The organism is Methylobacterium hispanicum (genome assembly GCF_022179285.1).
Lineage (GTDB): Bacteria > Pseudomonadota > Alphaproteobacteria > Rhizobiales > Beijerinckiaceae > Methylobacterium > Methylobacterium hispanicum.
The window spans coordinates 111,576-160,867 of sequence record NZ_BPQO01000014.1; the positions used below are offsets into that span (position 1 = coordinate 111,576).

The window sequence follows — 49,292 nt, forward strand, 5'->3', positions numbered from 1 at the left end:
TGCCGGTGGCGGCCATGTTGGGCACCGCGGCGTAGAGGCGCCCGTCCGGCTTCAGCCAGCGGGCGAGGCGCTCCATCACCTCGGCCGGGTCGCGCAGGTGCTCCAGCACGTGGTGGGTGCTGATCACGTCGAAGCTGCCGGGTGCGAAGGTCGCGTCGTCCGCATCGTCCAGCACCTCGACCCCGTAGGTCTTGCGGGCGAAGGCGGCGTAGTCGCGGCCGGGCTCGACGCCGACCACGTCGCAGCCCTTGGCCCGGGCGGCGGCCAGGAACTCGCCGGAGCCCGAGCCGAAATCGAGGAGCCGGGCGCCCGGCACGAGCTTGGGCCCCAGCAGGTCCGCCCGGAAGGCGGCCTCCCGGCCCGAGCGCTTGACGTGGTGGGGCGGCGGGCCGCCCGCGAAGGCGAGCTGGTAATCGGCCCGGTAGGCGGTGGCGTAGTACGCGGCGAGTTCGTCCGGCGTCGGCATCGGGTCGGTGCGGATCAGGCCGCACTGCGTGCAGGCAATCGAGCGCAGCACCTTCAGGCGCCGGTCGCTCTCGGCCACCACGACGGACTCCGCGCAGCCGCACAGATTGCACGCCGCCGGCGCGCCCGTGTAGGGGTAGCCGGTGAACGGTACGAAGTGCCTGAGGAAATAGCGGGGAGACGGCATGTCGCGCCCTGTCCTGTCGATCTTCGAAAAGTCGCTTCGTGCTCTAGATAGATAAGCCCGTCGAGACAATCGCGGCGCGCTCACGAGATCCGCCCCCGGCAGCCGCAAGCGCGCCGGGCGGGGCGCCGCCGCGGACCGGAAAGCCCTGTGTGATGAACGAACGCGTCGAACCCGCAACGCTCGCGGCCCGCCAGCCCCTGGCGCCTCAGGCCCCCGTCAGCGCCGGCACGCTGCCCGCCGAGCATCCGCCCGTCCGCTGGGGCCGGGTCGGCGTGCTCCTGATGAATCTCGGCACGCCGGAGGGCACGACCTACTGGCCGATGCGCCGCTACCTGAAGGAGTTCCTCTCCGACCGGCGCGTCATCGAGGTGCCGCGGCTGATCTGGTGGCCGCTCCTGAACCTCGTCATCCTCACGAAGCGCCCGGGGCCGAAGGGGCGCGACTACGCCAGCGTCTGGAACAACGCGCTGGACGAGGGGCCGCTCAAGACCATCACCCGCGGCCAGCGCGATCGGTTGCAGGCGGCGCTCGGCGATTCGGTGGTCGTCGATTGGGCCATGCGCTACGGCAAGCCGGAGGTGAGTTCGCGCATCCAGGCGCTGCTCGACCAGGGCTGCGACCGCATCCTCCTGGTGCCGCTCTATCCCCAGTACGCCGCCGCGACCTCGGCCACCGCCTGCGACCAGGCCTTCAAGGCCCTGATGCAGATGCGCTGGCAGCCGACGGTGCGGGTCTCGCCGCCCTACCACGACGACCCGGTCTACATCGACGCGGTCGCCCGCTCGATCCGCGAGGGGCTCGCCAAGCTCGATTTCGAGCCGGAGGTGATCCTCACCTCGTTCCACGGCGTCCCGAAGAGCTACCTGCTCAAGGGCGACCCCTACCATTGCCAGTGCGTGAAGACGGGCCGCCTGATCCGCGAGGCGCTCGGCTACGGGCCGGACAAGATGCGCACCACCTTCCAGTCGCGCTTCGGCAACGAGGAGTGGCTGAAGCCCTACACCGACGAGACTGTGCAGGCGCTCGCCAAGTCCGGCGTGAAGCGCATGGCGATCGTGGCGCCGGGCTTCACGGCCGATTGCCTGGAGACCCTCGAGGAACTCGACGGCGAGAACCGCCACTATTTCGAGGAGAACGGCGGCGAGAAGTTCGCCTACATCCCCTGCCTCAACGACGGCGACCTCGGCATGGAGGTCATCGAGCACGTGGTGCGGCGGGAATTGCGGGGTTGGGTGGAGTAGGCCCGCGCGTCTTACCCCTCCCCCCTCTGCGGGGGAGGGTGGCCCGCGAAGCGGGTCGGGAGAGGGGAGAGCGCTTCAGAATAGAGCTGCGGCCCTGCATGAAGGCCGCGCCTCATCCTGAAGCCGGGTGCCCCTCTCCCGACCCGGCCTGACGGCCGGCCCACCCTCCCCCGCAGAGGGGGGAGGGAGAGCGTGGCGTCTTTCTCCCCTACCCCCGCGCCCGCCTACTCAGCGCCCGCGGGCTCGACTTCTTCGAGGCCTTGCCGCGGCCCGAGAGGCTCGGGTTGGTCATGAAGTACTTGTGGGCGTTGAAGGGCTCCTCGCCCTCCGCCGGCTGGACCCGCTCGCTCGCCCCCGAGGCCAGCACGCGCCAGCTCTGGCGGTTGTCCAAGAGGTTCGCCAGCATGATCTGGTCGAGCACCTGCTGGTGCACGGTCGGGTTGGTGATCGGCAGGAGCGCCTCGACCCGGCGGTCGAGGTTGCGGCTCATCAGGTCGGCCGACGAGATGTAGACCGTGGCCTTCGGGTGGGGCAGCCCGACGCCGTTGCCGAAGGCGTAGATGCGCCCGTGCTCCAGGAAGCGCCCGACGATCGACTTGACCCGGATCGTCTCGGACAGGCCCGGCACGCCGGGGCGCAGGCAGCAGATGCCGCGCACCACGCAGTCGATCTGCACGCCCGCCTCCGAGGCGTCGTAGAGCGCGTCGATGATCTGCGCGTCGACCAGCGAGTTGCACTTGATCCAGATCGCCGCCGGGCGCCCGGCCTTGGCGTGCGCGATCTCGGCCTCGATGTGCTCGAGCAGCCGCGGCTTCAGCGTCAGCGGCGAGACTGCCATGCGCTCGAGTTCCGCGGGCTCGGCGTAGCCCGTGATGAAGTTGAAGATGCGGGAGACGTCCCGGGCGATGGCCGGGTCGGCGGTGAAGAAGGAGAGGTCGGTGTAGATGCGCGCCGTGATCGGGTGATAGTTGCCCGTGCCGATGTGGCAGTAGGTGACGAGGCGCTCGCCCTCGCGGCGCACCACCATCGAGAGCTTGGCGTGGGTCTTCAGCTCGACGAAGCCGAAGACCACCTGGGCGCCGGCCTTCTCGAGGTTGCGGGCCCAGCGGATGTTGGCCTCCTCGTCGAAGCGGGCCTTCAGCTCGACGAGCGCGGTGACCGACTTGCCGGCCTCGGCGGCTTCCGCGAGCGCGGCCACGATCGGCGAGTTCGAGGAGGTGCGGTAGAGCGTCTGCTTGATCGCCACCACGTTCGGGTCGCGGGCGGCCTGGGCCAGGAACTGCACCACCGAGTCGAAGGACTCGTAGGGGTGGTGCACGCAGAAATCCTTCTGGCGGATCGCCGCGAAGACGTCGCCGCCCGATTCCCGGATGCGCTCGGGGAAGCGCGGGTTGTAGGGCTTGAACTTGAGGTCCGGCCGGTCGATCGAGACGATCTGCGAGAGCTCGTTCAAGGCCAGCATGCCCTCGACCAGGAAGATGGCGTCGGGGGAGATTTCCAGCTCGTCGGCCACGAAGGCGCGCAGGTCCTCCGGCATCCCGGCCTCGACCTCGAGCCGGATGACGACGCCGCGGCGGCGCTGCTTCAGCGCGGTCTCGAAGTGCAGGACGAGGTCCTCGGCCTCCTCCTCGATCTCGAGGTCGGAGTCGCGCACCACCCGGAAGGCGCCCTGGCCCCGCACGTGGTAGCCGGGGAAGAGCCGGCCGGTGAACATCACGATCACCTGCTCGATCGCGATGAAGCGCGCGGCCGGATCCCCCTCGACGGTCGGCAGGCGCACGAAGCGGTCGAGCACGCCCGGCATGCGGATCAGCGCGCGCAGGGTCCGCCCATCTTTCGGCCGCACCAGCATCAGGGCGATGGTCGAGCCGAGGTTAGGGATGAACGGGAAGGGGTGGGCCGGGTCGATCGCCAGCGGCGTCAGCACCGGCAGGACGTGGTTGAGGAAGTACTCCTCCAGGAAGGCCTTGTGCTGGGCGATCAGCTCACTGGGCTCGACGAGGGCGATGTCGACACCGAGCAGCTCCGCGCGCAGCTCCCGCCAGCGGGTCTGCTGGTCCTCGGCCAGCCGCGAGACCTCCTGGCCGATCCGGACGAGCTGCTCGGACGGGGTCAGCCCGTCCTGCGAGGGCAGCGTCAGCCCGGCCCGGACCTGATCGTGCAGGCCGGCGACGCGGACCATGAAGAACTCGTCGAGGTTGTTGGCCGAGATCGAGAGGAAGCGCAGCTGCTCCAACAGCGGATGGCCGGTGTTGGAGGCCTCCTCCAGCACCCGGCGGTTGAACTGCAGCCAGGACAGCTCGCGGTTCACGAAGCGCTCGGGCGAGTGGCGGAGCGTGCGGCCGGCCTCCAGCACGCTCGCGCGGGCGGGCTCGCCGACATGCGTCGGGGGCTCCGGGATGTCGGCGGCCACCGGCCACTCGTCGCCCCGGTCGGCGGGCGCGGCCGGAGCCTGCGCAGGGCGCGCCACGGCCGTGCGCCGAGTCGGCGGCGCCCGGCGCGGGGGGGCGGACGGGCGCTCGGCCCCCGTCTCCTCGTGCGCCTGCTCGCTCTCGCGGGCTCCGACTCTCGGCTCCATCTCCGGCAACACGTGTCCTCCAGCTCTGCGGCGCCGCGCCCTCTAGCAGGGAATCGGCACAGCCGCGTGACGGTTCGATGACGGCCTCGCGCCGCGGGCTAATCCTCCGGGGACTCCGCGAACGGATTCTCCGCTCCGTCATCGGAGCCGTCCTCGCCCCCGCCCATCCGCTCCAGCACGGCGAGCGCCAGCGGCTTGGTGATGCGGCGCCCGCGCCCCAGCGCGTCGCGGTCGAGTTCGGCCACCACCTCGCGGGCGCGGCCGAGCGAGCGGTCGAGGCGCAGCGCCAGCGCGTCGATCACCCCGAGATCGACCACGAGCTGCCGGTCCACGAAGAGCTTGACGATGACGGCCCGCAGCAGGGCGTCGTCGGGAGCGAGGATCGCCGCGGAGGGCGCCAGCCGCAGGCGCGAGCGCAGGTCCGCGGTGGCGAGGCCGATGGCCTCGATGGGCTGCCCGCTCGTCAGCAGCACCGGCGCCCGGCGCTCGCGGGCGAGGTTGAGGAGGTGGAACAGGGCGGCCTCGTCGGCGCGCCCCGCCCGGTCGATGTCCTCGATCACCAGCGCGCCGTTCGAGACGAGATGGCCGACATCGGCCGCCCCGATGCCGGCGGCCGGCACGGTCCAGGCATGGGCCCGCGTCGCCCAGATCGAGGCGAGATGGCTCTTGCCGCTGCCCGCCGGACCGGTAAGGACCAGAACGGTGTCCGGCCAGTCCGGCCACGCCTCGATCAGGGCGTAGGCGGCCTCGTTGGCGGGGCCGACCAGGAAGTCCTCGCGGCCGTAGCGGGGATCGAGCGGCAGGTCGAAGGTGAGCTGACGGGGCGGTGCGGTGTCGCGCATGGGGCCGCTTATACACCCGGGAGCCGACGGCGCCCCACCGTCACGGCTCCCGCCGTCCGACCTCGATGAGCACCGGCGCCTCGGCATGGTAGAGCCGGCTCTGCAGGTATTGCCGCAGGCCGAAGCGCACCAGCACCCCGATCGAGGCCGCGACCGGCACGGCCAGCAGCAGGCCGAGGAAGCCGAAGAGCGAGCCGAAGGCCAGCAGCGCGAACATCAGCCAGACCGGGTGCAGGCCCACCGAATCGCCGACGAGCTTGGGCGAGATGATGTTGCCCTCCAGGAACTGACCGACGAGGAACACCCCCACGGTGAGCCCGAGATGCAGCCAGTCCGAGCCCGGCCAGAACTGCACCAGCGCGACGCCGACCGAGAGCATGAACCCGGTGAGCGTGCCGACATACGGGATGAAGGTGAGGAAGCCCGAGATCAGCCCGATCAGCACGCCGAAATTCAGACCCACCAGCCAGAGCCCGACCGCGTAGAAGGTGCCGAGGATCAGGCAGACGAGCGTCTGGCCGCGCACGAAGCCGATGATGGCCCGGTCGATCTGGGTGGCGAGCCCGCGCACGGTGGTTCGGTGCCGGGGCGGCACCCAGCCGTCGATGGCCGCGACCATCCGGTCCCAGTCGACGAGGATGTAGAAGGCGACGACCGGCGTCACCACGAGGAGCGAGGCGATCGAGATCAGCGCCTGGCTGCCGGTCCAGAGGGATTTCAGGAAGGCGAGCAGCCACGTCACGCCCTGGCTCGCCAGCGTGCCGACCGAGGATTGCAGCTCGGCGATCGCGTCCGCACCGCCGAGTCGCTGGAGGAGCGGCCCGGCGCGCTCGGCGAGGATCCCCTGCAGCCGGGCGACCATCTGGGGCAGGCTCGCGATCAGCGCGGCGACTTGGTTGGCGACGAGCGGCACGAGGAGGAGCAGGCTCACCACCAGCACCACGACGAAGAGTGCCAGGATGAGGAGGCTTGCGGCGAGCCGTCCGAGGCCGAGTCGCTCCAGCCGGTCGGCGAGCGGGTCGAGCAGGTAGGCCAGCGCGATGCCGGCCACGAAGGGCAGCATCACGTCGCGCAGCAGATAGATGAGAAGGCTCAAGGCCACGAGCGACGCCAGCCCGATCACCGCCCGTGCGCGCATCGCCGGCTCCTTCTCGCTCATGCCCGGCCGGAGAGTGGGAACGCCACCCCACACGGTCAAGGCTGCTTCAAGGCTGCTTCAAGGCTGCTGCCCGGAGAGGTGGATGCCAGGGGAATCTCGACGGCGGCGGGTTCGACGGCGCGGCGCTTTGGGCTAAAGAGCCCGTGGACAGACGAGGATACGGGCGCCGATGACGGCCGAGAACGAGAATGGGCTGACCTACGCGCAGGCCGGCGTCGACATCGACGCCGGCAACGCGCTGGTCGATGCGATCAAGCCGCTGGTGCGGGCCACGCGCCGGCCGGGCGCGGATGCGGAGATCGGCGGCTTCGGCGGCCTGTTCGACCTGAAGGCCGCGGGTTTCAAGGACCCGATCCTGGTGGCGGCCAACGACGGCGTCGGCACCAAGGTGAAGATCGCGGTCGAGACCAACCGCCACGCGACGATCGGCATCGACCTCGTGGCGATGTGCGTGAACGACCTCGTGGTGCAGGGCGCCGAGCCCCTGTTCTTCCTCGACTACTACGCCACCGGCAAACTCGTGCCGGGGGTCGGCGCCGACATCGTGCGGGGCATCGCCGAAGGGTGCCGGCAGGCGGGCTGCGCGCTGATCGGCGGCGAGACCGCCGAGATGCCGGGCCTCTACGACGGCCAGGACTACGACCTCGCGGGCTTCGCGGTGGGCGCGGCCGAGCGCGGCACGCTGCTGCCGAAGGCCGGCATCGCGGCGGGCGACCTCGTGCTCGGCCTGCCGTCCTCCGGCGTCCACTCGAACGGGTTCTCGCTGGTGCGCCGGATCGTCGCCCGCACGGGGCTCGGCTGGGACGCCCCCGCCCCGTTCGATCCCGCGCGCTCGCTCGGCGAGGCGCTGCTCGAGCCGACCCGGATCTACGTGAAGCCGCTGCTGGCGGCGCTCAAGGCCACCGACGGCATCAAGGCGCTCGCCCACATCACGGGCGGCGGCTTTCCCGACAACCTGCCCCGCGTGCTGCCGGACGACGTCGGCATCGCGGTCGATCTCGGCGCCGTGAGCGCGCCGCCAGTCTTCGGCTGGCTCGCCCGCGAGGGCGGCGTCGCCGAGGCCGAGATGCTGCGCACCTTCAACTGCGGCATCGGCATGGCCGTGGTGGTGGATGCCGCGAAGGCGGACGCGGTGATCGCCGCGCTCGAGGCGGCGGGCGAGGCGCCGGTGCGGCTCGGGCGGATCACCCCGCGCGGGGCGGAGCCCGTCACCTTCGACGGCACGCTCAAGCTGTGAGCACGGCGCACAAGACCCGCGTCGCGATCCTGATCTCGGGGCGCGGCTCGAACATGGTCTCGCTGATCGAGGCGGCGCGCGCGCCCGACTTCCCGGCCGAGATCGTGCTGGTGCTCTCGAACCGGCCGGACGCCGCCGGCCTCGCCCGCGCGGCGGAGGCCGGCATCGCCGTGAAGGCGATCGACCACACGGCCTATCCGGACCGGGTGAGCTTCGACGCGGCGCTCGACGCGGAATTGCGCGCGGCGGGGATCGAGCTGGTCTGCCTCGCCGGCTTCATGCGGATCTTCACCCCCGGCTTCGTCGAGGGCTGGGCGGGGCGGATGCTCAACATCCACCCCTCGCTGCTGCCGCTGTTCAAGGGCACGCACACCCACGAGCGGGCGCTGCAGGCGGGCGTGCGCCTGCACGGCTGCACGGTGCACTACGTGGTGCCGGAGCTCGATGCCGGCCCGATCGTGGCGCAGGCGGCGGTGCCGGTGCGGGCGGGCGAGGACGCCGATAGCCTCGCGGCCCGGGTGATCGTGCAGGAGCACCGGCTCTATCCCGCGGCGCTCGCCCTGGTGGCGGGCGGCCGGGCGCGCCTCGATGGCGACCGGGTAATCTTCTCAGTGGATGCCGGCCGGGCGGACGGCGCCCTCCTGAGCCTGTAACGGGATCCCGAAGGGCCAGGGCCCTTCGGCGGGGATCGGGGCGCGGAGCCCCGACATCGATCCCTCAGACCGGGCGCTGCAGCTTGCAGGCGTCGAGCGCGCCGAGCGCCTTGGCGCGGGCGGAATCGTTGAAGTAGCCGGTGGTGCGGTAGGACTCGATCTCGGCCTCGTCGAGGCTGCGCAGGGTGCGGCTCGCGTAGCAGCCGCAGGGGCGCTCGAGCGAGGCCTCGGAGGCGCTGGTCATGCGGGCCTGGACGACCGCGCAGGCGCGGCGAACGCGGGCCTCGAGGTTGGCCTTCGGCGCGGTGCGCAGCGCCGGGTCGGGCTGGTACTGCTCGAAGGGCGCCGAGGAGCCGCCGGCGAGGGCCGCGGTGGCGCCGAGCGCCAGGAGGCCGGCAGCGAGCGTGAGGGACAGGCGGCGGATCATGGAGAACGTCCAGAGGCGGGTAAGCTTGACCGTGTCCTTGGACGCCTCGCCGGACTCATCGTCAATGGCGGCGCCGCCACACCGGCGGCCATTCGGTCGGGCAAGGCCGGCCGCGGAGGAATAGGCCGCCGGTGTAGCCCGGCGGCCCGAGATCCGGCCGTGCGGAGCCCGCGGCTCAGCCGACGATGTCGCCGTCCTGGAAGAACTGGGCGATCTCGGCCTTGGCGTTCTCGGCGCTGTCCGAGCCGTGCACGGTGTTCTCGCCGACCGACTCGGCGAAGAGCTTGCGGATGGTGCCGTCGGCGGCCTGCGCCGGGTTGGTCGCGCCCATCACTTCACGGTACTTGGCGACCGCGTTCTCGCCCTCGAGGACCTGCACCACGACGGGGCCGGAGGTCATGAACTCCACGAGCTCGCCGAAGAACGGGCGCTCCTTGTGGATCTCGTAGAACGTCTCCGCCTGCTGGCGGCTCATCTGGATGCGGCGCTGGCCGACGATCCGCAGGCCGGCCTTCTCGATCACGGCGTTGACGGCGCCGGTCAGGTTGCGCCGCGTGGCGTCGGGCTTCAGGATGGAGAAGGTGCGCTCGGTGGCCATGCTGGCGGTGTCCGTGTTTTCGAGGAAAGGGTTCGGCGGCTGATCCGTCGCGCGGAAGCCGCTGCGCCGCCGGGCTTATAGCGGGCCGCCCCACCCCTCTCAACCCGAGCGCGCGCAAGCGCGGCCATGGCTTCGCTGCAACAGGGTCGAAAAATCGCCCGAATGCGACCGCGTAATCGCTTGCAGACGTACCTCCCGCCCACGGCGCCCCCGCGCGCCAAGCCACGGAGACTTCCGCATGCGCCTCGCTCTCGGCACCACCGCCCTCCTGCTCGCCGGCCTCGGCACCGCCTCGGCGGAGGCGCCCAAGGATCCCAGCGGCACCTGGCTCACCGGTGACGGCCGCGCCAAGATCCGCATCGACCGCTGCGGCCCGGGCCAGAGCCTCGTCTGCGGCAAGGTGGTGTGGCTGAAGGTGCCGACCACCGAGGCGGGCAGCCCCCGCACCGATCTGAAGAATCCAGACCCGAAGAAGCGGGCCCGGCCGGTGATCGGCCTGCAGCTCATCGAGGGCCTGAAGCCGGACGAGGAGAAGTTCTCGGGCGAGCTCTACAACATCGAGGAGGGCAAGACCTATCAGGTCAGCCTGGAGCGCGAGAGCGCGCAGGAGCTCTCGGTCTCGGGCTGCCTGCTCAAGATCCTGTGCGGCTCGCAGACCTGGACGCGCGTGCCGGACGTGAACCAGCAGGCGGCGGTCGTCCCGCCCGAGGCGCCGGCCCCGAAGCCGGCCAAGCCCGCCGCGAAGGCGCCGAAGCCCGAGTAGGCCCCTCCCCGCGGACGGCCGCCTCAGATCGCGGCGAGCCCGCGCTGCACGGCGGGGCGGGCTAGCACGGTGTCGAGCCAGCGGCGGACGTTCGCGAAGCCCGAGAGGTCGATGCCCTGCTTGCCGTGGAACTTCGCCCAGGTGAGGGTGGCCACGTCGGCGATCGAGTAGGCGCCCGCGATGTACTCGCTTTTGGCGAGCTGTCCGTCGAGGACGCCGTAGAGGCGCCTGGCCTCCGCCTCGAACCGGTCGATCGCGTAGGGGATCTTCTCCTGCGCGTAGATCTTGAAATGGTGGGTCTGGCCCAGCATCGGCCCGAAGCCTCCGACCTGCCAGAACAGCCACTGATCGACCGCCACCCGCGCCCGCTCGTCCTTCGGGTAGAGGCAACCGGTCTTGCGGCCGAGATATTGCAGGATGGCGCCGGACTCGAACACCGTGATCGGCTCACCCCCGGGCCCGTCCGGGTCCACGATCGCCGGGATCTTGTTGTTGGGCGAGATCTTCAGGAACTCGGGCGCCATCTGCTCGCCCTTGCCGATATTGACCGGGATCACGCGGTAGGGCAGCCCGCACTCCTCCAGCATGATCGGGATCTTCCAGCCGTTCGGCGTGCTCCAAGTGTGGAGGTCGATGGGCTTGCCCTGGGCGGCGGCCATGGCGCGATGCTCCGGCTCGGTCTCGCCGGGCGCGGACGCCGGGCGAGCCTGTGAGGTTAAGGACGACGCCGTCGTCCGCAAGTCCGATCTGCCGGCCGGCGAGGCACCGTCCGCTACGGCCTAGCTAGCGCGGATCCTCCACCGCGCTCAAGCGTGTCCCGCTCCCGCAGGCCGCGAGACGGCGGCGCGTCTCCGTCAAGCGATGCCGGGGGCGCGCTCGTCCGGGGCCTTGCCCTGCCGACCGATTGGGTCTGAAATCCCATGGCCCGCCGCGGGCCGACTCGCGGTCGAACCTCCGGATCCGCTACGATGCTCCACCGCCTCCTCGTCGGCACTGCGCTCGCCCTGCCGCTCCTCGCCGCCGCGCCCCTCCCGGCCCAGGCGGCGCCGAAGGAGGCCGCCGAGACCGCCAAGCTCGAGACCGCCAAGCCCGCGAAGGAGCCGAGCGCCGGCCAGAGCGCGGCGCGCGCCCGGCAGAAGCAGTGCGGGACCGAGTGGCGCGCGCTCACCGATGCGCAGAAGGCCACGCAGGGGCCGAAATGGCCTCAGTTCTGGAGCAAGTGCAACAAGCGCCTGAAAGGCAACGACAAAGCCTGAGGCGATCAGCAACCGGGAGCCGACCCGCGGGTTCTGATCCGCGGGCGGTCGATGGCACGCGGGGTGCGATGAACGAGCGGCAGGCACTTCAGCGCGTGGTCGCGGCCGGCGCGGTGATCCCGTTCGCCGCCGGCCTCTACGGGGTGCTGTTCGGCGTGAACGGGCTCTCGTCCGGCGTCGAGAGCGTCTCGACGGACAGCCATTTCCGCTACCTCTCGGGTTTGCTCGCCGGCATCGGCATCCTGTTCTGGACCTGCGTGCCGGACATCGAGGCCAAGGGGCGCCTGTTCCGCTTCCTCACCCTCGTGGTGGGTCTGGGGGGCCTCGCGCGCCTGCTTGGGCTCTATCTCACCGGCATCCCGTCGCTGACCATGCTGGGCGCGCTCGGCGTGGAACTGGTCGTCACGCCGCTGCTCTGCCTCTGGCAGATGCGCGTGGCGACGAAGGCCCGGGACGCCGCCGCGTTGCCGGATCCCGGCGCCGATGTCTGAGGCCAGCGGCGCCGTGCCCGACCGGCTGATCGGCCGGTACCGCCGCCTCCTGCGGCATCTGGCCGTCGGGCCTTTCCGAGGGAGCTGAGAATGCGCACGGACCTTCAGATCGGAGGGGTCCTGATATCTCCCTTCGTCGCCTACGCGCTCGGCGCCTTCGCGATCCTCGTCCTCTTGCGCACGCTCTTCGCGCGGGTCCCCCTCGGCCGCTACGTGGCGAACCCGCCGCTGACGGAGGCCGGGATCTACGTCTGCATTCTCGCCCTGCTGGTGGTTCTGATCTGATGGCCGACGAGGACGACCCGAAGGCCGGCCGCTCGGCCGAGCAGGATGCCGGGCGGGACACCGGGCGCGCGGAGCCGGCCGCGGTCCGGGACGCGGGCGTTCCGCGGCACGGCCGGGTGCGCAAGCTCCTCCGGTTCGCCGCGACCGCCGCGATCCTGGCCGTGGCGCTCGCGGCTGCGGCCGTGGTCTGGCACATCTACGTCACGGCGCCCTGGACCCGGGACGGGCGCGTGCGCGTGCAGGTGGCCGCCGTCGCGCCCCAGGTCTCGGGCCAGATCGTCGCGCTGAAGGTTTCCGACAATCAGACGGTCAAGCGCGGCGATGTGCTCTACACGATCGACCCCTTCGATTTCGAGATCGCCGTGACGCAGGCCGAGGCCGAGGTGAGGAACCGCGAGGCCGACCTGCAGGTCAAGAACGCGGAGTCGGACCGCCGGCAGGCGCTGACCACCCTCTCGACATCCGTCGAGCAGAAGCAGCAATATGCCGGGACCGCCAAGATCGCCGAGGCCGCACTGGCGACCGCCAAGGCACATCTCTCCCAGGCTCGGATCAACCTCAAGCGCACGGAAGTGCGGGCGCCGGTCAACGGCCGCGTGACCAACCTGCTGCTGCGCGTGGGCGACTATGCCACCACCGGCACGGTCAACCTCCGGGTGATCGACACGGACACGTTCTGGATCGACGGCTACTTCGAGGAGACGAAGATGGCCAACATCCACGTGAACGACCCGGCCGAGATGCAGCTCATGGGCTTCGCGCCGGTCTTGAAGGGGACGGTGGAGAGCGTCACGCTCGGCATCGCCACCGCCAGCGCCGCACCGAGCACGCAGGGGCTGCCGGACGTCGATCCGGTCTTCACCTGGGTTCGCCTCGCTCAGCGCGTCCCGGTGCGCATCCGCATCGATCAGGTGCCGGAGGACGTGCCGCTGGTGGCCGGCATGACCGCGACCGTGATGGTCAACAACGGCGTCGGGACCCGTCCGGCGTGGTTCGCGGATCTGAGCCGCACGCTCACCGGCGTCCGTTGAATGCTCGCGTGGCCGAACACCTCGCCGGGCGCCGCGGCGCCGGCTTTTTGCACCGCAGCGCCCCTATGCCTAAGTCCTTGATCGCCTGCGCGTGCGCCGCGAAGGCGCCCGAGCGTGGCGAATACGTTTTGGCCAAGCCCCGATTTTCCGATTGACGTCTGTCGAATACGGTCGCAATCTCTCTGGGTGCTTCGGGAAGGGAAGCACAACCGTTCCGGATACGGCGCGCAAGGCGCGAATATCTGGCGCGACGATCCGTGAGCGAAGCTGAAGGAGACAGGAATGACTCCACCCCAGCAGAACGCCGTAACGACCACTCTCGGACCGGTCCGGCCGAGAGCCTAGCGGCAGATCGAGCGGACAACCCGGCGGAGGACGGCTCCAGGGGCGCAGAAGCGGCCGAACGGCGCGACTTCGAACACGCGAAATGCCCCACCTCAAGCCGTCTCCGGCGCGGTTCACTCCGGCAGTGCCGTGGAGATAATGACCATCGCGAAGGTGCCGAGCGCTCGCCGACAGCCCAGCAGGCTGCGTGCGGGCTGAACCCATGTGCGGTGAGATCCGACGTTCGGGACCGTAAAGGAAACGGGCCGCCCTCTCCCCGCAGGCGGGGAGAGGGGATACACGTCCCCGCGATGGGCCTCACGCGATTCCGAGCTTCGCCTTCAGCAGGGCGTTCACGGCCGCCGGGTTGGCCTTGCCGCCGGTGGCCTTCATGGTCTGGCCGACGAACCAGCCGAGCAGCGTCGGCTTCTCTCGCGCCTGCGCGACCTTGTCGGGGTTCTGGGCGATGATCTGGTCCACCGCCGCCTCGATCGCGCCGGTGTCGGTGACCTGCTTCATGCCGCGGGCCTCGACGACGGCACGCGGGTCGCCACCATCGGTCCAGACGATCTCGAACAGGTCCTTGGCGATCTTGCCCGAGATCGTGCCCTCGCCGATCAGGTCGATGATGCTGCCCAGCTGGTCCGCCGAGACCGGGCTCTGGTCGATGCCGAGCCCCTCCTTGTTGAGGCGCCCGAACAGCTCGTTGATCACCCAGTTCGCCGCGGCCTTGCCGTCGCGGCCCTTGGCCACCGCCTCGTAGAAGTCGGCGGACGCCCGCTCGGCCACCAGCACGCCCGCGTCGTAGGGCGAGAGGCCGAAATCGGCCACGAAGCGCGCCTTCTTGGCGTCGGGCAGCTCCGGCAGGCCGGCCGCGAGCCCGTCCACGAAGTCCTGGCTGAACTCCAGCGGCAGGAGGTCCGGGTCGGGGAAGTAGCGGTAATCGTGCGCCTCTTCCTTCGAGCGCATCGAGCGGGTCTCGCCCCGGCCCGGGTCGAACAGGCGGGTCTCCTGCACGATCGCGCCCCCGTCCTCGAGGATCGCGATCTGGCGGCGCGCCTCGGTCTCGATGGCCTGGCCGATGAAGCGGATCGAGTTGACGTTCTTGATCTCGCAGCGGGTGCCGAGCGGCTCACCGGGGCGGCGCACCGAGACGTTCACGTCGGCGCGGAGATTCCCCTTCTCCATGTCGCCGTCGCAGGTGCCGAGATAGCGCAGGATGGTGCGCAGCTTCGTCACGTAGGCCTTGGCCTCCTCGGACGAGCGCAGATCGGGTCGCGAGACGATCTCCATCAGGGCGACGCCCGAGCGGTTGAGATCGACGAAGCTCAGGTTCGGCGCCTGGTCGTGCAGCGACTTGCCGGCATCCTGCTCAAGGTGCAGGCGCTCGATGCCGACCGTGATCGACTCGCCCTCGGGCAGATCGACCAGCACCTCGCCCTCGCCGACGATCGGGTCCTTGTACTGCGAGATCTGGTAGCCCTGCGGCAGGTCCGGGTAGAAGTAGTTCTTCCGGTCGAACACCGAGCGCAGGTTGATCCTGGCCTTCAGCCCGAGGCCGGTGCGCACCGCCTGCGCCACGCACTCCTCGTTGATCACCGGCAGCATGCCGGGCATGGCCGCGTCGACGAGCGAGACGTGGGCGTTGGGCTCGGCACCGAAGGCGGTCGAGGCGCCGGAGAACAGCTTGGAGCGGCTGGTGATCTGGGCGTGGATCTCCATGCCGATCACGACCTCCCAGTCGTGCAGGCCGCCCTTGATCAGCTTCTTCGGGTTCACGGGTGCGTTCATGGTCGTCCGGGCCGATCCTCGGGGAGGGTCGCGGGGTGGGCGGGGGGCAAAGCCCCTCGCGCCGTGGCGAGAGTTAGGGGTGGGTGCCCGCGCGGGTCAAGCGCGGGGCCGGAGCGCGCGGCGCGCGGCGTATCCGAGGATCGCCCAGAGGAGCGCCGCGATCGTCCGCACGGGGAAGAAGGTCGGCCCGTCGTGGCTGACGGGGGCCGGCCACGGGATGCCGACCGCGCCGATCGCCCAGGAGGCCAGCACCGAGACGGCGAGCGCGATGATCGCCGCGATGAAGACCTTGCCGAACTGGCTCGCGGTCCAGCCGAGATAGAGCGCCAGCAGAACGAGGATCGGGTCGAGCCCGGCCCAGATCCAGACGGTCCAGGGATAATAGGGGACGCTCATGCCCACCAGGGCTTCGGCAGGCTGACCCGGCCGGCCGCGTCCTCGATCACTTGGCTCGCGGCGAACAGCGTCTCCTCGTCGAAGGGGCGGCCGATCAGCTGCAGGCCGAGCGGCAGCCCTTGCGCGTCGAGCCCCGCCGGCACCGAGATGCCGGGGAGCCCCGCCATGTTCACCGTCACGGTGAAGACGTCGTTGAGGTACATCTCGACCGGGTCGGCCGAAGCCTTCTCGCCCACGCCGAAGGCGGCGGACGGGGTCGCGGGGGTGAGGATCGCGTCGACGCCGGCCGCGTAGGCTTGCTCGAAGTCGCGCTTGATCAGGGTGCGGATCTTCTGGGCGCGCACGTAGTAGGCGTCGTAGTAGCCCGCCGACAGCACGTAGGTGCCGATCATGATGCGGCGCTTCACCTCGCGGCCGAAGCCCGCCGCGCGGGTCTTCTCGTACAGGCCCACGATGTCGCTCGCCGGCACGCGCAGGCCGTAGCGCACGCCGTCGTAGCGGGCGAGGTTCGAGGAGGCCTCGGCAGGCGCCACGATGTAGTAGGCCGGCAGCGCGTACTGCGTGTGCGGCAGCGAGATCTCCCGGATGGTGGCGCCGGCCTCCTTCAGCCACGCCGCGCCCTGGTCCCAGAGCCGCTGGATTTCCGCCGGCATGCCATCGACCCGGTATTCACGGGGAATGCCGATGGTCAGGCCCTTCACGCCGCGCGAGACCGCCGCCTCGAAATCCGGCACGGGCAGGTCGGCGCAGGTGGTGTCGCGCGCGTCCGAGCCGGACATGGAGCCCAAGAGGATCGCGCAGTCGCGCACCGTGCGGGCGATCGGGCCGGCCTGGTCGAGCGAGGAGGCGAAGGCCACCGTGCCCCAGCGCGAGCAGCGGCCGTAGGTCGGCTTGATGCCGACGGTGCCCGTGAAGGCCGCGGGCTGGCGGATCGAGCCGCCCGTATCGGTCGCGGTGGCCCCGAGGCAGAGATGCGCGGCGACCGCCGCCGCCGAGCCGCCCGAGGAGCCGCCCGGCACGATGGCCGCCTCCGAGCCGTTGCGGCGCCAGGGCGAGATCACGGTGCCGTAGGCGCTAGTCTCGTTCGAGGAGCCCATGGCGAACTCGTCGAGGTTGAGCTTGCCCAGCATCACCGCGCCGTCGCGCCAGAGGTTGGCCGAGACGGCCGACTCGTAGTGCGGGGTGAAGGTCTCCAGGATCTTCGAGCCCGCGGTGGTCCGGGTGCCCTCGGTGCAGAACAGGTCCTTGATGCCGAGCGGCAGGCCTTCGAGCGGGCGGGCCTCGCCGGCCGCGATCCTCGCGTCGGAGGCGTCGGCCATCCCGAGGGCCCGCTCGGGCGTCTCCAAGATGTAGGCGTTGAGGGGCCGCGCCCGCTCGACCGCCGCGACATGGGCCTGGGTCAGTTCGCGGGCTGAGAAGCGCTTGGCCTTCAGGCCGTCGCGCGCCTCGGCGAGGGAGAGTTCGTTGAGTTCGCTCACGGGATCCGTCCTCACGTCCGCCCTGCGGCGGCGGGGCCTGCCCGGCGTCGCGGCCGGGCGCTCAAGCATGGGGGCGCGGTCCGCCCTACTCGACCACCTTCGGGACGAGGAAGTAGTTGTCCTCGGTCTCGGGGGCGTTGGCGACGACGTCCGCGGCGCGCTCGCCGTCCGTGACCACGTCGGCCCGCTTCTTCATCGCCATCGGGGTGACCGAGGTCATCGGCTCGACGCCCGAGACGTCCACCGTGCCGAGTTGCTCGACGAACGCCAGGATCGCGTTGAGCTCGCCCTGCAGCGGCGCGACCTCCTCGTCCGAGACCGCGATGCGCGCCAGATGCGCGATGCGCCTGACCGTCTGTGCGTCGACCGACATGCCTACCCGTTCCGTGCCCGCGGGCTCCCGCGAAAAGTCCGCCGGGCTATAGCATCGGGCTTCGCGGCGCCGCAACGCGGCCAGGCGGCAGCCGAGCGCGAGCCGCCCTCGTTCCGGGTTCGCCCGCGGCGCCCCGGACGTGCGGAGCGGACGCGTCAGGGCCGGTCCGGACCTGACCGGCCGTCGCTCAGGTCACCACATGGTTGGGCGTGGTGCTGACATCGACGACGACGCCGCGCTTCACCGGGTTGAAGTGCGCCTGGCCCAGGCCGAAGACGAGGATCTCGAAGGCGAGCAGCAGCATCAGCCGGTGCTTGCGCGGGAGCGTGCCCGGCGGGAGCGTGCCCGGACTGCGGCGGGCGGGGCGGGACGAGGTCGCGACGAGGGTCAAGCGCGGGGCCTCCGGAAGCGTTAACGAGACGTTAACGTACCTATGCCGGAACCGTGCCAGCCTGCGCCACGTCGAACTGCGCGCAGGGTTAACGGCTGTGGACGGACCGGGGATGGAGGATCGGATGTGGGCTGAGGTCTTCGCGGAGCTGCGCCAGGGTTGTCCGTCGGACGAGGCCGAGATCGCGCGGGCGGAGCGTGAGCTCGGCTTCTCGCTGCCCGAATCCTACCGGAGCTTCTGCCGGGCGTGCGGGGCCGGGCTCGCGGGCGGCCGCGTGCGGGTGGCCACGCCCCTGCCCTACCCGGCCGCCGACCTCGTCGTGCGCGCCGAGCTGATCGCCCACAGCATCCAGGCGGCGATCGGCCTGCTCGATACGCCGCCCGCCCTCGCGGTCGAGGGCGACGATCCGGGCGTGCTCGACCGGGCCTGCTTCTTCGGCGAGACCGACGACGGCCACTTCCTGTTCTGGGACGTCGCGGGCGAGCCCGAATACGACATCTGGCTTCTGGCGCCCGACCTCGAGACGGTGCGCTTCGGGGGCGAGAGCCTGGATGCCCTGTTCCGGCGCCTGCAGGGCGCGGGCGTGCGCACCGTCCTCGGCGAGGCGGCCGAGCCCCTGCCCGCCGTGTTCGAGGGGATCGAGGCGGCGGTGCTGGCGCGCGGGGCCGAAGCCTCGTAAGGCCGGCACATGGTCAGCCCGGATACCCGCCAGGACGCTCGAACCGACGACATCGCCGCCTTCGCCGAGGCGTCCCGCGGCGGCGCGCGCCTGATCGGCGTCGATCTCGGCACGAAGACGATCGGGCTCGCCCTCTCCGACGTGCAGCGCCGCATCGCCTCGCCGCTGGAGACGATCCGCCGGGTGAAGTTCACGCCGGATGCCGGGCGTCTGCGCGACCTCTGCCTGAAGCACGCGGTCGGCGGCCTCGTCTTCGGCCTTCCGCTCAACATGGACGGCTCGGAGGGGCCGCGGGTGCAATCGACCCGGGCCTTCGTGCGCAACCTGAAACCGATCCTCGACCTGCCGGTCCTGTTCCACGACGAGCGCCTCTCGACCGCGGTCGTCACGCGCGCGCTGATCGAGGCCGACGCCTCACGGGCCAAGCGCGCGCAGCTCGTGGACAAGCTCGCCGCCGCCTACATCCTGCAGGGCGCCCTCGACATGATGCAGGCGCGGGAGCCGGACGCGGGCGACCGGTTCCCGGTCTTCTCCTAGCGGGCGAGGCGGCGCGGGGCCCGAGCTGATCGCCCGGACGCCGCCTCACTCCCGTGCGGCGGAGCGCTCCCGGCGGCCTTCATCCTCGCCGAACGCCGTCCTGCGCCACTGGGGCGGGCAGATCATCCGGCCCTCGTAGCCGTCGAAACCGCCGCTGTAGGTGAAGCGGTTCAGGGCGGCGTAGCGCGCCCGCTCCGGCGCGGTATCGGTGCGGAAGCCCGCGCTGTAGGGCGTCCGTCCCCGGCGCTGCATCCCGGGCCCCTCGCCCGAGCACGGCTTCGACATCCCGGCCCTCCTCACGCACGACGCTCTTCTCCGGGATCAATATCCGATCGCGCGGCCGCGTTGCATCCTAGCGCCTGTTCGATCGGTTTCGAAGACCGCGCGTTCTCCCGTCATGCCGGTCCGGCACGCGATCCCGCCGGCAAGCCGCGCAGGATTGCCGGTGCCGAGCCGCCCGTCGACCGCGCGATCCCCTGCCTCGTGTGGACCCATTGCCCGCGCGTCAGCCTTCACCGGATCAGGGAGACCGTCCCGCTGCCGTGGCGCTCGATGCGGCCGTCGAGTTCCAGTTCGAGGAGCAGCGTCTGGACCATGCGCACGCCGAGGCCGGTGGCGCGGGCGAGCGCGTCGGTTCCGACCGGGCTCGGGCTCAGGGCGCCGACCAGCCGGGCGCGGGGATCGGCCGTCTCCTCCGGTTCGGGCGCCTCCAAGCGGGGGGCCGGCACCGGCACGGTGATCCCGTCGAGATCGATCTCGTCCCAGAAGACCGGCTGGTCGGCGAGGTCGGGGGCGTCCCGGGCCTCCGGCACGCTGCCGCCGACGAGCGGCGCGAGCACGGCGAGGACGTGATCGACCTCGGCCACCAGGGTCGCGCCCTGGCGGATCAGGTCGTTGGTGCCCTCCGCCCGCGGGTCGAGCGGCGAGCCCGGCACCGCGAAGACTTCCCGGCCCTGCTCCAGGGCGAAGCGGGCGGTGATCAGCGAGCCGGAGCGGCGCGCGGCCTCGATCACGACGGTGCCGTAGGCGAGACCCGAGATGATGCGGTTGCGCCGGGGGAAGTCGCGGCCCCGCGGCTCCCAGCCCATCGGCATCTCGGCGACGACGGTCCCACCCGCGCCGACGATCTCGTCCACCAGCCCGGCATGGTTGGCCGGGTAGATCCGGTCGTGCCCGCCGGCCAGCACCGCCACCGCGCCGGTGCCGAGCGACGCCCGATGGGCGCGGGCGTCGATGCCGCGGGCGAGCCCCGAGACGACGCTCAGCCCGGCCTCGCCGAGTCCGCGGGCGAGCCGCTCGGTGAAGGCGCCACCGAGCGCCGAGGCGTTGCGCGAGCCGACGATCGCGACGGCCGGCGCGGCGAGCGCGTCGGCACGGCCCCGGATCGCGAGGAGCGGCGGAGCACTGTCGGTGACCTGAAGGAGCCGCGGGTACTCCGCCTCGCCGGTGGCGGCGAGCCGGGCTCCCAGACGGGCGGCGGCCGCGATCTCCTCCTCGGCCTGCGTCCGCGAGGGCGGCGTCACGGGTCGGCCCTGGCGCCGGGTGAGCGCGGGCAGCGCGTCGAGGGCGCCGGCCGCGCCGCCGTATCGGTTGACCAGGGTGCGGAAGGTGCGCGGGCCGACGCCCTCGGTGCGGATCAGCCGGAGCCAGTCGATGCGCTGGGCGTCTGTGAGCTGCATGGAGCGAGTTCCGGACCACAATCCTAGGAACCCTATCATGGCGCTTGGTGCGCGTTCAGCCCTTCTGCCCGATCCGTCCCTCGGTGCCGTCGAGCAGCCGCCGGATGTTGGGGGCGTGCTTCCACCAGAGCAGCAGGCCGAGCAGGCCGAAGAGCAGCGCCTCCGCGGGGCGGCCGAGCGCCCAGAGCACGAGCGGCGTCGTCGCCGAGGCCGCCAGCGCCGCGAGCGACGAGTAGCGGAGTGCGAAGGCGAGGCCGAGCCAGATGGCCGCGAAGGCGAGCAGCGCCAGCGGGCTGAAGGCCAGCAGCACGCCGATGAAGGTCGCCACGCCCTTGCCGCCCCGGAAGCCGAGCCAGACCGGGAAGAGATGGCCGAGGAACGCCCCGAGCCCGGCGGCCAGCGCCGCGGCCTCGCCGAACCGCGCCGCGACCAGCACCGCGGCGGTGCCTTTCAGCGCGTCGCCGAGCAGCGTCGCGGCGGCGAGCCCCTTGCGGCCGGTGCGCAGGACGTTGGTCGCGCCGATATTGCCCGAGCCGATCGCCCGCACGTCGCCGAGCCCGGCGAACTTGGTCAGGATCAGCCCGAACGGGATCGAGCCCAGCGCGTAGCCGAGCACGAGGCAGGCGGCGACCGCCGGGGTCGCGAGGTCGAGGTTCGCGATCACGCCGCCACCGCGATCTCGGGGAGGCGATGCACGACGCGCCCGCCGACCAAGGTCAGCGCGGCCGCGCCCTGCAGGCGGGCCTCGTCGAAGGGCGAGTTCTTCGAGCGGGATTTGAGCTGCCGCTTGTCGAGGACGTAGGGCAGGTCGGGGTCGATCAGCACGAGGTCGGCCGGGGCCCCGGCAGTGAGGCGCCCCGCCTCGCGCCCGAGGATCTTCGCCGGCGCCGCGGTCAGGGCCTGGATCAGGCGCGGCAGGCCGATGTCACCGGTGTGGACGAGGCGCATCGCGGCACCGAGCAGCGTCTCGATGCCGAGCGCGCCGTCGGCGGCCTCCGCGAAGGGCAGGCGCTTGGTCTCCACGTCCTGCGGGTTGTGGTCCGAGACCACGGCGTCGATCACGCCCTCCTTGAGGGCCTCCACAACGGCCTGCCGGTCGCTCTCGTGCCGCAGCGGCGGCGCGAGCCGGCAGAAGGTGCGGTAATGCCCGATGTCGTTCTCGTTGAGCACGAGGTTGTTCACCGAGACGCCGCAGGTGACGGGCAGCCCGGCCTCCTTGGCCCGCCGCACGATCTCGACCGAGTCGGCGCAGGAGATCATCGCCGCGTGGTAGCGGGCGCCGGTGAGGCGCACGAGGCGGATGTCGCGCTCCAGCATCACGGTCTCGGCCTCGCGCGGGATGCCCGCGAGCCCGAGCCGCGAGGCGAACTCGCCCTCGTTCATCACGCCCTCGCCGACGAGGTCGGGCTCCTCGACGTGCTGCATGATCAGCGCGCCGAAATCGCGGGCGTAGGTGAGCGCCCGCCGCATCACCTGGGCGTTCGTCACCGCCTTGAGCCCGTCCGTGAATGCGACGGCGCCGGCCTCCTGCAGCAGGCCGAACTCGGTCATCTCGCGCCCCGCGAGGCCTTTCGTGACGGCGGCTGCCGGCAGGACGGTGACGCAGGCCGTGTCGCGGGCGCGGCGCAGCACGAAATCGACGATGGCCGGCCCGTCGATCACCGGGTTGGTGTCGGGCATGCAGACCAGCGTCGTGACGCCGCCGGCCGCGGCCGCCGCGCTCGCCGAGGCCAGGGTCTCGCGGTGCTCCGCGCCCGGCTCGCCCACGAAGGCGCGCATGTCGATGAGGCCGGGCGCCAGCACGTTGCCGCCGCAGTCGATCCGTTCCGCGCCCTCCGGCGCCCCGGGTGCGGCGCCGTGCGCGATGTCGGCGATGCGGCCCTCGCGGACGAGGACGGAGCCGGGCGTCTCCTGGCCGGTGGCCGGGTCGAGGAGGCGGGCGTTGGAGAGCAGGAGCGGACGGAGGGACATCGGCATCATCCGTTCGGCAGGTGGCTCGCGAGCGCTTCGAGCACCGCCATGCGCACGGCGACGCCCATCTCGACCTGCTCGCGGATCAGCGACTGCGCGCCGTCGGCGATGTCGGAGGCGATCTCGACGCCGCGGTTCATCGGTCCGGGATGCATCACCAGCGCGTCGGGCCGGGCCAGCGCCAGCTTGTCGCCGTCGAGGCCGTAATAGCGGAAATACTCCTTCACGGAGGGCACGAAGGAGCCGTTCATGCGCTCGCGCTGCAGGCGCAGCATCATGACGATGTCGCAGTCCCTGAGCCCCTCGCGCATGTCGGTGAACACCTCGACGCCGAAGCGCGCGATGCCGGAGGGCAGCAGCGAGGTCGGGCCGATCACCCGCACCCGGGCGCCGAGCGCCTGCAGGCTGATGATGTTCGAGCGGGCGACGCGGGAATGCAGGACGTCGCCGCAGATCGCGACTTGGAGCCCCTCGATCCGGCCCTTGTTGCGGCGGATGGTCAGCGCGTCGAGGAGCGCCTGGGTCGGATGCTCGTGGGCGCCATCGCCCGCGTTCACCACCGAGCAATCGACCTTGCGGGCGAGCAGATGCACGGCGCCCGCCGACTGGTGGCGCACCACGATGATGTCGGGTCGCATCGCGTTCAGGGTCGCGGCGGTGTCGATCAGCGTCTCGCCCTTCTTCACCGAGGAGGAGGCGACCGACATGTTCATCACGTCGGCGCCGAGCCGCTTGCCGGCGAGCTCGAACGAGGATTGCGTTCGCGTCGAGGGCTCGAAGAACAGGTTGATCTGCGTGCGGCCCCGCAGGACGTTGCGCTTCTTCTCGACCTGCCGGGAGACGTCGACGGCGGCGTCCGCCCGGTCGAGCAGGCCCTCGATCTCGGGGCGCGTCAGCCCCTCGATGCCGAGGAGATGGCGGTGGGGGAAGCTCGGGGGCGCGACTTGGGTCATGTCGGGGGCCGGTGATAGGTCGCCGCGCCGGACCGGGCAAGGGCGACGCGGGCAGTCCCGGGCCTTCCGCACGGCTTCCCGCCCAGCGTTTCGGTCCTCGCCTTGCCGCGCCCGCCCGGCGACCCACTTCGCCGGGGCCGACCGCATCAGGCGCGCCCCGAGGATCCCCATGATCGACCAGACCCTTCGCGACGCGCTCCTCGCGGTGAGCCCGGCGAGCCTCGCGCGTGCTCTCGCCCGGCGCGGCGTTCGGGCTCACGCTTTCTCGGGGTTGGAGGTGCGCGCCTCGACCCCGGTCGCCGGGCCGGCCCACACCCTGCGGCTGATCCCGGCCCGGGACGAGGCGGCGGGCGACCTCGCCTCCGCGATCGGTCGGGTGCCGGAGGGCGCCGTGCTGGTGATCGATGCCGCGGGCGGCGGCGGCCCCCTGCCCTTTGGCCCGATCCTGGCCGCCGGGCTGGCGCGGGCTGGGGTCGCGGGACTCGTCACCGATGCGGGCGTGCCCGACGACCTTGCCCTGCCTGCCTGGGGACGGGACCTCGGCCGGAACCCGGGATCCGTCGGCCTTGCGCTGGCGGGGGCGGGCGATGCGATCGCCTGCGCGGGCGCGGCGGTGCATCCGGGCGACATCGTGGTGGCCGGGCCGGACGGGGCCGTGGTCGTGCCGGCCGCCATCGCCGAGGCGGTGGCGCTCGAGGCGGTCGAGCAGCAGCGGCTCGATCTCTGGCTTCTCAGGGAGGCCGAGCGGGGCGCCGGCCTCGCCGCCCTGCTGCCGCCGGACGCGGAGACCCGCGCCCGCTTCGAGGCCGAGACGAAGACGGTTTGAGCGGGCGATGTTCTTTCCCGCCTCGAAGCTCGGCTTCTTCCTCTTCACCCCGTCGAACTTCCTGATCCTCTGCGTGCTGGCGGGCGCCGCGCTCTTCGGCCTCGGCTGGCGCGGGACAGGGGGCTCCCTCGTCGTCCTTGCCGGGATCGGGCTGGCGCTCGGCGGGCTCTCGCCGCTCCCCGCCCTCGCGATGCTGCCGCTGGAGGAACGCTTCCCGCGCTTCGAGGACGACGGGGAGCCCGTCACCGGCATCGTCGTGCTCGGCGGCGGGATCGAGACGCGCATCGCCACCGCGCGCGGCCAGTTCGTGGGCAACGACGCGGACGAGCGCCAGACCTACATGGCGGCGCTCGCCCGGCGCTACCCGCAGGCGCGCCTCGTCTTCTCGGGCGGCGGCGCCAACCTGCGGGCCGGCGTCGACAGCGAGGCCGACATCATCAGCCGCTACGCCGACACGCTCGGCCTGCCGCGCTCGCGGCTGATCCTGGAAGGCCGCTCGCGCAACACCCACGAGAACGCCCGCTTCACCGCCGAACTGGTGCAGCCGAAGCCCGAGGAGCGCTGGCTCCTCGTCACCTCCGGGTGGCACATGCCGCGCGCGGTCGGCTGCTTCCGGCAGGCGGGATTCCGCGTCACCGCCTTCCCGGTCGATTACCGCACCGGCGGCTGGGGCGACCTCTTCCGCCCGGTCGGCTTCGCCTCGGACGGGCTGTTCCAGCTCGACCTCGCCGTGAAGGAGTGGATCGGCCTCGCGGTCTACCGGCTCGCCGGCTACACCTCCGGCTGGCTGCCGGGACCCGACGACGCCTCCCCGCCCGCGGGGCCGAGCCGGTAGACGCCGCGGAAATCGTCCGGATCGACCGGCCGCCCCTTCCGCAGGATCGTGATCCGGCCGGCCTTGGCGAGCCGCACGGCGATGCGCCGTACCGGCTGCATCAGCCGGCCCCAGCCGTCCGGGTGCGGGCCGCCGAGCGCGCGGGCGACCTCGGAGGGGCAGACCGTCTTGCCCGGCCCCCGCCCGTCCACGAGGTCGAGCAGCGTCGTCTCGATCAGGGCCTCGTCCACCGTTCGGCCGGGCTTCCTGTCCGGATTCTGCTCGGGTCCGCTCATCGCACGCTCTCCTTCAGCACCTCGTCCTCCTCCAGCAACGCGCTTCGGATCTCCGAGGCGAACTGGCGGCGCCACATCACCAGCACCGCCGCGGTCGTGCTGAGCATCAAGAGGTAGGGGCTGACGAACCAGCCCAGATAGGCCAGCGCGAACAGGAAGGCGCGCTGGCCGCGGGCGAACTGATGCCCGGCGGCGATGTTCATCGCGGCGGCGCGGCGGGCCGCGCGCAGCATCGCGACCTCGTCCGCGCCCGAACCCTTCGGCGGCACCGCCCCGATCAGGATGGAGCCGTAGTTGAACAGCCGGTAGGCCCAGGTGAACTTGAAAAAGGCGTAGACGAAGACCACTGCCAGCCCCGCCACCTTGATCTCCCAGGTGAGCCGGGTGGCGGCGCCGCCGAGCGCCAGGGCGCCGAACAGGTTGAGCACGTCGTCGCCCGAGCGCGAGAGCGTGAGCACGCCGCCCAGCGCGATCAACGAGGTCGAGGCGAAGAAGGCCGTGCCGTTCTGCAGCGAGGCGTTGATCGTGGTGTCGACCACGCGGTTGTCGCGCTGGATCATCTGGCGGGCCCAGGTCTCGCGTTGCCGGTTCATGATCTGGGAGAGCGAGACCATCCGGCCGCGCAGGCGCCCGACCGAGAGCGCGTAACCGGTCCAGGCGACGACGAAGAACAGGAGTGCGCCGAGGTCGAGCGGCGAGAGCGCCGCCGCGGCGGTCTTCAGGTCGGTCATGGTCTGCCGGAGATCGTTGACGCCGGGCCATACCAGCCCGGCCGTGCCGCCGGAAGCCGTCTAGCCGATGACCCGGAACCCCGGCGCCGGGATCTCGGCCCGCGTCGACACGTCCACCGCCGCGACCCGCGCGGCCGCCGGTCCCTGCCGGCAGGCCGCCAGCATCGCGTCCACCGCGGCCTCGGGGCCTGAGAACACGGCCTCGACGGAGCCGTCCCGGCGGTTGCGCACGTGGCCCGCGAGGCCGCGCGCCCGCGCCTCGCGCTCGGTCCAGGCCCGGTAGGACACGCCCTGCACCCGGCCGCTGATCACCACCGCGACGGTCTTCGTCTCGCTCAACCCGATCCCTCCCCGGTCGCCCGGGGAACTGGGCCGGCGGGCCGGGCCGGCAAGCCCGCCTCGGATGCCGCGATAGTCCGGAAACTCCGAGGCGCCGCCGCGAGCGGCACGCAACCGTGCCTCTCCGGCTCGGGCACCGCGAGGCGCAGGGCCGCGATGTCGGGTGGGACCCTGACGCTCCGGCGCCGGCGCGGAGGACAAGACCTTCCTGGCCGGCGTGTCGATCCACGTCTTCCGGGTCGCGATGCCGGATCCGGGATCAGCGCCCGGTGGCGCGGGCCGCGACGGTCAGCGCGACCGCTTGCGCGTGACACGGATGCCGACGCCTCTCGGCGCGCGGACGGCGTCCCCCTGGCGGATGGCCCGCTGGACGTTGCGCGGGCCCGCCACGCCCTGCGTCCCGCCGGGCGCCGTCACCGGGTCCCGGCCCGCCGGCGCGCCGACCGACTGCGCCGAGGCGCCGCCGGACAGAAGGCCGAGTGCGAGGGCAATGAGAATTGTCGATCGCATCGTCGTGATCCGTTCAAATCTGTTTTTGTCCGGCGCCGACACGGGTCCGGCCCTCGCCTCAAGCTGCCAATGCTGAGGATTGTTCCGTTCGGCGCTGCGGATCGACATGGGATGCGGCCGGATCTGGCACATGGCCTGCATGACGGGCCGACAGCCGCCGTCGGGGAAGAAGCGTGCGGAACGTCGATTTCGGAGGCTCCATCGCATGCCGCTGCCGGCTCATTCGCCCGAGGCCGCCGTACCCGGCGCGACACCGCCGGCTGCGGCGCGGCCGGTGGAGGGCAGGCTGTCCCGCGGGGCCGTCGGCCTGCTCGGCCTCCAGCACGTGCTCGTCATGTATGCGGGCGCCGTGGCGGTGCCCCTCATCGTCGGGCGCGCCCTCAAGCTCTCACCGGAGCAGGTGGCGATGCTGGTGAGCGCCGACCTCTTCGCCTGCGGCCTCGTCACGCTGATCCAGAGCTGGGGCCTGCCGGGCGTCGGCATCCGCATGCCGGTGATGATGGGCGTCACCTTCGCGGCCGTGACCCCGTTGGTGGCCATGGGCACCGATCCCGAGATCGGGTTGGCCGGCATCTACGGGGCCGTGATCGCCTCCGGCCTGTTCGGGTTCCTCTTCGCGCCCCTGGTCGGGCGGCTGCTGCCGCTGTTCCCGCCGGTGGTGACCGGAACCATCATCCTCGTCATCGGCATCTCGCTGATGCGCGTCGGCGTGAACTGGGCGGCCGGCGGTGTCGGGAACCCGGATTACGGCAAACCGCTCTACATCGGCATCGCGGCCTTCGTGCTCTGCGCGATCCTGGCCATCACCCGCTACGCCACCGGCTTCGTCGCCTCGGCCTCGGTGCTCGTCGGCATCGTGCTCGGCATGTTCGTGGCCGGGTTCGCGGGCCTCGTCCACCTGGACCGCGTCGCCGCCGCCCCCTGGTTCGACGTGGTGCGCCCCTTCGCGTTCGGCTGGCCGACCTTCGACCCCGTCTCGGTCGTCACGCTCTGCCTCGTGATGGTCGTGGTGATGATCGAGTCGACCGGCATGTTCCTGGCGCTCGCGGAGATCACGGGCGACCCGGTCGATGAGCGGCGGCTGACCAAGGGCCTGCGGGCGGACGGGCTCGGCACCGTCCTCGGCGGCGTGTTCAACACCTTCCCCTACACCTCGTTCTCGCAGAACATCGGGCTCGTGGGCGTGACCGGCGTGCGCTCCCGCTGGGTCACGGTGGCGGGCGGGCTGATCATGATGGGCCTCGGGCTGATCCCGAAGCTCGCGGCGCTCGTCGAGGCGGTGCCGCCCTGCGTGCTCGGCGGGGCGGGTCTCGTGATGTTCGGCATGGTCGGCGCCACCGGCGCGCGCATCCTCGGGGGCGTCGATTTCGCGGGCAACCGCAACAACCTGTTCGTCGTCGCGGTCTCGGTCGCGTGCGGCATGATCCCGCTGGTCGCCCCGGCCTTCTTCAAGCAGATGCCGCACGCGCTGTACCCGCTGCTGGAATCGGGCATCCTCCTCACGGCCATCTCGGCGGTCGGGCTGAACCTGTTCTTCAACGGCCTCGGCGGCCGGGCGGAGGCCCGCGACGCGGCGGTCCGCCAGGCCCGCGCCGCCGAAGCCCACTGAGCGCATCGCGAACCGACGGGAGCCCAGCATGCCGCTCACCGCCTCGACCTACGGCAAGGCCCGCATCCGGGTGATGCGCTCGGATCCGCGCGGCCGCCCCGTCGCGAGGGCCCCGCGGTCCGGCTGGTCGTACGTCCACGCCGACGGCTATCGCGCGCTCTCGGACGCCGACGACCGCATCGCCGCCAGCCTGCGCGCGAACGGGACCTGGAACGCCGTGCCCGCGGACTCGGCGAGCGTGCGGGACCTGCTGTATCGCAGGGGTGAGGCGGTGCTGGCCGCCATCCCCGAGATCGCCGAGGTCGGCTTCGCCATGCCGGACACGCACGACGTTCCGAACGATCTCCGGCCCGCCGGGCCGGACGACCCCGGCACGGTGTCCCTGCCGGCCGACGAGCCGCACGGCCCGATCCAGGCCACCACCGGCCGGAGCATCTGAGCGGCATGGACGCGAGACCCGACATCGTGCCGACCGGCGGACCGCTGGAACGCCTGTTCCGGCTCTCCGCGCACGGCACCACCGTGCGCACCGAGATCCTGGCCGGGCTGACCACCTTCCTGACGATGGCCTACATCGTCTTCATCAATCCGAGCATCCTGGCCGATGCCGGCATGGATCGCGGGGCGGTCTTCGTCGCGACCTGCCTCGCGGCGGCACTCGGCTCCCTGGTGATGGGCCTCCTCGCCAACTGGCCGGTGGCGATGGCGCCCGGCATGGGGCTCAACGCCTACTTCGCCTACGTGGTCGTGCTCGGCATGGGCTACACGTGGCAGGCCGCGCTCGGCGCGGTGTTCATCTCCGGCCTCTGCTTCCTCGTCGTGACGCTGACCGGTCTGCGCCGGGTGATCGTGGACGGCATCCCGCGCTCCATGCGCATCGCGCTCACCGTCGGGATCGGCCTGTTCCTGGCGATCATCGCCCTCAAGAGCGCCGGCATCGTCGCGGCGAGCCCCGCGACCTTCGTGACGCTCGGCGACCTGCACAAACCCGGCACGGTGCTCGCCGTCCTCGGCTTCCTCACCGTCGCCGTGCTCTCGGTCCGGCGGGTCAGGGCGGCGCTGCTGATCTCGATACTGGGCGTGACGGTCCTGAGCTTCCTCGTCGCCGGCAACGGCTTCGGCGGCGTGGTCTCGCTGCCCCCCTCGATCGCGCCGACCTTCCTGGCGCTCGACCTCTCGGGCGCGCTCTCGGCCGGGATCCTCAACGTCGTGCTGGTGCTCTTCCTCGTGGAGCTGTTCGACGCCACCGGCACGCTGATGGGGGTGGCGAGCCGGGCGGGATTGCTCACGCCGGAGCGCACGGCCGGCCTCGACCGGGCGTTGATGGCCGATTCCGCGGCGATCTTCGCCGGCTCGCTGCTGGGCACGTCGAGCACCACCGCCTACCTGGAGAGCGCGTCGGGCGTCGAGGAGGGCGGACGCACCGGGCTCACCGCGGTGACGGTGGCGGTCCTATTCCTGGCCTGCCTGTTCTTCGCGCCGCTCGCCGGCTCGGTGCCGCCCTACGCGACCGCGCCGGCCCTGTTCTACGTGGCCTGCCTGATGCTGCGCGAGCTGGTCGATCTCGACTGGGACGACCTCACCGAGGTGATCCCGGCCTGCGTCACGGCGCTGCTCATGCCCTTCACCTACTCGATCGCGACGGGCGTCGCCTTCGGCTTCATCACCTACGCGGTGCTGAAGCTGTTGACGGACCGGGCGCGGGACGTGAAGCCCGTGGTCTGGCTCATCGCCGCCCTGTTCCTCGTCAAGTTCGTCACCACCGGAGCCGCCCACTGACCGCGCCCGCAGACACCGTGCGTGCCGTCCGCGGCCGGGTCCTCACCCTCCGGGCGAACCCGTTCCTGGCCGAGCCCCGCGAATGCCTCGTCCACCACGAGGACGGTCTCGTCGTGATGCGGGGCGGGCGCATCACCGCCTTCGGCGCCTACGAGCTGACGAAGGGCGCCCTGCCCCCGGGTGTCGTGCCGGCGGAGTATCCGAACGCGCTGATCCTGCCGGGTCTGATCGACACCCACGTGCACTACCCGCAGATCCAGATGGTCGGGGCCTTCGGCGCGCAACTGCTCGGCTGGCTGGAGCGCTACACCTTCCCGGCCGAGGCCTCCTTCGCGGACCGGCGGCACGCCGAGGACACGGCGCGGCTGTTCCTGCGCGAGGTTCTGGCCTGCGGCACCACCACGGCCGCCGTCTACTGCACGGTCCACCCGCACTCGGTGGACGCGTTCTTCGCCGAGTCCGAGCGCTTCAACACCCGCATGGTGGCCGGCAAGGTGCTGATGGACCGGAACGCACCCTCCGCCCTCCTCGACACCGCCGAGAGCGGCTACCGGGAGAGCGAGGCGCTGATCCGCCGCTGGCACGGGCGCGGGCGCCAGCTCTACGGGGTGACGCCGCGCTTCGCCCCCGCCTGCACCGAGGCGCAGCTCGACGCGGCCGGCGCGCTGCTGCGGGCGCATGACGGGCTCTATCTGCAGACGCATCTCTCCGAGAGCCCGGCCGAGGTCGCCTGGGTGCAAGAGCTCTTTCCCGCACGCGGCAGCTACCTCGACGTCTACGCCCATGCGGGGCTCGTCGGGCCGCGCTCGGTCTTCGGCCACGCGATCCACGTGGACGAGGCCGATCTCTGCACCTGTCACCGCACGGGCGCGGCGCTCTCGCACTGCCCGACCTCGAACCTCTTCCTCGGCAGCGGCCTGTTCCGGCTCTTCGACGCGCTCGACCCGCGCCGCCCGGTCCGGACCGGGCTCGGCACCGATATCGGGGCCGGCACCACGCTCTCGCTCGTTCGCACGCTCGGCGAGGCCTACAAGGTGGCGGCGCTCCGCGGCGACAAGCTCGACGCGGTGCGCGCGCTCTGGCTCGCCACCGCGGGCGGCGCCGAGGCGCTCCACCTGGAGGACCGGATCGGCCGCATCGCGGTCGGCTACGAGGCCGATCTCTGCGTGCTCGACACCGCCGCCTCTCCGCTCCTCGCCCACCGCGCCCGCTACTGCACGGATATCGAGGAGCTTCTGTTCGTGCAGATGACGCTCGGCCCCGAGCGCGTGCAGGCGACCTGGGTGGCGGGTGAGCCCGTCTACGAGGCGGCCCGGACGCCCGATCCCTACCGCTACGCCAAATAATCGGTTTCGAAAGGTCGGAGACCTTTCGCGGATGCAGGGCGGAGCCCTGCATCTGGAACCTCCGCCCCGGCTCCGCCGGGGCGGAGGTTCCAATCCCGCGGCTGCACGCACCGGACTCCGGCAAAGGTCCGTGGCCCTTCGGAAGCCCAAGGCCCTGCGCTGCACGCATGACGATGCGCGCCCGTGCGCTCCGCGGCTGGCATTCCAGTTGCTGACGCGGGGCAGGCCGCGGATGATACACCGAGCCCCGATCCCGTACCCTGAGCCCTGCCGGCCCCGGTCCGCGGCCGGCCAGAGGATGCGTTGCCGATGACAGCCGAGACCCCGAAGACCCACAACCTGCGCATCGACGGATCGCGCCTCTGGTCCACCCTGATGGAGACCGCCCGGTTCGGCGCGACCCCGGCGGGCGGCCTCAACCGGCTGACCCTGTCGGAGGAGGACCGCGCGGTGCGCGACTGGTTCCGCGACGCCTGCGAGGCGGCGGGGCTCGAGGTCGGCACCGATGCGCTCGGCACCCAGTTCGCCCTGCGCCGCGGCCGCGACATGAGCCGGAAGCCCATCGCCTGCGGCTCGCATCTCGACACCCAGCCGACCGGCGGCAAGTTCGACGGGATCCTCGGCGTGCTCGCCGGGCTCGAGGTGATGCGCAGCCTGAACGACGCCGGCATCGAGACGGAGGCGCCGCTGCTGCTGGTCAACTGGACCAACGAGGAGGGCTCGCGCTTCGCTCCGGCCATGATGGCCTCGGCCGCCTATGCGGGCGCGTTCACCACCGAGGAGATCCTGGCCAAGCGCGACGCGAAGGGCGTCAGCGTCGGCGAGGCGCTCGACTCCATCGGCTACCGGGGCTGCGAGGCGGTCGGCGCGCGCGAGATCGGCGCCTTCGTGGAACTGCACATCGAGCAGGGCCCGATCCTGGAGGCCGAGGGCAGGACCATCGGCGTGGTCGAGGGCGGCCAGGGCATCGCGTGGTTCGACGGCACGGTCACGGGCTTCGAGAGCCATGCCGGCACCACGCCGATGCCGCGCCGCCGCGACGCCATGCTGGGGCTCGCCGAGTTCGCGCTGGCGGTCGAGCGCGTCGCGCTGGCGCACGCGCCCACCGCCGTCGCGACCATGGGCGAGGCCGAGATCGTCAGCCCCTCGCGCAACGTGGTGCCGGGCCAGATCCGCTTCACCCTCGACCTGCGCGACCCGGCCTCCCCGGTGCTCGACGCCATGGAATCCGCGCTCGCGGATGCAGCCGCCGAGATCGCCGCGCGGCGCAACCTCGCGATCGCGCTCACGCGGATCTGGCGCAAGGAGCCGGTCCCGTTCGATCCGCGCCTCGTCGCGGCGGTCGATGGCGCCGCCGAGGGGCTCGGCCTGAGCCGGCGCCGCATGGTCTCCGGCGCGGGCCACGATGCCTGCAACCTCGCCGGCTGCATGCCGGCGGCGATGATCTTCGTGCCCTGCAAGGACGGCGTCAGCCACAACGAGGCTGAATCGGCGACGCCGACGGATTGTGCGGCCGGCGCCGACGTCCTGCTGCACACGCTGGTGGCGCTCGCCAACGCGCCGAAGGCCTGACAATCCGGTTCAGGCCCGCGAGGGCCTGTTTGATAGGCATTTCTGCGGGCCGGCCCCGGGTCGTCCGAAGGAGTGCCTATTTTTTGTTCAGACGATCTTGCCCCATCGGCGCATGTATCGGAACCGAACGCCGGAAGCACCCGAAAGAAGAAAATCGTCCTTTCGCGCGTCGTTCAGGTTGATCTCGCCGCCGCGAAGAATGCCGTGACGCGCGACTGGGAGCCGAACTCTCCGATCGCATCGGCCGGTGTTGGCCGACCCCTTGCATAGAGCGGCTCCGTCCCCGGGCACCTCGCGGTGCCCCCCATGGAGCCAGCAACCCCGACATGTTCTCTACCGCGAAACGACTTGGCACCCGCGCGGTGCTGGCCGGCGCTCTGACGGTGTCGGGCGCCGTGCCCGGCGCCCTGGCCCAGGGCGTGCTCCGCATCGGCATGACCGCATCCGACATCCCGCTGACCACGGGGCAGGCCGACAACGGCGGCGAGGGCATGCGGTTCACCGGCTACACGGTCTACGACGGGCTGGTGAACTGGGACCTGTCCTCGGCCGACAAGCCGTCCGACATCGTCCCGGGCCTCGCCGAGAGCTGGACGGTCGATCCGAGCGACAGGACGAAGTGGACCTTCAAGATCCGCCCCGGCGTGAAGTTCCACGATGGTTCCGACTTCACCGCCGAGTCGGTGGTCTGGAACCTCGACAAGCTGCTGAAGAACGAGTCCCCGCAATACGACCCGCGCCAGTCCGCCCAGGGGCGCACCCGCATCCCGGCGGTGGCGAGCTACCGGGCGCTCGACCCAATGACCTTGGAGGTCGTCACCAAGGCCCCCGACGCCACCCTGCTCTACCAGCTCGCCTGGATCATGATGTCCTCGCCCGCCCAGTGGGAGAAGCTGGGCAAGAGCTGGGACGCCTTCGCCAAGACCCCGTCCGGCACCGGTCCCTGGAAGATGACGCTGTTCGCGCCCCGCGAGCGCGCCGAGATGGTGCCGAACGCCAATTACTGGGACAAGGCCCGGGTGCCGAAGCTCGACAAGCTCGTGCTGGTGCCGCTGCCGGAGGCCAACGCCCGCGTCGCGGCTCTGCGCTCCGGCCAGGTCGACTGGATCGAGGCCCCCGCCCCCGACGCCGTGGCCTCGCTGAAATCGGCCGGCTTCAAGATCGTCACCAATGCCTACCCGCACAACTGGACCTGGCACCTCTCCCGGATCGAGGGCTCGCCCTGGAACGACATCCGGGTGCGCAAGGCCGCCAACCTCGCCATCGACCGCGAGGGCCTGAAGGAACTGCTCGGCGGCCTCGCCATCCCGGCCAAGGGCTTCATGCCGCCCGGCCACCAGTGGTTCGGCAAGCCGACCTTCGACGTGACGTACGATCCCGAGGCGGCCAAGAAGCTGATGGCCGAGGCCGGCTACACGCCCCAGAAGCCGCTCGCCATCAAGGTCGGCATCTCGGCCTCGGGCTCGGGCCAGATGCAGCCCCTGCCGATGAACGAGTTCGTGCAGCAGAGCCTCGCCGAGGTCGGCTTCAAGGTCGATTTCGAGGTGGTCGAGTGGAACACCCTGATCAACATCTGGCGCGCGGGCGCCAAGGCCGACATCTCCCGCGGCGTCTCGGCGATCAACTACTCGTACTTCATCCAGGACCCCTTCACCGGCTACATCCGCCACCTGCAGTGCAACCTCGCGCCGCCGAACGGTACGAACTGGGGCTACTACTGCGACCCGGCGATGGACAAGCTGTTCGACGGCGTGCGCAACGCCTTCGACAAGTCCGAGCAGGAGAAGGTCCTGAAGCAGGTCCACGAGAAGTTCGTCGACGACGCGCTGTTCGTGATGATCACGCACGACGTCAATCCACGCGCCATGAGCGCCAAGGTGAAGGGCTTCACCCAGGCGCAGAACTGGTTCCAGGATTTTTCGAACATCACCATGGCGACCGCTGGCCGCTGACATCGGTGGCTCCGGCCTACGGGCCGGAACCGCGACAGGCCCCCTCTCCCGTGCGGGAGAGGGTTGGGGTGAGGGACGAGAACTCCACGGAAGGGGCGTGAGGCCACCGCGGACAGGCTACGGCTTCTCCGTATGGCTCCGAGCCCCTCTCCCTGTCCCTCTCCCGCACGGGAGTGGGGACCCGCGCGCTCTCCTGACGCGGGTCCGAAGTCCAGCGGTTCGGAAGATCTGCCCGAACCGCCGCGTATGCCGCTGAAACAGTCGAGTTCATTGAGCCGATGCTGCTCTACATCCTGAAACGTCTGCTCTACGTCACGCCGGTCGCGTTCGGCGTCAGCGTGGTCTGCTTCGCGCTGGTGCATCTCGCCCCGGGCGATCCCTTGAGCGCCGTCCTGCCGGCGGATGCCACCCAGGCCACCATCGACGAGATGCGCGCGGCCTACGGCTTCGACAAGCCGCTCCCCGTGCAGTACGCGATCTGGCTCTGGCACGTGCTCCAGGGCGATCTCGGCATCTCCATCGCCACCGGACGCCCGGTGCTGGGCGAGGTCTCCCGCGCGGTCGTCAACAGCCTGATCCTGGCCTCGGTCGCGACGCTGATCGGCTTCACCTTCGGCACCCTGTTCGGCTTCGTCGCGGGCTACCACCGCAACTCGATCCTCGACCGGGCCGCCTCCGCGCTCTCGGTCTTCGGGGTCAGCGTGCCGCACTACTGGCTCGGCATGGTGCTGGTGATCATCTTCTCGGCGACGCTCGGCTGGCTGCCGCCGACGGGCGCGGGGCCTGACGGCTCGGGCAACTGGCGGCCGGACTTCGAGCACCTGCGCTACATCATCCTGCCGGCGGTCACGATGTCGGTGATCCCGACCGGCATCATCGCCCGCACGGTCCGGGCGCTGGTGGCCGACATCCTCTCCCAGGACTTCGTCGAGGCGCTGCGCGCCAAGGGCATGAACGAGTGGGGCGTGTTCAAGCACGTGGTGCGCAACGCCGCGCCCACCGCGCTCGCCATCATGGGCCTGCAACTCGGCTACCTGCTCGGCGGCTCGATCCTGATCGAGACCGTGTTCGCGTGGCCCGGCACCGGGTTCCTGCTCAACGCCGCGATCTTCCAGCGCGACCTGCCGCTGCTGCAGGGCTCGATCCTCGTGCTGGCGATGTTCTTCGTCGGCCTCAACCTCATCGTCGACGTGATGCAGACCGCCCTCGATCCGCGCATCGAGCGGGCCTGAGGAGAGAGTGATGACCGCACCCGTCACCGCCGCCTCCGTCGCCCTCGACGGCGCCGTGCCCACCGCCGCCCCGGTCGCCGAGGCCGAGGTCTTCGTGCCCTCCCGCGGCTTCTGGGGCCATGTCGGCCACCGGCTGATGCGCGATCCCGTCGCCATGGCGGCGGGCGCCGTGATCCTGGCGATCGTGCTGGTGGCGATCTTCGCGCCCTGGATCACGCCGATGGACCCCTACAAGGGCTCCATGCTGCGCCGCCTCAAGCCCGTGGGCGATGCCACCTACTGGCTCGGCTCGGACGAGCTCGGCCGCGACATGATCAGCCGCCTGATGGTGGGGGCCCGCCTCTCGCTCTTCATGGGCGTCACGCCCGTGCTGATCGCCTTCGCGATCGGCTCCTCGATCGGGATCCTGGCCGGCTACGTCGGCGGCTGGACCAACACGATCCTGATGCGCACCATCGACGTGTTCTTCGCCTTCCCGTCGGTGCTGCTCGCCATCGCGCTGTCGGGCGCACTGGGGGCGGGCATCTTCAACGCCATCGTCTCGCTGACCTGCGTGTTCGTGCCCCAGATCGCCCGCGTCGCCGAGAGCGTGACGACCGGCATCCGCCGGCGCGACTACATCGACGCCGCCAAACTCTCCGGCGCCTCGGCCTTCACCATCATGCGGGTGCAGGTGCTCGGCAACGTGGTCGGGCCGATCTTCGTGTACTCCACGTCGCTGATCAGCGTGTCGATGATCCTGGCCTCGGGCCTCTCCTTCCTCGGCCTCGGCGTGCGCCCGCCCGAGCCCGAATGGGGCCTGATGCTCAATACCCTGCGCACCGCGATCTACGTGAACCCGATGGTCGCGGCGCTGCCGGGGCTCGCGATCTTCATCGTCTCGATCTCGTTCAACCTGTTCTCGGACGGCCTGCGGACGGCCATGGAGATCCGCCAGTGAGCGTCACGACCCTGTCCCTCCCCCCATCCCCTGCCCTCGCTCAGCCGCTGGCGCGCGCGCCTGTCGATCCCCGCGACCGCGGCGGCCCGGCGCAGCCGCTCCTCTCGGTCTCCGGGCTCGTCAAGCACTTCCCCGTCCGCAAGGGCAGCGGACCGAAACAGGTCGTCCGCGCCGTCGACGGAGTCGATTTCGAGACGTTGAAGGGGGAGACGCTGGGCATCGTCGGCGAATCGGGCTGCGGCAAATCCACCACCGCCAAGCTCCTGATGGGGTTGATCGAGCGCGATTCCGGCGACTTGCTCTTCGACGGCGAGGCGGTCGGCACGCGCGCGCTCCCCTGGCGGGCCTATCGGCGCCAGGTCCAGATGGTGTTCCAGGATTCCTACGCCTCGCTCAACCCGCGCATGACGGTCGAGGCCTCGATCGCCTTCGGCCCGAAGGTCAACGGCGTGCCGGGCCGTCAGGCCGTCGAGCGGGCCCGGGCGCTCCTCGCCCGCGTCGGCCTGGAGCCGAAGCGTTTCGCCGCGCGCTACCCGCACGAACTGTCCGGCGGCCAGCGCCAGCGCGTGAACATCGCCCGCGCGCTCGCGCTCGAACCGCGCCTCGTCCTCCTCGACGAGGCGGTCTCGGCACTCGACAAGTCGGTCGAGGCGCAGGTCCTGAACCTGCTGCTCGACCTCAAGGCCGAGTTCGGGCTGACCTACATCTTCATCAGCCACGACCTGAACGTGGTGCGCTTCATCTCGGACCGCGTGATGGTGATGTATCTCGGCCGCGTCGCCGAGATCGGCCCCTCCGACACGGTGCTGGCCGAGCCCGCCCACCCCTACGCGCACGCGCTGCTCCACGCCATGCCGTCGCTCGATCCCGACAACCGCACCCAGGAGGCGCTGCTCGCGGGCGATCCGCCGAACCCGATCGACCCGCCCTCCGGCTGCCGCTTCCACCCGCGCTGCCGCCTCGTCGCCCCGGTCTGCTCGGGCAAGGAACCGCCCCTCGATGCGGTGGGCCCCGCCCACCGCGCCGCCTGCCTCGCGCGCCAGCCCGGCTCCGGCCACCCGGACGCGCCCTCCGTCCAGGCTGCCGCATGAGCGCGGGAGAGACGAGCATGACCGACACCCCCGCCGTGATGCTGAGGGACCTGAAGGTCGCCTTCGGCAAGGTCCAGGTGGTCGATGGGGTCGACCTGACGCTGGAGCGCGGCCAAGCCATGGCGCTGATCGGCGAATCGGGCTCCGGCAAGAGCGTGACGCTGCGCGCCATCCTGCGCCTCTTTCCCGAGGGGCGTAGCCGGATCACCGGCACGGTCGCGGTCGGCGGCCGCGATGTGCTGGGCCTCTCCAAGCGCGAGCTGGCCGACTACCGCGGCCGCGAGGTCTCGATGATCTTCCAGGAGCCGCTGCTCGCCTTCGACCCGGTCTACACGGTGGGCCGGCAGATCACCGAGGCGATCCTGCGCCACGAGGGGGTCTCGCAGGCGGAGGCCCGAGCCCGGGCCCTCGCGCTGTTCGAGCGGGTGCGCATCCCGAGCCCGGAGCGGCGGCTCGACAACTTCCCGCACGAGATGTCGGGCGGCATGCGCCAGCGCGCGATGATCGCCCTGGCGCTGGCCTGCCGGCCTCAGGTGCTGCTTGCCGACGAGCCGACCACGGCGCTCGACGCCACGGTGCAGATCCAGATCCTGCTGCTGCTGCGCGAGTTGCAGCGCGACCTGGGCCTCTCGATCATCCTGGTCACGCACGATCTCGGCGCGGCGGTCGAGGTCGCCGACCGGATCAGCGTGATGTATGCGGGCCATATCGTGGAGACCGGCTCGGCCCGGCAGATCGTGCGCGACCCCCACCACCCCTACACGGTCGGCCTGCTGCGCAGCCGCGCCGAGGGGGCGATGGACCGCGGCGGACGGCTCCAGACGATCCCCGGCAGTCCGCCGGACCTCGCGAACCGCCCGGCCGGCTGCCCTTTCGCGCCGCGCTGCTTCCTGGCCGAGGAGCGCTGCCGCCGCGAGCGCCCGCCGCTCGGCGCCGTCGGCGACGGCCATCAGGCCGCCTGCTGGCGCGCGGAGGAGGCCGCTTCCGCCTTCAAGGACGGACAAATCCGGGGCGCGCTCGAGAGCGCGTGATCCCGCACGCGCCGTTCCTGTGGATCACAGGGAGGGCGCGTGTGGCACGCTTCATTCCAGCCTTAATTTTGAGTTACGAATCGACCCGGGATTTGAGTGTCGGGCGGAACCCGGTCTTCCGGGGCCGCACTGCACTCTCTATCTGCCTCGAACGACAGATTCATGGTTCCGGTCGTGCCAGCCTTCACCCGTCTCCGCGCCGCCACGAAGTCCGCCCGCACGCTCGCCCTTCTCGCGGGCCTGATGGTGGTCCCGTCCGCCGTGCTGGCCTACGCCGACCTGCTCCCGGCCCCGCTCAACCTCGACGTCCTGGGCCTCGGCTCAGACGAGCAGCCGGACCTGCCCCACGTCGCCCGCCAGATCGCCATCGGCGCGCCGCTGCGCATCGTCGCCTTCGGCTCCTCCTCGACGGAGGGCATCGGCGCCAGCAGCCCGACCAAGGCCTACCCGCCGCTGCTCGAAGCCTCGCTGCGCAAGCTCTACCCGCAGCTCGGCGGCGTCACGGTGCTCAACCGCGGCATCGGCGGCGAGCACGTGGACGACATGCTCAAGCGCCTGGACCGGGACGTGATCGCTGCCGAACCCCAGCTCGTGATCTGGCAGACCGGCAGCAACGATCCGCTGCGCGGCGTCTCCCTCGACCACTTTCGCGAGGCCACGGTCGGCGCCGTCAAGCGCCTGCAAGAGGCCGGCATCGACGTGGTGCTGATGGAGCCGCAATGGTGCCCGGCGCTCGACGCCACGCCCGGCTCCTACCGCTTCCGCGACGCGGTCCGCGAGATCGGCGACGAGCTCGGCGTGCCGGTGATCCGCCGCGCCGACCTGATGCAGGACTGGATCCGCGAGGGGAAGCTGACCCGCAAGCAGCTCTTCGCGGCGGACGGCCTGCACATGGCCGACGGCGGCTACGCGCTGCTCGCCCAGGCGGCCGCGGCCGCGATCGTCGAGGATTCGGGCCGCGTCAGCGTCGCCGAGGCCGTGGCGGAGTAAGGGCGCTCCCGCCGCGCTCCCCCCTCCCCCCTCTGCGGGGGAGGGAGAAGTGCGGGCCGTCCGGTCTCGCCTCAAACCGACAGCCAGCGCAGCACCTGGGCCTCGTCCATGTCGGCCCGCGGCCCCGCATCGACCACCTGCCCGCGGTCCATCACCGCGTAGCTGTCGCAGAGGTCGCGCGCCCACTCGAAATACTGCTCCACCAGCACGATCGCCATCTCGCCCTTGGCCCGGAGATAGGTGATGGCCCGGCCGATATCCTTGATGATCGAGGGCTGGATGCCCTCGGTCGGCTCGTCGAGGACGAGGAGCTTCGGCCGCGTCACCAGGGCCCGCGCGATGGCGAGCTGCTGCTGCTGGCCGCCCGAGAGGTCGCCGCCGCGCCGGTGCAGCATGTCCTTCAGCACCGGGAACAGGTCGTAGATCTCGCCCGGCACGTAGCGGTCGGCCCGCTTGCAGGGGGAGAAGCCCGTCTCGAGGTTCTCCTTTACGGTGAGCAGGGGGAAGATCTCGCGGCCCTGCGGCACGAAGGCGACGCCCGCCCGCGCCCGGTCGTAGGGGGCGAGGCCCGACAGCACCGTGTCGCCGAGGCGGATCGAGCCCTTGGCGATCGGCTGCTGGCCGACGATGGCGCGCATCAGCGAGGTCTTGCCGACGCCGTTGCGGCCGAGCACGGCCGTGACGCGGCCGGGCTCCGCGGTGAGCGAGACGCCGCGCAGGGCCTTGGCGGCCCCGTAGTACAGATCGATGGAGTCGACCGTCAGCATCGGTTGTCAGCCCGTTCCATGCAAATCCGGGGATCCCAAAGGGCCTCAGGCCCTTTGGCGGGGTCCGGGGCGCGCAGCCCCGGGTGGGAAGCCCTCTGCCCGGCACAGCCGGACAGAGGGCTTCGCCGCAGGGCTCTGCCCTGCACCCGCGAAAGGTCTCGACCTTTCGAAACCATGACTTGGCAGGGCGCCGGCACGGTGCTCAGCGCCCCAGATAGACTTCGACCACCCGCGGGTCGGCCGAGACCGCGTCGATCGAGCCCTCGGCCAGCACCGCGCCCTCGTGCAGGCAGGTGACGCGGCACTGGAGCGCGCGCACGAAGTGCATGTCGTGCTCCACCACGATCACCGCGTGGTCACGGGCGATCTCGCGGAGCAGCGTCGCGGTCTCGGCGGTCTCGGCATCGGTCATGCCGGCCACCGGCTCGTCCACCAGCAGGAGCTTGGGGTCCTGGGCCAGCAGCATGCCGATCTCCAGCCACTGCTTCTGTCCGTGCGAGAGATCGGCGGCCGGCCTCCCCCGGTGGGCGATCAGCCCGACCTTCACCAGCAGCGCGTCGATCCGCTCGGCCTCGACCCGGTTGCGCCAGCCGAACAGCGAGGCCAGCCCCGAGCGCGGACCCTTGAGCGCCAGCAGGACGTTGTCGGCCACCGTGTGGCTCTCGAACACGGTCGGCTTCTGGAACTTGCGGCCGATGCCGAGGTCGGCGATCGCCGGCTCGTCGAGCTTCGTGAGGTCGTGCACGCCGTCGAAGAGCGCGATGCCCGTATCGGGCCGCGTCTTGCCGGTGATGCAATCCATCATCGTGGTCTTGCCGGCCCCGTTCGGGCCGATGATCGCCCGCATCTCGCCCCGGTCGAGGGTGAGCGAGAGGCCGCGCAGCGCCCGGTAGCCGTCGAAGGTCACCCGCAGGTCGTCGAGATAGAGCAGGGCGTCGGTGACGCGCTTGGTCTGGGCCGGGGCGTGGCCGTCGTCGGGCCGGCCGGTCGCGGTGGCGCTGACCGGCGCCAGGAGGTCGGCATCGCTCATCAGCCCTGCCCCTCTTCGGCGAGTTTCGGCGCGATCTCGGGCTCGGGCGGCAGCTTGGCCTTCGCGCGGGGACTGCCGAAGCGCTCGATCAGGCTGCCGACGATGCCCTTGGGCATGAACAGCGTCACAACGACGAAGAGCGCCCCCAGCGCGAAGAGCCACGCGTCGGGCATCGCGCCGGTGAGTACGGTCTTGGCATAGTTGACGATGACCGCGCCGAGCGCCGCGCCGACCAGCGTGCCGCGCCCACCGACCGCGACCCAGATCACGGCCTCGATGGAGTTGGTGGGCGCGAACTCGCCCGGGTTGATGATGCCGACCTGCGGCACGTAGAGGGCCCCGGCGACGCCCGCCATCATGGCCGAGACCGTGAAGGCCAGCGTCTTGTAGTGCTCCGGGCGGTAGCCGAGGAAGCGCGTGCGCGGTTCGGCATCCCGCACCGCGATCAGGATCTTGCCGTAGGCCGAGACCGTCATGAAGCGGGCGACCAGGTAGCCGAGCGCGAGCGCGATCCCGGTCGCCACGAAGAGCGCCACGCGCGTGCCCTGCGCCTGGACGGGGAAGCCGAGGATGTCCTTGAAGTCGGTGAGCCCGTTGTTGCCCCCGAGCCCCATGTCGTTGCGGAAGAAGGCCAGCATCAGCGCGAAGGTCATCGCCTGCGTGATGATCGACAGGTAGACGCCCGTCACCCGCGAGCGGAAGGCGAGCCAGCCGAACACGAAGGCGAGCAAGCCCGGCACCGCCAGGACCATCAGCGCCGCGAAGGCGAAGTGGTCGAAGCCGAGCCAGTACCAGGGCAGTTCCTTGTAGTTCAGGAACACCATGAAGTCGGGCAGGACCGGGTTGCCGTAGACGCCGCGCGGGCCGATCTGGCGCATCAGATACATGCCCATCGCGTAGCCGCCGAGCCCGAAGAAGGCGCCGTGGCCGAGCGAGAGGATGCCGCAATAGCCCCAGACGAGGTCGAGGCTGAGCGCGAGCAGCGCGAAGGCGAGGTACTTGCCGAAGAGCGAGACCAGATAGGTCGGCAGGTGCAGCCCGGACCCCTCGGCGACCCCGAGGTTCAGGAGCGGCACCACGAGGCAGAAGGCGGCCAGGGCGGCGAGGAAGATCCAGCCCTTGGGGTCGATGAGGCGGGTGCGGGTCATGCTCAGGACTCCACCGCCCGGCCCTTGAGCGCGAACAGGCCGCGCGGGCGCTTCTGGATGAACAGGATGATGAAGACGAGGAGCGCGATCTTCGCGAGCACGGCGCCGAAATACGGCTCGAACAGCTTGTTGGCGACGCCCAGCGTCAGCGCGGCCACCAGCGTGCCCCAGAGGTTGCCGACGCCGCCGAACACCACCACCAGGAACGAGTCGATGATGTAGCCCTGGCCGAGGTTCGGCGAGACGTTGTCGATCTGCGACAGCGCCACGCCCGCGATGCCGGCGATGCCTGAGCCCAAACCGAAGGTCATCGCGTCGACCCAAGGGGTACGGATGCCCATGGCGGCGGCCATGCGGCGGTTCTGGGTGACCGCACGGGTCTTCAGGCCGAACGCCGTCTTGCGCAGCACGAAGAGCAGTCCGAGGAAGACGGCGAGCGAGAACAGCACGATCCAGAGCCGGCCCCAGGTGATCGAGAGGCCGAACAGGTCGAAGGCGCCCGACATGAAGCCCGGCGAGCCGACCTCGCGGTTCGTCGGCCCGAAGATCGAGCGCACGGCCTGCTGCAGGATCAGGCTCACGCCGAAGGTCGCGAGCAGGGTCTCCAGCGGGCGCCCGTAGAGGAACCGGATGATGCCGCGCTCGATCGCGACGCCGACCGCGCCCGCGACAAGGAAGGCGCACGGGATGCTGATGGCGAGCGACCAGTCGAACAGGCCGGGCGCGTGCGCCCGGATCGCGTCCTGCACGAGGTAGGTCGTGTAGGCGCCGAGCATCACCATCTCGCCGTGCGCCATGTTGATGATGCCCATCACCCCGAAGGTGATGGCGAGCCCGATCGCGGCGAGCAGCAGCACGGAGCCGAGCGACACGCCGTACCAGACGTTCTGTGCGGCCGCCGCGATGGCGAGCCGGGTCTCGACCTGCTGGATGCCGCGGCCGGCGGCCGCCTTCACGGTCTCGTTCGGATCGCTGGCCGCGACGGTGCGCAGGATCGCGATGGCGTCGCCGTCGCCCCGCGCCTGGATCGACGGCAGGGCGGCGAGCCGCTCGGCGTCCGGCGTGCCGGGCTTAGCCAGCAGCACGGCGGCGCGGGCGGCGGCGAGCGCGCGCTTCACGCCCGCATCGGATTCCCGGGCGAGCGCCGCGTCGAGCGCGGGGAGCGCCACGGGATCGCGCGCCTTGAAGACCGCGTCGGCCGCCTCTCGGCGCCGGGCCGCGTCGGGGCTGGCGAGATTGAGCTGACCCTGCGCGGCGTCGAGTGCACGGCGGATCTTGTTGTTGGCGCGGACCGGCTTCAGCCCCTCGGCCTGGGCCGGCGCACCCGTGCGGGCATCGGCGAGGGCGTCGCCCTGCTTGATGAAGAGCGCCTTGTCGGCGGGTCGGTAGAGCAGCCGGCCCTCGCCCAGGGCGGAGAGCACCGCGCCCGCGCGCGGGTCGCCGCTCGCGGCGAGCGCGGCGATGCCGGCCTCGATGTCGCCGTAGCTGTCGCTGGCGAGCCGCGTGTAGGCGTCGGCCGGGACTGCGTCCTGCGCCACGGCCGGCGCGGCAAGGCCGAGCAGAAGCGAGAGGATGATGATGCGGATCATGGAACTCGGGTCCCCGCGGTCGCGCCGACACGCGCCGTCTCGGAGGGATCTGCAGATGTGCGGTGCGTCCGGCATCACGGCGTCATCCCGGATCCGCCAGGGCGGGCCCGGGATGGCACCAGCGCTATCGAAGGCTTCGGCTCAGGCGCCTCCGCACTTCTTTGTCTTGGTGTTGTAGTTGCCGCAGTTGAGCTTGACCCAGTCGGCCTCGAGGTCCTTCGAGCCCTCGAGCTGCTTCGACCACGCCTCGCCCGGAATCAGGCCCTCGGTCTTGTTCACGACGTCGAACTGGCCGTCGTCCTTGATCTCACCGATGAAGACCGGCTTCGTGATGTGGTGGTTCGGCAGCATCTGGGAGGTGCCGCCGGTGAGGTTCTTCTGCTCGGTGCCCGGCAGCGCGGCGATGACCTTGTCGGGATCGACGGTGCCGGCCTTCTCGACGGCCTTCACCCACATGTTGAAGCCGATGTAGTGCGCCTCCATCGGGTCGTTGGTGACGGCCTTGGGGTTCTTCTTGTAGGCCTGCCACTGCTGGATGAAGGCCTTGTTCTCGGGCGTGTCGATCGACTCGAAGTAGTTCCACGCCGCGAGATGGCCGACGAGCGGCTTCGTGTCGATGCCGGCCAGTTCCTCCTCGCCGACCGAGAAGGCCACGACCGGGATGTCGGTCGCCTTGATGCCCTGGTTGGCGAGTTCCTTGTAGAACGGCACGTTGGCGTCGCCGTTGATAGTCGAGACCACGGCCGTCTTCTTGCCGGCCGAACCGAAGCTCTTGATCGCTGCGACGCGGGTCTGCCAGTCGGCCTGGCCGAAGGGCGTGTAATTGATCGAGATGTCCTCGGGCTTCACGCCCTTGGCCGTGAGGTAGGCTTCGAGGATCTTGTTCGTGGTGCGCGGATAGACGTAGTCGGTGCCCTCCAGCACCCAGCGCTCGACCTTCTCCTCCTTCATCAGGTAATCGACGGCGGGAATCGCCTGCTGGTTCGGCGCGGCGCCGGTGTAGAACACGTTCCGCTCGCTCTCCTCGCCCTCGTACTGGACGGGGTAGAACAGGATCGAGTTCAGTTCCTTGAACACCGGCAGCACGGATTTGCGCGAGACGCTGGTCCAGCAACCGAACACGGCCGAGACCTTGTCCTTGGCGATCAGCTCGCGGGCCTTCTCGGCAAACAGCGGCCAGTTCGAGGCCGGATCGACCACCACCGGCTCCAGCTTCTTGCCGAGCACGCCGCCCTTCTTGTTCTGCTCCGCGATGAGCATCAGCATCGCGTCCTTCAGCGTCGTCTCGGAGATCGCCATGGTCCCCGAGAGCGAGTGCAGGATGCCGACCTTGATGGTCTCCTGCGCCCGTGCCGTGCCGGCGCCCAGTGAGGCCAGCGCCACGCCGCCGGCGAGCGCCGCGGCGGAAACCCAGGTCTTCAGTCTTGTCATCATGCCGTTCCCCGGCCGCTTTCCGCGGCGGCAGCGCTCAAGCAACGTGCATGCCAGGAAGCCGCGGGCACGGATCTGCGTGCCGAATGAACAGGTGGCTCGCTCCAGCGGCAGGTGCGATGCCGCGCAGCGTCCAGATATGCTTGCAGATTGGGCATGTGGCGCGCAAAGGGGCTCGACCCTCGCACGCGCTCTTCGCGTGACGATGGATGTCCAGCGTCGCCATCCGGTCCGCGCCCTGCTAGGCGACGGCGGCGCGGACGTTGCCCGCGACGCGGGCGGACAGGAGCGCGGCCGGACATGAACGAGGCGGTTCCGCCCCCCGCACCCGCGCGCCAGCGCTCGGTCGGCCGCGTCGCGCTCGTGGCGGAGGGGCCGGGGCCGGCGCGCTTGCGGGACCTCGCCGAGGCAGGCCCCCTGCGCCTGCGCTTTCCCAGGCGCCACGGCGCGGCGGAGACCGAGGCCGTGCTGGTCAACACCGCGGGCGGCGTCGCCTGCGGCGACCGGTTCGGCGTCGCGGTCGATCTCGGCGCGGGCGCCCGCCTCTGCTTCACCAGCACGGCGGCGGAGAAGGTCTACCGCTCGGACGGTCCGGTCAGCCGGATCGAGAACCGGGTCCGGCTCGCGGCGGGCGCACACCTCGCCTGGCTGCCGCAGGAGACGATCCTGTTCGATCGGGCGCGGGTCCGGCGGCGCTTCGAGGCCGACCTCGCGCCTGATGCCGGGCTGCTCATCTTCGAGGCGGTGGTCTTCGGCCGGACCGCCCGCGGCGAGGTGCTGAGCGAAGCCCTGTTCGAGGATATCTGGCGGGTGCGTCGCGGCGGCCGCCTCGTCTACGCGGATACGCTCCGGTTCGAGGGGCCGGTCGGCGCGCTGCTCGCACGCCCGGCGATCGGGGGCGGAGCGGCCGCCTGCGCCACCCTGCTCGACCTGTCGCCCGGGGCCGAGAGCCGTCTCGACGCGGCGCGCGGCCTGCTCGACGGCGCCGGGGCTCTCGGCGTCGAGGCCGGCGCGAGCGCCTGGAACGGTCATCTCGCGGTGCGCATGCTGGCGCCGGGAATCGGTCCGTTGCGCGCCCTCGCGGTGCGCTTCCTCGAAGGCTACCGCGCGCTGCCGGTGCCCCGAGTCTGGCAGGGCTGACCCCCCGCGTCGGCTTCGGTGCAGAACCTGCACGTGTCCCGTTGCGTCGCGCCCGTCGCCTTGCTAGACACCGGCCACCCCGAGCCGGCCGCCCGGCGCGGGTGCGCGAAGCCTCCGCACGGGGGCGCACGCCGAAGGCCTCGTGGCGGAGTGGTTACGCAGAGGACTGCAAATCCTTGCACGGGGGTTCGATTCCCTCCGAGGCCTCCAAATTTACTTACAAATCAAACACTTAGGTTATACGGGCTGCTATGGGATGCGGCCCGCATACCCGTTTTTGACCCCCATTCACTACCAAGAGTACTCCGCGGGGAGTAGTCAAAGGACCTGAACTCCTCTGCACCCTCTGCGCTCTCATGAGCCGGTCAGAAGGGCTATGAGGAGGAACCCACCGCGTAGCTGGACGAGGGCCCAGGGCAGCCACACGGGCGGCCTTGGGTCACTCCTTTGTTTCCTCAAGGATGCTGAGGGCCAGCTTGCGGGCTTCATCGCGGGTGAGGATGAGGCACCGGGACGCCTGAGCGAGACCCCCAGCTTCCTCATTCTTCCGTAGATGCTCCGCGTAGGCCTCGCACTTCTTCTGGTCCCAGAGGCGGCTATGGGCGGCAATGTCGTAGGAGCGGACCGAGGGGGCACCACCGGGCGCGGTGAGTACCATGGTCACGAGGATTGCGTAATGGATCTGGTCTCTCCCTTAGTCGGCCAGCGTGAGTCGGAGGGCTTCGCGGTCCTCAGCATCTAGAGGCACGCAGTACCCCCGGGCCGAGGCGCCGGGTCCGAACCGCTTGACCGCGCCAGCGTTGCGGCTGGCCGTCAGCTTTGGGTCGTCAATATCGCGCTCGCATTCGGCCTTAGTGTAGGCCTCGGGGATCATGGTGGGACCGATGACCTCCCCCTGTCCGTTCAAAATGACGATAAGTAAAAGCCATTTCATCGACTTAGCCCCTAGGTGATGCTCTCGGCCAGGGCAAGGGCATCGTTGCCGGACACGAGAACTCACTGAGGAACCACCACAAGCCGTTCACCCACGCGCACCTACTCAAGCCGAGGCATTTGGAGAAAGCAGGCATCCATGGTCATCAAGCGAGGCTCGATCTGAACTGCGTTCCTCTCCGATGCGCCCGCGGCGGTCAGGAGGATGTGGCGGAGACTTAGCTCGGCCTAAGCGTGCTCGAGCTGGCACTCATCATTGGGCCCCAGGATACGAGGATGCATATGGGATACACCCACCTAAGAGCCTGTTTGAGGTCCTCCGCCGGCCGTCCCCATCTGTCTCGTGTCACCAATACACGATCCGTCTGGCAGGACGGAGGAGAGAGCAGATGTGGACGGACCGGCATCGGA

The 49,292-nt window shown here is 71.0% G+C and carries 50 protein-coding genes and 1 tRNA gene (1 of these 51 only partly in view); 25 read left to right on the plus strand and 26 right to left on the minus strand.

Features of this window, described 5'->3' with window-relative positions; translation table 11 throughout:
* On the minus strand, positions 1-652 hold the 5' portion of the coding sequence (locus tag MFF56_RS16920; protein ID WP_066923520.1) for a class I SAM-dependent methyltransferase. Its footprint begins 296 nt before the window's first position; the window shows 652 of its 948 coding nt (coding positions 1-652); the start codon lies at positions 650-652; its stop codon lies beyond the left edge, outside the window.
* A gap of 152 nt (positions 653-804) precedes the next feature.
* Between MFF56_RS16920 and hemH the strand changes: the two genes are divergently transcribed.
* On the plus strand, positions 805-1,893 hold the full coding sequence (hemH, locus tag MFF56_RS16925; RefSeq protein ID WP_066923515.1) for a ferrochelatase: 1,089 nt from the start codon (positions 805-807) through the stop codon (positions 1,891-1,893).
* A 208-nt stretch (positions 1,894-2,101) separates the two neighbouring features.
* Here hemH and MFF56_RS16930 read toward each other — a convergent pair whose 3' ends face one another.
* From MFF56_RS16930 to MFF56_RS16940, 3 genes are all read right to left on the minus strand, one after another.
* On the minus strand, positions 2,102-4,471 hold the full coding sequence (locus tag MFF56_RS16930) for an RNA degradosome polyphosphate kinase (protein WP_373324094.1): 2,370 nt from the start codon (positions 4,469-4,471) through the stop codon (positions 2,102-2,104).
* Between the two features lie 98 nt (positions 4,472-4,569).
* Entirely contained in the window at positions 4,570-5,313 is a 744-nt protein-coding gene (locus tag MFF56_RS16935) for a P-loop NTPase family protein (protein WP_066927877.1), read from the minus strand.
* Positions 5,314-5,353: 40 nt separating this feature from the next.
* On the minus strand, positions 5,354-6,451 hold the full coding sequence (locus MFF56_RS16940) for an AI-2E family transporter (RefSeq protein WP_066927888.1): 1,098 nt from the start codon (positions 6,449-6,451) through the stop codon (positions 5,354-5,356).
* A gap of 190 nt (positions 6,452-6,641) precedes the next feature.
* Here MFF56_RS16940 and purM point away from each other — a divergent pair, with 190 nt between their 5' ends.
* Together purM and purN are read left to right on the plus strand one after the other, a co-directional pair.
* Positions 6,642-7,709 carry a phosphoribosylformylglycinamidine cyclo-ligase gene (gene purM / locus MFF56_RS16945; RefSeq protein ID WP_066927875.1) on the plus strand — a complete coding sequence of 356 codons (1,068 nt, stop codon included), beginning with the start codon at positions 6,642-6,644 and terminating at the stop codon, positions 7,707-7,709.
* Positions 7,706-8,362, plus strand: a complete 657-nt coding sequence (gene purN / locus MFF56_RS16950) for a phosphoribosylglycinamide formyltransferase (RefSeq protein WP_082773388.1) — start codon at positions 7,706-7,708, stop codon at positions 8,360-8,362. The genes purM and purN overlap by 4 nt, the downstream gene beginning before the upstream one ends.
* 64 nt (positions 8,363-8,426) lie before the next feature.
* On the opposite strand, the gene MFF56_RS16955 is transcribed toward purN, so the two are convergent.
* Together MFF56_RS16955 and ndk are read right to left on the minus strand one after the other, a co-directional pair.
* Positions 8,427-8,789 (minus strand): hypothetical protein, encoded by a 363-nt coding sequence (locus MFF56_RS16955; RefSeq protein WP_066927873.1) that lies wholly within the window; start codon positions 8,787-8,789, stop codon positions 8,427-8,429.
* A 175-nt stretch (positions 8,790-8,964) separates the two neighbouring features.
* The gene (gene ndk / locus MFF56_RS16960; protein WP_066927871.1) at positions 8,965-9,387 is read right to left on the minus strand and encodes a nucleoside-diphosphate kinase; all 423 of its coding nucleotides are present in this window, start codon (positions 9,385-9,387) and stop codon (positions 8,965-8,967) included.
* A gap of 238 nt (positions 9,388-9,625) precedes the next feature.
* Between ndk and MFF56_RS16965 the strand changes: the two genes are divergently transcribed.
* Positions 9,626-10,150 carry a DUF2147 domain-containing protein gene (locus tag MFF56_RS16965; RefSeq protein ID WP_066927869.1) on the plus strand — a complete coding sequence of 175 codons (525 nt, stop codon included), beginning with the start codon at positions 9,626-9,628 and terminating at the stop codon, positions 10,148-10,150.
* 23 nt (positions 10,151-10,173) lie between these two features.
* Here the strand turns inward: MFF56_RS16965 and MFF56_RS16970 are convergent, their stop codons facing one another.
* Positions 10,174-10,809 (minus strand): glutathione S-transferase N-terminal domain-containing protein, encoded by a 636-nt coding sequence (locus tag MFF56_RS16970; protein WP_066927867.1) that lies wholly within the window; start codon positions 10,807-10,809, stop codon positions 10,174-10,176.
* Between the two features lie 309 nt (positions 10,810-11,118).
* Between MFF56_RS16970 and MFF56_RS16975 the strand changes: the two genes are divergently transcribed.
* From MFF56_RS16975 to MFF56_RS16990, 4 genes are all read left to right on the plus strand, one after another.
* Positions 11,119-11,406, plus strand: a complete 288-nt coding sequence (locus MFF56_RS16975; RefSeq protein ID WP_066927866.1) for a hypothetical protein — start codon at positions 11,119-11,121, stop codon at positions 11,404-11,406.
* A 68-nt stretch (positions 11,407-11,474) separates the two neighbouring features.
* Positions 11,475-11,897, plus strand: coding sequence for a DUF4345 domain-containing protein (locus MFF56_RS16980; RefSeq protein WP_066927864.1), 423 nt, complete (start codon positions 11,475-11,477; stop codon positions 11,895-11,897).
* 90 nt (positions 11,898-11,987) lie between these two features.
* Entirely contained in the window at positions 11,988-12,182 is a 195-nt protein-coding gene (locus MFF56_RS16985; protein WP_066927862.1) for a DUF1656 domain-containing protein, read from the plus strand.
* Positions 12,182-13,213 carry an efflux RND transporter periplasmic adaptor subunit gene (locus tag MFF56_RS16990; RefSeq protein ID WP_066927860.1) on the plus strand — a complete coding sequence of 344 codons (1,032 nt, stop codon included), beginning with the start codon at positions 12,182-12,184 and terminating at the stop codon, positions 13,211-13,213. Before MFF56_RS16985 ends, MFF56_RS16990 begins: the two co-directional genes overlap by 1 nt.
* Positions 13,214-13,855: 642 nt before the next feature.
* Here the strand turns inward: MFF56_RS16990 and gatB are convergent.
* The 5 genes from gatB to MFF56_RS17015 form a co-directional block, all read right to left on the minus strand.
* Complete coding sequence (gatB, locus tag MFF56_RS16995; RefSeq protein ID WP_066927858.1) at positions 13,856-15,328, minus strand: Asp-tRNA(Asn)/Glu-tRNA(Gln) amidotransferase subunit GatB; 1,473 nt, start codon at positions 15,326-15,328, stop codon at positions 13,856-13,858.
* Positions 15,329-15,424: 96 nt separating this feature from the next.
* On the minus strand, positions 15,425-15,724 hold the full coding sequence (locus MFF56_RS17000; RefSeq protein ID WP_066924961.1) for a hypothetical protein: 300 nt from the start codon (positions 15,722-15,724) through the stop codon (positions 15,425-15,427).
* A complete protein-coding gene (gene gatA, locus MFF56_RS17005; RefSeq protein ID WP_197430684.1) occupies positions 15,721-17,202 on the minus strand; it encodes an Asp-tRNA(Asn)/Glu-tRNA(Gln) amidotransferase subunit GatA in 1,482 nt (493 codons plus the stop codon). Before gatA ends, MFF56_RS17000 begins: the two co-directional genes overlap by 4 nt.
* An 85-nt stretch (positions 17,203-17,287) precedes the next feature.
* Positions 17,288-17,575 (minus strand): Asp-tRNA(Asn)/Glu-tRNA(Gln) amidotransferase subunit GatC, encoded by a 288-nt coding sequence (gene gatC, locus MFF56_RS17010; protein ID WP_066924941.1) that lies wholly within the window; start codon positions 17,573-17,575, stop codon positions 17,288-17,290.
* 187 nt (positions 17,576-17,762) lie between these two features.
* Positions 17,763-17,966, minus strand: coding sequence for a hypothetical protein (locus MFF56_RS17015; RefSeq protein WP_066924943.1), 204 nt, complete (start codon positions 17,964-17,966; stop codon positions 17,763-17,765).
* A 124-nt stretch (positions 17,967-18,090) separates the two neighbouring features.
* On the opposite strand from MFF56_RS17015, the gene MFF56_RS17020 reads away from it, so the two are divergent.
* Together MFF56_RS17020 and ruvX are read left to right on the plus strand one after the other, a co-directional pair.
* On the plus strand, positions 18,091-18,645 hold the full coding sequence (locus tag MFF56_RS17020; RefSeq protein WP_238230443.1) for an SMI1/KNR4 family protein: 555 nt from the start codon (positions 18,091-18,093) through the stop codon (positions 18,643-18,645).
* 9 nt (positions 18,646-18,654) lie between these two features.
* Positions 18,655-19,182 (plus strand): Holliday junction resolvase RuvX, encoded by a 528-nt coding sequence (gene ruvX / locus MFF56_RS17025; RefSeq protein WP_066924946.1) that lies wholly within the window; start codon positions 18,655-18,657, stop codon positions 19,180-19,182.
* Between the two features lie 45 nt (positions 19,183-19,227).
* Here the strand turns inward: ruvX and MFF56_RS17030 are convergent, their stop codons facing one another.
* The 5 genes from MFF56_RS17030 to MFF56_RS17050 form a co-directional block, all read right to left on the minus strand.
* On the minus strand, positions 19,228-19,467 hold the full coding sequence (locus MFF56_RS17030) for a hypothetical protein (protein ID WP_066924948.1): 240 nt from the start codon (positions 19,465-19,467) through the stop codon (positions 19,228-19,230).
* 227 nt (positions 19,468-19,694) lie between these two features.
* Positions 19,695-20,861, minus strand: a complete 1,167-nt coding sequence (gene dprA / locus MFF56_RS17035; RefSeq protein ID WP_066924950.1) for a DNA-processing protein DprA — start codon at positions 20,859-20,861, stop codon at positions 19,695-19,697.
* A gap of 55 nt (positions 20,862-20,916) precedes the next feature.
* Entirely contained in the window at positions 20,917-21,525 is a 609-nt protein-coding gene (gene plsY, locus MFF56_RS17040; RefSeq protein WP_066924952.1) for a glycerol-3-phosphate 1-O-acyltransferase PlsY, read from the minus strand.
* Positions 21,522-22,832, minus strand: coding sequence for a dihydroorotase (locus tag MFF56_RS17045; RefSeq protein WP_066924962.1), 1,311 nt, complete (start codon positions 22,830-22,832; stop codon positions 21,522-21,524). The genes plsY and MFF56_RS17045 overlap by 4 nt, the downstream gene beginning before the upstream one ends.
* Before the next feature lie 5 nt (positions 22,833-22,837).
* Positions 22,838-23,785, minus strand: coding sequence for an aspartate carbamoyltransferase catalytic subunit (locus tag MFF56_RS17050; protein ID WP_066924954.1), 948 nt, complete (start codon positions 23,783-23,785; stop codon positions 22,838-22,840).
* A 169-nt stretch (positions 23,786-23,954) separates the two neighbouring features.
* Here MFF56_RS17050 and MFF56_RS17055 point away from each other — a divergent pair, with 169 nt between their 5' ends.
* Positions 23,955-24,611 (plus strand): RraA family protein, encoded by a 657-nt coding sequence (locus tag MFF56_RS17055; RefSeq protein WP_066924957.1) that lies wholly within the window; start codon positions 23,955-23,957, stop codon positions 24,609-24,611.
* A gap of 7 nt (positions 24,612-24,618) precedes the next feature.
* Complete coding sequence (locus tag MFF56_RS17060; RefSeq protein ID WP_238230445.1) at positions 24,619-25,446, plus strand: YdcF family protein; 828 nt, start codon at positions 24,619-24,621, stop codon at positions 25,444-25,446.
* Here MFF56_RS17060 and MFF56_RS17065 read toward each other — a convergent pair.
* The 4 genes from MFF56_RS17065 to MFF56_RS17080 all read right to left on the minus strand — a co-directional run bounded on the left by MFF56_RS17065 (position 25,383) and on the right by MFF56_RS17080 (position 27,409).
* Entirely contained in the window at positions 25,383-25,721 is a 339-nt protein-coding gene (locus MFF56_RS17065) for a DUF3253 domain-containing protein (RefSeq protein ID WP_238230447.1), read from the minus strand. The two genes, MFF56_RS17060 and MFF56_RS17065, sit on opposite strands and share 64 nt — an antisense overlap.
* On the minus strand, positions 25,718-26,452 hold the full coding sequence (locus MFF56_RS17070; RefSeq protein ID WP_066922383.1) for a DUF599 domain-containing protein: 735 nt from the start codon (positions 26,450-26,452) through the stop codon (positions 25,718-25,720). Before MFF56_RS17070 ends, MFF56_RS17065 begins: the two co-directional genes overlap by 4 nt.
* A gap of 60 nt (positions 26,453-26,512) precedes the next feature.
* Entirely contained in the window at positions 26,513-26,791 is a 279-nt protein-coding gene (locus MFF56_RS17075; protein ID WP_066922385.1) for an acylphosphatase, read from the minus strand.
* 288 nt (positions 26,792-27,079) lie between these two features.
* A complete protein-coding gene (locus MFF56_RS17080) occupies positions 27,080-27,409 on the minus strand; it encodes a hypothetical protein (RefSeq protein ID WP_308445276.1) in 330 nt (109 codons plus the stop codon).
* A gap of 97 nt (positions 27,410-27,506) precedes the next feature.
* Here MFF56_RS17080 and MFF56_RS17085 point away from each other — a divergent pair, with 97 nt between their 5' ends.
* The 11 genes from MFF56_RS17085 (at position 27,507) to MFF56_RS17135 (ending at position 40,843) form a co-directional block, all read left to right on the plus strand.
* Entirely contained in the window at positions 27,507-28,910 is a 1,404-nt protein-coding gene (locus tag MFF56_RS17085; RefSeq protein ID WP_082773047.1) for a nucleobase:cation symporter-2 family protein, read from the plus strand.
* 28 nt (positions 28,911-28,938) lie between these two features.
* Complete coding sequence (locus MFF56_RS17090) at positions 28,939-29,349, plus strand: hypothetical protein (protein ID WP_066922388.1); 411 nt, start codon at positions 28,939-28,941, stop codon at positions 29,347-29,349.
* Positions 29,350-29,354: 5 nt separating this feature from the next.
* Positions 29,355-30,689, plus strand: coding sequence for an NCS2 family permease (locus tag MFF56_RS17095; protein ID WP_066922390.1), 1,335 nt, complete (start codon positions 29,355-29,357; stop codon positions 30,687-30,689).
* Positions 30,686-32,035, plus strand: a complete 1,350-nt coding sequence (guaD, locus tag MFF56_RS17100; protein ID WP_373324096.1) for a guanine deaminase — start codon at positions 30,686-30,688, stop codon at positions 32,033-32,035. Before MFF56_RS17095 ends, guaD begins: the two co-directional genes overlap by 4 nt.
* A 309-nt stretch (positions 32,036-32,344) precedes the next feature.
* On the plus strand, positions 32,345-33,607 hold the full coding sequence (locus MFF56_RS17105) for a Zn-dependent hydrolase (protein ID WP_066921528.1): 1,263 nt from the start codon (positions 32,345-32,347) through the stop codon (positions 33,605-33,607).
* A gap of 326 nt (positions 33,608-33,933) precedes the next feature.
* Positions 33,934-35,559, plus strand: a complete 1,626-nt coding sequence (locus MFF56_RS17110; protein WP_066921526.1) for an ABC transporter substrate-binding protein — start codon at positions 33,934-33,936, stop codon at positions 35,557-35,559.
* A gap of 278 nt (positions 35,560-35,837) precedes the next feature.
* Entirely contained in the window at positions 35,838-36,791 is a 954-nt protein-coding gene (locus tag MFF56_RS17115) for an ABC transporter permease (RefSeq protein ID WP_066921523.1), read from the plus strand.
* A 10-nt stretch (positions 36,792-36,801) separates the two neighbouring features.
* Positions 36,802-37,731, plus strand: a complete 930-nt coding sequence (locus MFF56_RS17120; protein WP_066921520.1) for an ABC transporter permease — start codon at positions 36,802-36,804, stop codon at positions 37,729-37,731.
* Positions 37,732-37,778: 47 nt separating this feature from the next.
* Positions 37,779-38,822, plus strand: coding sequence for an ABC transporter ATP-binding protein (locus MFF56_RS17125; RefSeq protein WP_238230454.1), 1,044 nt, complete (start codon positions 37,779-37,781; stop codon positions 38,820-38,822).
* Positions 38,819-39,853: an ABC transporter ATP-binding protein gene (locus MFF56_RS17130; protein WP_066918459.1), complete on the plus strand. Its 1,035-nt coding sequence runs from the start codon at positions 38,819-38,821 to the stop codon at positions 39,851-39,853. The genes MFF56_RS17125 and MFF56_RS17130 overlap by 4 nt, the downstream gene beginning before the upstream one ends.
* A 162-nt stretch (positions 39,854-40,015) precedes the next feature.
* The gene (locus tag MFF56_RS17135; protein WP_066918457.1) at positions 40,016-40,843 is read left to right on the plus strand and encodes an SGNH/GDSL hydrolase family protein; all 828 of its coding nucleotides are present in this window, start codon (positions 40,016-40,018) and stop codon (positions 40,841-40,843) included.
* Between the two features lie 71 nt (positions 40,844-40,914).
* Here the strand turns inward: MFF56_RS17135 and urtE are convergent, their stop codons facing one another.
* The 5 genes from urtE to urtA form a co-directional block, all read right to left on the minus strand.
* Positions 40,915-41,610, minus strand: a complete 696-nt coding sequence (gene urtE / locus MFF56_RS17140) for an urea ABC transporter ATP-binding subunit UrtE (RefSeq protein ID WP_066918455.1) — start codon at positions 41,608-41,610, stop codon at positions 40,915-40,917.
* Between the two features lie 202 nt (positions 41,611-41,812).
* Positions 41,813-42,640: an urea ABC transporter ATP-binding protein UrtD gene (urtD, locus tag MFF56_RS17145; protein ID WP_082772811.1), complete on the minus strand. Its 828-nt coding sequence runs from the start codon at positions 42,638-42,640 to the stop codon at positions 41,813-41,815.
* Positions 42,640-43,788, minus strand: a complete 1,149-nt coding sequence (urtC, locus tag MFF56_RS17150; protein WP_066918453.1) for an urea ABC transporter permease subunit UrtC — start codon at positions 43,786-43,788, stop codon at positions 42,640-42,642. Before urtC ends, urtD begins: the two co-directional genes overlap by 1 nt.
* A 2-nt stretch (positions 43,789-43,790) precedes the next feature.
* On the minus strand, positions 43,791-45,377 hold the full coding sequence (gene urtB / locus MFF56_RS17155) for an urea ABC transporter permease subunit UrtB (protein WP_066918451.1): 1,587 nt from the start codon (positions 45,375-45,377) through the stop codon (positions 43,791-43,793).
* A 141-nt stretch (positions 45,378-45,518) separates the two neighbouring features.
* Entirely contained in the window at positions 45,519-46,808 is a 1,290-nt protein-coding gene (urtA, locus tag MFF56_RS17160; RefSeq protein ID WP_066918463.1) for an urea ABC transporter substrate-binding protein, read from the minus strand.
* Positions 46,809-47,108: 300 nt separating this feature from the next.
* Here urtA and MFF56_RS17165 point away from each other — a divergent pair, with 300 nt between their 5' ends.
* Positions 47,109-47,948 (plus strand): urease accessory protein UreD, encoded by an 840-nt coding sequence (locus MFF56_RS17165; RefSeq protein WP_066918449.1) that lies wholly within the window; start codon positions 47,109-47,111, stop codon positions 47,946-47,948.
* A 136-nt stretch (positions 47,949-48,084) separates the two neighbouring features.
* Positions 48,085-48,158, plus strand: a tRNA-Cys gene (locus MFF56_RS17170).
* Positions 48,159-49,292: the final 1,134 nt, after the last annotated feature.

Coding starts and splice junctions, on each gene's coding strand:
- hemH (WP_066923515.1), top strand. CDS start 805: ATGAACGAACGCGTCGAACCCGCAACGCTCGCGGCCCGCCAGCCCCTG.
- MFF56_RS16930 (WP_373324094.1), bottom strand. CDS start 4,471: ATGGAGCCGAGAGTCGGAGCCCGCGAGAGCGAGCAGGCGCACGAGGAG.
- MFF56_RS16935 (WP_066927877.1), bottom strand. CDS start 5,313: ATGCGCGACACCGCACCGCCCCGTCAGCTCACCTTCGACCTGCCGCTC.
- MFF56_RS16940 (WP_066927888.1), bottom strand. CDS start 6,451: ATGCGCGCACGGGCGGTGATCGGGCTGGCGTCGCTCGTGGCCTTGAGC.
- purM (WP_066927875.1), top strand. CDS start 6,642: ATGACGGCCGAGAACGAGAATGGGCTGACCTACGCGCAGGCCGGCGTC.
- MFF56_RS16955 (WP_066927873.1), bottom strand. CDS start 8,789: ATGATCCGCCGCCTGTCCCTCACGCTCGCTGCCGGCCTCCTGGCGCTC.
- ndk (WP_066927871.1), bottom strand. CDS start 9,387: ATGGCCACCGAGCGCACCTTCTCCATCCTGAAGCCCGACGCCACGCGG.
- MFF56_RS16965 (WP_066927869.1), top strand. CDS start 9,626: ATGCGCCTCGCTCTCGGCACCACCGCCCTCCTGCTCGCCGGCCTCGGC.
- MFF56_RS16970 (WP_066927867.1), bottom strand. CDS start 10,809: ATGGCCGCCGCCCAGGGCAAGCCCATCGACCTCCACACTTGGAGCACG.
- MFF56_RS16975 (WP_066927866.1), top strand. CDS start 11,119: ATGCTCCACCGCCTCCTCGTCGGCACTGCGCTCGCCCTGCCGCTCCTC.
- MFF56_RS16980 (WP_066927864.1), top strand. CDS start 11,475: ATGAACGAGCGGCAGGCACTTCAGCGCGTGGTCGCGGCCGGCGCGGTG.
- MFF56_RS16985 (WP_066927862.1), top strand. CDS start 11,988: ATGCGCACGGACCTTCAGATCGGAGGGGTCCTGATATCTCCCTTCGTC.
- MFF56_RS16990 (WP_066927860.1), top strand. CDS start 12,182: ATGGCCGACGAGGACGACCCGAAGGCCGGCCGCTCGGCCGAGCAGGAT.
- gatB (WP_066927858.1), bottom strand. CDS start 15,328: ATGAACGCACCCGTGAACCCGAAGAAGCTGATCAAGGGCGGCCTGCAC.
- MFF56_RS17000 (WP_066924961.1), bottom strand. CDS start 15,724: ATGAGCGTCCCCTATTATCCCTGGACCGTCTGGATCTGGGCCGGGCTC.
- gatC (WP_066924941.1), bottom strand. CDS start 17,575: ATGTCGGTCGACGCACAGACGGTCAGGCGCATCGCGCATCTGGCGCGC.
- MFF56_RS17020 (WP_238230443.1), top strand. CDS start 18,091: ATGTGGGCTGAGGTCTTCGCGGAGCTGCGCCAGGGTTGTCCGTCGGAC.
- ruvX (WP_066924946.1), top strand. CDS start 18,655: ATGGTCAGCCCGGATACCCGCCAGGACGCTCGAACCGACGACATCGCC.
- MFF56_RS17030 (WP_066924948.1), bottom strand. CDS start 19,467: ATGTCGAAGCCGTGCTCGGGCGAGGGGCCCGGGATGCAGCGCCGGGGA.
- dprA (WP_066924950.1), bottom strand. CDS start 20,861: ATGCAGCTCACAGACGCCCAGCGCATCGACTGGCTCCGGCTGATCCGC.
- MFF56_RS17045 (WP_066924962.1), bottom strand. CDS start 22,832: ATGTCCCTCCGTCCGCTCCTGCTCTCCAACGCCCGCCTCCTCGACCCG.
- MFF56_RS17050 (WP_066924954.1), bottom strand. CDS start 23,785: ATGACCCAAGTCGCGCCCCCGAGCTTCCCCCACCGCCATCTCCTCGGC.
- MFF56_RS17055 (WP_066924957.1), top strand. CDS start 23,955: ATGATCGACCAGACCCTTCGCGACGCGCTCCTCGCGGTGAGCCCGGCG.
- MFF56_RS17060 (WP_238230445.1), top strand. CDS start 24,619: ATGTTCTTTCCCGCCTCGAAGCTCGGCTTCTTCCTCTTCACCCCGTCG.
- MFF56_RS17065 (WP_238230447.1), bottom strand. CDS start 25,721: ATGAGCGGACCCGAGCAGAATCCGGACAGGAAGCCCGGCCGAACGGTG.
- MFF56_RS17070 (WP_066922383.1), bottom strand. CDS start 26,452: ATGACCGACCTGAAGACCGCCGCGGCGGCGCTCTCGCCGCTCGACCTC.
- MFF56_RS17080 (WP_308445276.1), bottom strand. CDS start 27,409: ATGTCGATCCGCAGCGCCGAACGGAACAATCCTCAGCATTGGCAGCTT.
- MFF56_RS17085 (WP_082773047.1), top strand. CDS start 27,507: ATGCCGCTGCCGGCTCATTCGCCCGAGGCCGCCGTACCCGGCGCGACA.
- MFF56_RS17090 (WP_066922388.1), top strand. CDS start 28,939: ATGCCGCTCACCGCCTCGACCTACGGCAAGGCCCGCATCCGGGTGATG.
- MFF56_RS17095 (WP_066922390.1), top strand. CDS start 29,355: ATGGACGCGAGACCCGACATCGTGCCGACCGGCGGACCGCTGGAACGC.
- MFF56_RS17105 (WP_066921528.1), top strand. CDS start 32,345: ATGACAGCCGAGACCCCGAAGACCCACAACCTGCGCATCGACGGATCG.
- MFF56_RS17110 (WP_066921526.1), top strand. CDS start 33,934: ATGTTCTCTACCGCGAAACGACTTGGCACCCGCGCGGTGCTGGCCGGC.
- MFF56_RS17115 (WP_066921523.1), top strand. CDS start 35,838: ATGCTGCTCTACATCCTGAAACGTCTGCTCTACGTCACGCCGGTCGCG.
- MFF56_RS17120 (WP_066921520.1), top strand. CDS start 36,802: ATGACCGCACCCGTCACCGCCGCCTCCGTCGCCCTCGACGGCGCCGTG.
- MFF56_RS17130 (WP_066918459.1), top strand. CDS start 38,819: ATGAGCGCGGGAGAGACGAGCATGACCGACACCCCCGCCGTGATGCTG.
- MFF56_RS17135 (WP_066918457.1), top strand. CDS start 40,016: ATGGTTCCGGTCGTGCCAGCCTTCACCCGTCTCCGCGCCGCCACGAAG.
- urtE (WP_066918455.1), bottom strand. CDS start 41,610: ATGCTGACGGTCGACTCCATCGATCTGTACTACGGGGCCGCCAAGGCC.
- urtD (WP_082772811.1), bottom strand. CDS start 42,640: ATGAGCGATGCCGACCTCCTGGCGCCGGTCAGCGCCACCGCGACCGGC.
- urtC (WP_066918453.1), bottom strand. CDS start 43,788: ATGACCCGCACCCGCCTCATCGACCCCAAGGGCTGGATCTTCCTCGCC.
- urtB (WP_066918451.1), bottom strand. CDS start 45,377: ATGATCCGCATCATCATCCTCTCGCTTCTGCTCGGCCTTGCCGCGCCG.
- urtA (WP_066918463.1), bottom strand. CDS start 46,808: ATGACAAGACTGAAGACCTGGGTTTCCGCCGCGGCGCTCGCCGGCGGC.
- MFF56_RS17165 (WP_066918449.1), top strand. CDS start 47,109: ATGAACGAGGCGGTTCCGCCCCCCGCACCCGCGCGCCAGCGCTCGGTC.